This is a genomic window from Rothia sp. HMSC071C12 (genome assembly GCF_001813895.1).
Taxonomy (GTDB): domain Bacteria; phylum Actinomycetota; class Actinomycetes; order Actinomycetales; family Micrococcaceae; genus Rothia; species Rothia mucilaginosa.
Window position 1 is genome coordinate 150,640 of record NZ_KV814368.1, and the last position, 55,197, is coordinate 205,836.

Here is a 55,197-nt window from a genome sequence, read left to right on the forward strand (position 1 = left end):
GGGCGGTCAGTCGGCACGTTCTGAACAATCATGTCCAGGTTAACCTTCGCCTCATTAATCAGGCCGAACACCTTCGCTGCCGACCCGGGAACGTCCGGAACACCAACAACGGTAATCTTCGCCTGGCTACGATCGTGTGCAACACCAGAAATCAGGGGCTGTTCCAAGGGAATCTCCTTCAGATGGGTGGGGGTCAGTTCCGCGGAGTCCTCCGGGATCACAATGGTGCCTTCAAGGTTCGAGAACGAAGAACGCACGTGAAGCTTCAAATTAAAACGACGAGCATACTCGACACTGCGCAGGTGCAGAATCTTCGCACCATTCGCCGCCATCTCCAGCATCTCTTCACTGGTGACGGTGTCCAGCTTGTGCGCGGTCGGCACGATGCGCGGGTCGGCAGTGAACACGCCGTCCACATCCGAGTAAATCTCGCACACATCGGCGTTCAGCGCGGCGGCCAGTGCAACAGCGGTCGTATCGGAGCCACCGCGGCCCAGAGTCGTAATATCACCGCTCTGACGGTGAACACCCTGGAAACCAGCCACAATCGCAATATTGCCAGCGTCAATCGACTCACGGATACGCTCCGGGTTGACCTCAACCAGACGCGCAGAACCGTGCACGCCGTCAGTAATCATGCCAGCCTGAGAACCAGTGAAAGACTGGGCCTTAGCACCCAGGTCGTTAATAGCCATCGACAGGATGGCAGTCGAAATGCGTTCACCGGCAGTCAGCAGCATGTCCAGCTCACGAGAAGGAGTGACATTGCTGGTGACCTCTGCGGCAAGGTCGAGCAGCTCATCGGTGGTGTCACCCATAGCGGACACCACGACGACCACATCGTTACCTGCCTTCTGAGTGTCCACGACGCGGCGGGCAACGCGCTTTACGCCCTCCGCATCAGCTACGGAGGAACCGCCGAACTTTTGGACGATCAGGCTCATAGAATTCTCCAGGTCAGTTACTTGTGTGCCACCGGCAGACGCCGGCTCCTCATTTATAGTAGACGGCGTTCAGTGCAAGCGGCTAACTGTGCACCCGTATGTATTGCCCCGTGAAATATTACGTAGTGTTACACGGTGGCGATGCAGGGTATGGAGGCGAAGGCGCAGTGGCGGGCACAGCAAGCCTGAGAGGGCTAGTTTTTAGGTCCACGGGTTCACGTACGTGACGCCCGGCAGCGGCGGAACATCCGGCTTCGGGGTGCGCAACGGGGCGTTCTGAATCGATCGGATCTTCTCCTCATAGTCCGGGGTGCGGAACACCTCCGGCGCATCCTCTGACTGCTCGGTTACGGGTGTCTCAGTGGGTTCGGAAGCGGGTTCGGAGGCGGCGCTCGCCGGGGCCTCCTCGCCGGAGTCTTCGCCCAGGTCAGGGGCGGATTCTGCGACGGTTTCAGCATCGGCAGAATCGGCGGGTGAGCCCTCAGTACCGGATTCCTTGTCGCCTGATTCCTCAGCCTCCTGCAGAACCTGCTCAATCAGCTGCTCATCCACCGTGCCCTGCACACCCTCAGTGGCGGGCGCCTCCGGGCGGGAAACGGCAGAATCAGAATCCAGGTCATCAAACATGCTCGAATTCCAGCGGCGACGACTCTGCTTCGCCTCCTGAGCCTGAACCTGAGCCGCCTGCTCACGCTCCTGCTCCTCCTCACGGTTCACGCGCTCAAAATCCTCGGCGGCAGTATGCGCCGCCGCGGTGCCCTCGCTAATGACGCGGCGGCCCTCCAACGCGCGGCCCAGGGTAATCTCGTCCGCGTACTCCAGATCGCCACCGACCGGAAGACCCGATGCCAGGCGCGACAGGCGCACACCCAGCGGCACGAGCATGCGCGAGAGGTAGGTTGCGGTCGCCTCACCCTCAAGGTTCGGGTCCATCGCCAGAATAATCTCCTGGATACGCTCATCCGCCAGGCGGGACACCAGCTCACGAATACGCAGCTGCTCCGGGCCCACACCCGCCAGCGGGTTAATAGCGCCGCCGAGCACATGGTAGCGGCCGGTAAAGGAACGGGTACGCTCAATCGCCACCACGTCCTTCGACTCCTCGACCACACACAGCACGGACGGGTCGCGGCGCTCATCACGACAGATCGTGCACAGCTTCGTCTCGGAGACGTTACCGCACTCCTCGCAGAAGCTCACGCTGGTCTTCACCGTGGAAATCGCGTTGGCTAGGCGCGCCATATCGGCAGCATCCGCATTCAGAATGTGAAAAGCGATGCGCTGAGCCGACTTGGGGCCCACACCCGGCAGGCGGCCGAGCTCGTCAATGAGGTTTTGAACTGCTCCCTCGTACATGGCTTCTCCTTCAGATGCGGTGTGTTGTGCTGGTGCGTTGGCGCGCTGTTCTTGGGCGACGTTATGAGTATGCACCCAACCCCTGACAGTTTAGGGGCGTTTCGCGTAGCGAGTATGCGGCTGGAATGAGTGCGCCCGCCATCGGTGCGATGGCGGGCGCAGCACCTATAACCCCGGATTAGGGCTGGTGCAGGGGACGTTCGTCAATGACGGTGCCACCAATAATTTTTTCGATAGCGCGCAGACCGATGAAGGTGCTGTTTTCGACCTTCTCATCATCCTCAGAGACGTAGTCCTCATCGGATGCGGCGCGTGCCGGGCGAGCCGGTGCCGCCGGTGCGCTGGGAATCGGTGTGCTAAGAGTCGGTGCTGGGGTTGCGTTAGAAGCCTGCGTTGCGGGCTTCTCATCGCTTGCCGGAGCAGTATCAGCCGGTGCTGCCTGCGGTGCCTCTGCCAACGGACCAGCAGGCTCAACCGGATTAGCAAGCGGACCAGCCGGTGCTACGGGCGCAGTCGGCACTACGGGCGCAGTCGGCACTACGGGCGCAGCGGGTGCCTCAACCGGTTCAGCGTAGGCAGGCTCATCCTCAAAAGGGGGCTCCTCCTCATACGGAGGTTCCTCCGCGTGAGGGGGCTCCTGCGAGAACGGGGGCTCCTGCGTGTACTGGGGATCCGGGGCATGCTGGGGTTCCTGTACATGCTGGGATTCAGTAGCGCTCTCCTGCTGCGGAACTCCACTACCGGAGGCCGCAAAGGAATCACGCTCACCAAAACCACCCGCCGGAGCAACCGGAACCTGCTGACCTGCCGGAACCTGCGGAGCAACCGGGGGCTCAGTCGCAAGCGGACCAGCCGGTGCCTGCGGTGCAGCCGGGGCAATCTGCTGAGGTGCTTCCTCGGGGGCGCTCTGCGGAATCGGGGCAACCTCCCACGCGCCCAGGGGGGCATCCACGCTCGTGGACTCGGGGGTGTTTGCGCCGGTCAGCGGCTGACCGTGGCGACGCCACGCATCCTCACCGCCGCGCGGACCATCAGCCAGCGGTGCCGGCTGAGCGGGCTGCGGGGGAGTCTGCTGAGCGGGCTGCTGAGGCGCCTGCGGGGCAACAGCGGTCGGAGCCGCGGGCCGCGCTGCGGGAGCACTGGGCGCTGCGGACTTGACCTGCTCACCGGGCTTCGCCACCTGAGCGTGGATGGTCACCTGACGGCGCAGGAACTCACTCACGCGGGCGGTCAGCTCGGGCACAAAGCCCTTGACCGCGCGCAGAGTCGCAATGTCGGCGCTCACGTACAGGGTTGCGCCGTCCATGCGGGCGGGGCGAACCTTCATCAGCTGCTCCGCCGCACCGGGAACGCTCATTCGGTTAAGAATGGCGCGCCAATTACCCTGAACCGCCGCCAGCGGATCGTTCGGGTCAAGCTTCAGAGGCGCGGAGGGGGTACCCGCCGCAGCTGCTGCAGGAGAAGCCGGGACATTCGGTGCCGCCGGAGCATGAGGTGCCGCCGGGGTGTTACCCGCTAGGGGAGCACCAGCCGCAGACTCCTGCGCGGTCGGTGCCAGAGGTGCAACACTAAGGGGCGCACCCGCCAGCGGGGGAGCACCCGCGCTGGCCTGCTGAGAACTGCCCTGCTGAGAGCCGCTCTGCTGAGGGGCTGCCTGCTCCTGAGAAGTCTGGGGTGCAGACACCTGGGTCTTAGGAGCCAGGCCAGCCGCCGCCATACCCGCCGCGCGAGCCGCAGACATGCCGCCCTGCGCCGGGGCAGAACCAGCAGAACCCGCGGAACCAGCAGCACCAGAAGCCACGCGGCGCTCCAAAACCTGCAGGCGAGAAGCCAACGCCGCAACCTCAGCGCCACCGGCAGAACCCTCCACCGCAGGCAGAAGCAGACGAGCACACAGCAACTCCAGCTGAAGCTGCGGATTCGCCGCACCCGTCATACCATTCAGAGTCTCATTCGCCGTACCCGCAGCAACCGTCAGCTCACGCTCACCCAAAGCCTGAGCCTGCTGACCCAGACGCTCCAACTGATCCTGCGGAAGACCCTGCAAAATCTGACCCGCAGCCTGCGGAACAGCCTTCACCACAATCAAGTCACGCAGACGCTCCAGCAGATCCTCCACAAAACGGCGAGGATCCTGACCGGTCGCCACCACACGCGACACCGCGCCAAAGAGAGTCGGCGCATCCTTCGCACCCAACGCATCAATGACCTCATCCAGAAGCTGCGCATGGGTATAACCCAGCAGCGCCACCGCACGGTCATACTCAATACCGTTCTGCGACGACGCACCAGCCATCAGCTGGTCAAGAATCGACAGCGAATCACGCACCGAACCGCCGCCAGCACGAATCACCAGCTGCAGCACACCCGGCTCAACCGGCACCTGCTCCTGATCGCACAGACCCTGCAGGAACGGCAGAAGCACCTCCGGCGGAACTAGGCGGAACGGGTAATGGTGAGTACGCGAACGAATCGTGCCCAGCACCTTATTCGGCTCAGTCGTCGCGAAGATAAACTTCACGTGCTCCGGCGGCTCCTCCACAATCTTCAGCAGCGCATTGAAACCCTCACGGGTCACCATATGCGCCTCATCAATAATGAAGATCTTGTAACGGTCACGCACCGGCGCCAAAGTAGCGCGTTCACGCAGGTCACGGGCATGATCCACACCGCCGTGGCTCGCCGCGTCCATCTCAATCACGTCAAGAGAACCGCCACCATCACGCGACAGCTCACGGCACGAATCGCACACACCACACGGAGTCGGAGTCGGACCCTGCGCACAGTTCAAGCAACGCGCCAAAATACGCGCCGACGTGGTCTTACCGCAACCACGCGGACCCGAAAACAGGTACGCGTGATTCACACGGTTCTTCTCCAGAGCGACCATAAGAGGTTCGGTCACGTGCTCCTGCCCGATAACCTCAGCGAAGGTCTCGGGGCGATAACGACGATAAAGGGCAGTGCTCACGGCAACCTCTTCAACTCGGGGTGCGGATAGGACAATCCCTACCATTTTAGACGCTCCACCCTCGGCACGAGTGGTCACCAGTCACCGGCGAACACGCACACGTCACGGATGCTCATCGGGCAGTCCGTACGCCCACAGAAATACCGCGGATGCACCGAATTCCCAAGAACCCAAAAATCCGGTACACTGGTTCTTGCCTCTTACGTGGCGTTATCTTGGAAAACTCCCCCAGGACCGGAAGGTAGCAAGGGTATTCGAGCTATGACGGGTGCGTAAGGGGTTTTTCTATGCCTAAAATCAGCTACATAGACAATCAGGCACCCGTCATACCCGTCTCACTGTCGTTCGACGGCTTCAACCCAGGATTCCGCCTCGTTAGGGCTCGGCGGCTTCGACGCAGGATTTATTACCTCGCTCGCTCGGAATCCTGCGCCTCAGTTCGCTCGCTCGGAATTCTGGGTTTCAGCGGTTGCGTAAGGGGTTTTTCTATGCCCAAAAGTAAGAGTACAAGCACCCACAAATGTGCTTTCTGTTACTTTTCCCATCCAGGGCTTGCGCGCCCGGTAAAAGCGTAGTAAAGTTTTATTCGTTGCCTACGCAATGCGTAGAAAACATAGCTGGAGGATTCGCCTAGCGGCCTATGGCGCACGCCTGGAACGCGTGTTGGGTTAACAGCCCTCGGGGGTTCAAATCCCCCATCCTCCGCCACTGATCCCCGGTCTTAGATTCTAAGACCGGGGATTTTTTATACCCCTTGGTACTATTTCTTCAGAACCCCCACGGGTCCACGCGCCGCCCAGGCGCCCCATACCTGCAGAAAGCACCACCATGATCTTCAAAAAAGTAGGCGACAGCCGCCCCTACCCCCAGCACGGCATGACCCACGCCGACTGGGGAGGAATCCCGCCGCAGCAGGTACGCCTCGACACCCTCATCACCACCCAGAAGACCCTCAACCTCGAGACCCTACTCGCCGAAGACTCCACCTTCTACGGTGACCTCTTCCCGCACGTGGTCAAATGGGGCGGCGAACTATACCTCGAAGACGGCGTGCACCGCGCACTGCGTAACGCCCTGCACCGCCGCGCCGTCATGTACGCGCGCGTACTGGACCTGGATTCCATCTCTCCGGCACTGCTGCCCGGCGCGTAACCCCCCCCGAATACAGAAAAAGCCGCGGACCGATGCGAGAAGCATCAGGTCCGCGGCATTTTTATTGACGTATAACTGCTACGTATTTGTTGCTTAGGGCGCCACTCTTAGGATGCGACCTTCAGATTCGCCTCCTGCAGCGGGGACTGCTCCGGCAGAGACTCCTCGGAGTCCAGACGAACAGGGTTGCCCTCGGCATCAAAACGCGCGCCCAGGCCCATCTGAATGAAACGGATGGTATTCAGAATCTGGCGCTCGCGGGTCTCCTCGTCCGGCGCGTCCTCGGCGCGGCCAGCGCTCGAAGAGAGCGAACCGTGCACGAGCATCGCCAGTTCGCGAATGTCGTTCTTGGGAATGTAGTTCTCAGCAATCGCGGCTGAGAGGATGTGTGCCAGCACCATCTGCAGTTCGTGCACGTGCTTGCCGAGCTTCGCGTAGGACTCGGGGGAGAGCATGGAGCGCATTGCCGGGCCCGGGGGCAGGTGGCGGCGCGCCAGGTCGTTGATCTGCAGGCGAATGTAGACCGCGAGCTGGTCGATCGGGTTTTCGATGCCCTCCAGGCCGACGCGCAGTTCGTTGAGGAAGCGTTCGGTCTCGTCCAGGGCGTAGGCGACCAGCAGTTCGCCCATGTCGGCGAAGTAGTTGTAGACCGCGGTGCGGCCGATGCCGGCGTTCTTGGCGACGTCGGTCATGGTCAGGCCGGAGAGGCCGCGGTTGTAGAGGATCTCGCCGAAGGAGTTGAGGATGGCGCGCTTGGTGTTTTCGCGCTGGGCGGCGTTGGTTGCTGCAGAAATACGAGGCATAGTGACACTCTACCCTAAATCGTCAGCAAATGACGAATTTATCGAATGTGTCACCAAGAAATTTGCCCAATTCATGCGAATTTTCATGTTTATGACAGAACAACCGCCCCTAGAGGAACCCCAAACGCGTAGCCGCCGCTAAATCAGCACCCACCAACGACGCAATCGGATACCCCGTATGGCCACGCCCCGGAGTCACCTGCAGAAGAGTCCGCGCGCCCAAACTCTCGTAGAAGGCGCTACCCTCCTGCGCCGCAATACGCGCAGACCAGCTTCCCTCAGCACTCGTCGCCATGCGACGACGACCCGACGGCGAACGCCCATCCAGCACACCCACATGCCAGCTCATCAGCAGACGCTCATGCGAGGAAGGATTCAGCGCAGCCTGCTCACGCACCCGCGCGGGCACACCGTCAGCGCCGCCGCCGCCGATAAAGGTGGCGCCGCCTCCGCGAATCCAGTCAATATCGTGCGACAGCAGCTCGTAGCTGAGGAACTCCGCGCCGCCCGAATATCCGGCAAGCCAGACGCGGCTCATATCCACCCCGTACGCCAGGGCAATCTCCTCAATGAGGGCGCGGACCATCCTGCCGTTCGAGCGGGCGCGAACCCACCAGTTATAGGTCAGCGGAGGCGCATAAGAGCCGGCATCGGTCAGTCGAGGCTCCCGCAGGCTACCCGGCGACAGCACCGGCACGCATAGCATGTTGAACTCAGCCGCCACCTTCGCCAACTCTGCACGCAACGGGGAGTCGCGGCGTAACAGGCGGCTACCCACACGGGAGAGATGATCACCATCAAAATAGAACAGCACACCGGGCGCAGACTCAGACTCGGTCAGAAGGTGCAGATTATCGACCCGGTAGTAGATATTGCGGCCGCGATGCGTAAACGACCGGTAGCCGAGAAGCTCAGAGGACGCCAGCAGCATCGGCTCTAAAAGGGAAATGCCGGTACGAACCGCATGCGCCGCATAGGTCAGCAGCGGATGCAACCGCGGGATATGTGCGCTGAGCCTACGCTGATTGCGGTGCCGCCTCTTCTGCGCTCGACGCGCAGAACGCCGTAGCGAACGTGGTATCGAGGCGCGTAGAGCACGCCCCGCCTCCAGCAGGGATGCCACCTGCCCGGTACGGTGAGCGCCGCTGCGGTAAACCCCGCTGCGGTGAACTCTGCGGCTCAGTCTCTTCATATTTCCATTGTAGGTGCGGGGGTTCTGCCGCCGCCGGGATAAGGCGACGCCGGGCGCACCCTATACCGGGTAGCCGGGCGCATAGAGCGTCCACACTCTTGAAAGAGGCGCAGAAACCTGCCGCCGTCACGGCATATAGGTACTATTAGATAGGCTCGGGTGGCAGGCGAGCCGGTGAGTGGCGCCCTGCATAGCGCACTCACCCACCACACGTGAGGGCTCGTACCCTACGTGAAGAAACACATCGCATGAAGAAAGACTTGGGGAAAGTAATGGCTAAACCCGTTAGCGAATCTAAGGCTCAGACGAGCACCGTCAAGGTGCCCTGGGCTGGTCGCCGCGGCTACTTTGATCTGCTGCTGGGCGCATCCTGCGTCATCCTGATCATTTCGAATATTGGTGCAACTAAGGGCGTGGAGTTCGGTCCCCTGCCCTTCGAACTGCCCCTCATTGGTAACACCATCGTCACCGACGGTGGTTTCTTCCTTTTCCCTCTCGCCTACGTTATTGGCGACCTTCTTTCTGAGGTGTACGGCTTCAAGCGTGCCCGCCGCGCCATTGTGGCGTCCTTCGCCTCGGCTGCTTTTGCTGCCCTGTGTTTCCTGCTGATCGTGCACCTGCCCGCTGCGAGCTTCTACACCGGCCAGGATTCGTTCGCGCAGGTTCTCGGCCCGGTCTGGCAGATTTTTGCGGGCTCCCTGCTCGGTTACCTCTTCGGTCAGACCCTGAACGCCTGGGTCATGGTGGCAATGAAGAAGGCAAGCAAGGGCCGTTTCCTGTGGCTGCGTATGATTGTCTCCACCCTGGTCGGTGAGCTGCTTGATACCGTCATCTTCTGCTCCATTGCGGCACCGGTGCTTGGTATCGACACCATGGAAGCATTCATCAACTACGTACTGATTGGCTATATCTATAAGTGCCTGGTCGAGGTGATCCTCATGCCGATCAGCTACCCGATTATTGGTTGGTTCAAGCGTCACGAACTCGAGTACGTGGCATAAGCTAACCTCCTGACAGCTGATGTGCAGAGCCGCCCGGCCTAACGACTGGGCGGCATTGCCATTTCAGCTTTATTCAATACACAGCATGTCTAAGAAAGAGATACGTTATGTCTAAACTGCAGGGGAACACCCCCGAGCAGTCGGAGAAGAACGACTCGTTGAATCGTTCCCTCTCCCACGGCCAGTTGACCATGATTGCAATGGGCTTGGCGCTGGGTACGGGCCTGTTCCTGGGCTCCTCCTCCGCCATTAAAATTGCGGGCCCTGGCGCAATCCTCTCTTACGCTATTGGTTCGATGATTGCGGCAACCATTGCTGCGTGCGCGGGCGAAATGTCCGTGCGTCATCCCGTCCAGGGCGGTTTCGGCACCATTGCGAGCCGATACCTGAACCCCTTTAGCGGCTATCTGACTCGCTGGGCGTATTGGGCGTGCACCGTGCCGCTGGCTGGTGCTGAGCTGGTGGCGGTTGGCCACTACATGGCGTACTGGTTCCCGGACGTTCCCCTGGCTGTGTTCGTTGCTCTCTTCGGCGCGATTATTCTGGTGCTGAACCTGGTGAGCGTGAAGTCCTTCGGCGCCCTGGAGTTCCTGCTCTCTTCGATTAAGGTTTCTGCCGTCATCGTGTTCATGGTGATTGGTGTACTGCTGGTGTTCGTGGGTCTGCCCGGCCACGCCGCGGCGGGTACCGCAAACCTCGTGAACGACGGCGGCTTCCTGCCGAACGGCCCGGCATCCATCTGGATTTCGATGGCTGTTGTCATGTTCTCCTTCGGCGGTGTGGAAATGATTTCTCTCTCCGCAGCGGAGGCGAAGGACCCGGCACGCTCGGTGGCAACCAGCGTGAAGGCAATGATTTGGCGCCTGTCCACCTTCTACGTGGTGTCCATGGCGATTATTCTGTGCCTGGTGCCCTGGCAGACCGCCGCACAGAACTCGGAGCTGACCGAGTCGCCGTTCGTGCTCGTCTTCTCTGAGCTGGGCATCCCCTTCGCGGCGGACATCATGAACTTCGTGGTGCTCGTTGCTGCGCTCTCGGGTGCGAACGCCTCCCTGTATGCGGCAACCCGCCTGCTGCACGCCCTGGGCTCTGACCGTATGGCTCCCGCAGTGGCTGCCCGCACCTCCTCGCGTGGCGTGCCGGTCGTGGCTCTGCTGATTTCCTTCACCGGCGTTGTTGTGGCAACCGTGATGGCTGTTGCCAAGATTGGCGACATCTTTGCCCTGCTCATGGCGCTGGTGACCCTGTGCATCCTGATCGTGTGGGTCATGATTCTGCTGACCTACCAGGCGTACAAGAAGGACCAGGGGGACGCCTCCTCCTTCACGGTGCTGGGTGGTCGCGTCACCGCAGGTCTGGCTCTGGCGGGTGTCCTGGCGACCCTGGCGGCAATGTTCATGCTGCCCGGCTCGGGTGTTCAGGAATCCATCATGGTCGGCATCGTCTTCTTCGTGCTGATTTCTATTGGCTACGCCATCTCCTCGAAGGTTAAGGGCGGTTATGAGCGCCCCGATTTGGACGCTATGCACGCCGATGAGAACACCAACGCGGCACAGCACTAAATAGCGTGAAAGCCTCGCGAGGCTAAAACATAAGAAGGCACCGGATGGGGGAGCACCCCCGTTCGGTGCCTTTTCGCTTCTGCGCTCTAGACGGCGCCGTTCTGAGCGATGTGAGTGTGCCCGTAGAATAGTTAACTATTCGTACCCGTCAACGAGGCTAGAAGCCGCAGAAGCCGGGTGCGAGCACACATTGCACATCACGCCCCTAAGGCGTACTGACGGAAGGCACCTTCGTGTCCCACAACGACGATACCCGCAGCCACGCTGCAGCGGGGACCGCCGGATCGCGCACCCTGAAGCGTTCTCTGTCCCACGGACAGATGACCATGATCGTGATGGGTTCCGCGCTCGGTACGGGCCTCTTCTTGGGTTCGGGCACCGCCATTGCGATGGCTGGTCCCGCGGTCATTCTCACCTACGCTATTGGTTCTGCGCTCGCTTCGGTGATTGGCGCGGCAACCGGTGAAATGGCGGTTCGCTACCCTGTCCGCGGCGGTTTCGGTACTATTGCTACCCGCTACCTGGGCCCCTTCGCGGGCTTTTTGACTCGCATCGCATACTGGACGGCGACTGTTTTGATTGCTGGCGTTGAGCTGGTGTCGGTGGCGACTTACCTGAATTATTGGTGGCCGCAGCTTCCGCTGTGGGCGGGTATTGCCGTGTTTGGTGTGGCGCTGATTGTGCTGAACCTGACCAGTGTGAAGTCTTTCGGCATGCTGGAGTTCTTCCTGTCTTCGATTAAGGTCATTTCGATTATTGCCTTCCTGCTGGTAGGCCTGTGCCTGATTTTCTTCGGCCTGCCCGGCCACGCTGCGGTGGGTACCGCGAACCTCTTCAACGACGACGGTTTCATGCCGAACGGCCTCCAGTCGGTGTGGCTGTCGCTGGCTGTGGTGATGTTCTCCTTCGGTGGTATTGAGATGATCTCGATCTCTGCTGCGGAGGCGAAGGACCCCTCCCGTTCGGTGCGTTCCTCGGCTAAGGCGATGATGGTTCGTTTGGCGACCTTCTACGTGCTGGCGGTGCTGATTGTTGTGGCTGTTATTCCGTGGCGTTCGGCATCGGGTCTGGGCGACGCTGTGGAGGCATCCCCGTTCGTTCTGGTCTTTGAACAGCTGGGGGTTCACGGTGTGGCACACTTCGTGAACTTTGTGGTGCTGATCGCGGCGCTGTCGAGCGCGAACGCGAACCTGTACGCGGGTGCGCGTCTGCTGCACTCGTTGGCGGCTGACGGTATGGCGCCTCGCCAGCTGGCTCAGGTAAACCGTGCCGGCGTTCCGGCTCGTGCGGTGTGGCTGTCGACCAGCGGCATGGTCATTGCTATTCTGCTGGCGCTGTACAGCCCGAAGGAAGCGTTCCTCTCCATGATTTTTGTGATTATGGTGTGCGCGCTGACCGTGTGGGTTCTGATTCTGTTCGCCTACATCGTGTACAAGCGTGTTGAGCCTGCAACCAATGGTTTCCGCCTGTGGGGTGGCCAGTTCACCGCGGCGGTTGGCGTTCTGCTGCTCTTCGCGGTGTGGGTTGCGCTCTTCATGGTGCGTGGTTCTATGGTTCCGGCAATTGTGGGCGTGGGCTACTTTGTGGTGCTGAGCCTGCTGTACTTTGCTCGTATCCGCCACACTCACGTGATTGATGAGCAGACCTTCGTGGAGGCTCAGCAGGCAACTGCCGAGTATGACGCCATGAAGTACGACGCTGATCATGCCCTGGAGACTGCGGCTAAGCTGGGCCGTTAAGGTTCTGTAGCTGCCGGGAGAGCCGGTGCTGGGGCCTGCAGAGACTCCAACACAGTAATAAACGAAAAATACGGAAAATTTCTGGAATTCCTCGTAATAAAACCGTAAAAATGCAGTTGGCCCTCAGAGTGGGGTCTATCATAGACAGTGAACCGTATGATCTTGTATGCGTTCAAATGTCTGTGTGTTGGATGAGGCTCGAAAGCATCGTAGCTTTCGAGCCTCATCGCTTTAACTACCAAATATATTTCTAGCCCCCGAATCATCATCAGCTGATTCATTTGCTGTACCTTGCGGATTCGTACGAATAGCCCCCTCAAAGCGGCGGGGGAGTAGAGTTAAAACCATGCAAAGCCACGAAAAGAACCGCGAAAACACCCCCGCCCCTGAGGCCGGTACCACCGACGAACTGCTGGTGCACGTACCCGCACGCTGGGGCGATATGGACGCCTACGGGCACGTCAACAACGTTGCCATCCTCTCGGTCATGGAAGAAGCCCGCGTGGCGCTCTTCGGCCCACCGCCCTCCTCCGGGCAGAAGCCCACCGTGGCACCGCAGCCTCCGATTCCGCTTTTCGACCTGGTTGCCGAGGGTGTGCAGGCACTCATTGCCGAGCACGGCATCCGCTACCTGGCTCAGCTGCCCTACACTGGTGAGCCCGTGCCAGTGCGCCTGAGCGTGGAGAAGGTCAGCGCCGCATCCGTGCGTATTGGCTACTCGATTCTCTCCCCGGTGGACGGCCGCGAGTGCGTGCGTGCCTTTACCGTGCTGGCGTTCTGGGATTCGGTTGTGGGTCGTTTGACCCGTCTGAGCCCCGAGCAGCGTGAGCTGTTGAGCTCCTACCTGCCGCAGAAATAGGGGTAGATACCGGCGCTCCGCTGTAATAAACCGGTCTTGAACGGGGTCAAGCGTATGCTTTAAATACCTTCTGCAAAGGGTGCAAAAGGTTCATTCCCGGGAGAGATAACAATGTCGTTTCACCACACTCAGGCAGACTCCGCCGGCCGGGGTCGCCGCACGATGCGCGCCACCGGATGCGCCGCCGCCCTGATCCTTGCCCTGACCGGCTGCTTTGGCGGTTCTCAGAGCGAAAACTCTTCGTCGAGCCCCCGCCCCTCCAGCACGGCTAACCACTCGCAGTACCCGTTCCCTTCCTCCACCGCGTCCCCGTCGCCGACGAAGAAGACCGAGCCGACCGTCACCGAGACTCAGGCACCCGCCCCCAGCGAGAGCGCCGAGGCGAAGGCGTCCGATTCCTCCGCACCCGCTGATGCAAAGGCAACCCCCGTCGCGGCAGCAACCTCCACCGGTGACACTCCCCGCGCGCCCGAAAAGGTGGAGGCTGAACGCGCCTCCGCCGGCGAGCGCTGCGGACACATTGGCCGCAAGGGCTACCTGAAGACTGGTGCGGAAATCATGGTGCTGCGCGGTACCGTGGACTGCGCCCACGCCCTGGACGTGCTGACCGAGTACATCACCACCCCGCGTGCCGACGACAACCTGACCGAGCACCAGGTTGCGAAGGTTCAGGACGCCACCTGCTACTGGAACCCGCAGTACGCGATGGCTGAGAACCGTCGCGAGGATCGCGGCGCCCCCGAGTGCACTATCGGTGAGGATGTCGCCTTTGTGGCTCGTCTGGAAAACCCGGATGCTCCCGAGATCCCGTTCCTCATGGAGCCCTCCTACTACGATTCCGGTGCCGGCTATTACCGTTTCAAGAGCGATGACGAGCGCACCCTCTGCGAGCTGAACCCCGCGGATGGAACCCTGGTGTGCGAGCGCCGCACCGGTGAGCAGACCGGTGACGGTAACGGTGCGGTCGGTCGTACTTTTGCAGGTCCGGTGGAGGTGACTCGCATGAACTTCCTGACCGGCGCTAGCGAGGTGAATACCGCGAATGGGTCCTCGGCTCTGCACGCGGAAACCACCACCGCAAACACGAAGATGATGCACACCTGGGATGTGGTGACTGTGCCCGCTGCCGATGGTAATCAGCTGACCTGTTTCGGCGAGATTGAGAATAGCTCGATAAGCTGCCATGACGGAAACGGGCACACTATTCTGGTGCGTGGCAGGCACGAAGGCTAAACACCCGCGCTAGAGGCAATGAGTTGTCAGTGAGTTGTGAAGAGAGCTAAGGAGGGGCTTCCCGCACTGCCGGGGAGCCCCTCTTATTGCGCTGTGCCTCTACCCGCTGTGTCCTAGCGGGGGCACCCTGTGGGTTCCTAAGATGCCGTATAGCTAGCTCACAGGTAGCGTCTTTAGAATACTGGTTAGGAACCCGAACCGATGACGCAGAAAGGTCACCATGCATCCGGCACAGAAGCACTCTACCCAGACTTCTTCTACTACGCTCCGCACCGCTAAGCGCTACAGCCTCGTAGCGCTCGGTGCCACGCTGCTGCTGGCGCTGTCGGCATGCTCCGGAGGCGCTACCACCGCCTCCCCGAGCGCCACCGCGACCCCTAGCCCCAGCGCTACGAGCGCGAAGGCGACCCCTTCGCCCACCCGCACCGCAACGGTCACTGAAAGCACCCCGACTGCCGGTACCGTGCACACCCCCACCGCGGTGGCTACCGTGAGCCCCGGAACCATCACCACCGCAAGCCCGGCAACGACTGCTCAGGCGAGCGCAGCGTCGAGCCCCTCCGCATCGGCTAAGGCGAATACTTCGGCGAGCGCGGTGGCGAAGGCGTCGAGCACCGCGAGCCTGTCCAGCTCGGATGTTCAGTCTGCGGGCGGTAGCTGCGGCAGCATGGACGCTACCGGCTACCTGAAGCACAACGCTACGGTTCAGGTGGCTTCCGGTGCGGTGGATTGCCTGTTTGCGCGTGAGTTGATCCGCCAGTTTGTGGTGCAGAACCCCGCCGAGGTGACCGATAAGGCGAATGGTGAGCGTACCGTCATGTCGGCGCGCTGCTACTGGAAGCCGGGCGACGGCGCGGATCGTGCGACCCCCGAGTGCGTGTCCCTGGATGGTGGCAGCACCGTCATTACCGTGAAGCTGACCAACTAGTTTACGACTCACACCCGGCAGGGCACACCCCAGAAGGAACCCCCCCGCAAAGCACGGGTGTTAAACACAAGCGCCGCGTTGACGAATCATTCGTCAACGCGGCGCTTTCGTGTCTCGAAGCTATCTCAAGCAGCTGGCGCGGCGGGTTTTAGAGCTCCCCGTGTGCGCGGGTGGCGAGCACGTCATCCAGGCGGGCGAAGGTCGAACGCCAGGTGGTGCGCACCTCCTCGTGGACCGAGGCGGGCATGGGACCAATCTCAATGACGATGCGGGTACCGGAACCCACGCCGTCGGCGGTAATCACGGTTTCGGGGAAGAAACGGTGACGCTGGTACACCAGCACGCTACCGGGGTTGCCCAGGTGGTCGGGCAGCTGCTCGGCGTATTCGAGCTCCTTGAACGGTTCAATGCTCAAAAAGCGGCTCTGCAGAATACAGGACACCGAGGGGTCAACCTCGTTGATCATGGACAGGCGCTGCATGCCGCCGACGACAGGCTCCACGACAACGTCGGTGGGGCGCACGTGCCAGCCTGCGGGGCCGTACCAGCGGACCAGCAGTTCGGGGTCCAGGTAGGCGCCGAAGACGTCCTCGACCGGGGCTGCGATCTCGTGGTCGAAGACGAGAAGCTCCTCATCGGGAACATGAGTGATGCTCATAGGGTTCTCCTTAAACGGGTTGAAGAGCGGGTTTAGGGCTTCTTGCCGGAGTAGTAGTTGCCGAGGAACTCGTCGCGGTACTCGAAGTAGGTGCCGTCCTTGATGGCTTCGCGGGCGTCGTCCACCATGCGCACGATGAAGCGCTCATTGTGGATGGAGGCGAGGGTCGCCGCCAGACGCTCGTCCGCCTTGAAGAGGTGACGCAGGTAGGCGCGGGTGTAGTGGGTGCAGGTGTAGCAGTCGCAGCCCTCGTAGATGGGCGAGAAGTCCGCCTTGAAGCGCGCGTTGGTGATGTTGTAGCGGCCGGTGGGGGAGTAGACGGCGGCGTTGCGTGCCACGCGGGTGGGGGAGACGCAGTCGAAGGTGTCTACACCGTTTTCTATGCCGACGAAGATGTCGTCGGGTTCGGAGATTCCGAGCAGGTGGCGGGGCTTGGATTCGGGTAGCTCTTCGGCGCACCAGCGCACGATGGTGCCGAGGTTTTCCTTCTCGAGCGCACCACCGATGCCGAAGCCGTCGAAGGGCATAGAACCGAGGTCCTGGCATGCCTTGCGGCGCAGGTCCTCGTACTGTGCACCCTGAATGACGCCAAACAGTGCCTGGTAGGGCTTGCCCACGCGTTCAGTGGTCAGGCGCTGGTGCTCAGCGATGCAGCGCAGCGCCCACAGACGGGTGCGTTCGAGCGCCTCCTCCTGGTAGCCGCGGGAGTTGTAGAGGGTGGTCAGCTCGTCGAAGGCGAACATGACGTCGGCACCAATCTGGTGCTGAACCTGCATGGACACCTCGGGAGTGAAGCGGTGAATCGAGCCGTCAATATGCGACTTGAAGTTCACGCCGTCGTCGTCAATGTGGGCGAGGCGTTCCTTGCCCTTCGCCACGTCGTCGTCGCCGAGGGGGCGGCCGTCGGCGCCCTTAGCGTCCGCGACGGTACCCATATCGATAACCTTCTTGAAGCCGGAGCCCAGGCTCATGACCTGGAATCCGCCGGAGTCGGTGAAGGTGGGTCCGTCCCAGTTCATGAATGCGCCCAGGCCGCCTGCCGCGTCGAGGATTTCGGGGCCGGGCTGCAGGTACAGGTGGTAGGCGTTGGAGAGCAGAGCCTGAGCGCCGAGCTCCTTCATGGATTCGGGCAGGACCGCCTTGACGGTTGCCTTGGTGCCCACGGGGGTGAAGGCGGGGGTCTGGATCTGTCCGTGCGGGGTGGTGATGACACCGGTGCGTCCGCGGAACTGTCCGCCGTTGGCTTCTACACGTTCAGCGCTGGGGGAGGCGGTGTCCGCCAGGCGGCTGGTGATGGTGAAGCCAAAGTCCTCGGTAGGGAAAGAATTATCTAGAACGCTCATTCTTCTCTCGATTGTTTGCTTTCCGTCTGAATGTCTACACCCTAGCCTACCGGAAAACCCCGCCTCTCTTGCCGGAGGCGGGGTTCACGAGAATTTAGCTGAGGGTAGCTGGGTTTAGCTCGCCTTAGCCGGCGAAGTCGCCGAGCATATCCACAGTCGGCACGAAGAAGAGGGTGCCGGTCACCGCAGTGCTGAAATCCAGCAGACGGTCGTAGTTGGCGCCATCCACGCCGGTGAACATGTTCATGAGCATCTTCCGGACGGTCGAGAAGGTGCTGGCGTAGCAGATGAAGTAGGTGCCCAGCTCGTTGTTACCCACGGTGCCGAAGGGCATGTTGTCGCGAATAACCTTGAAGTCGTCACCGATATTGGCGATAGCGGAGTGCGAGTTGGTGGGCTTCTCGTCCTCGCTCATCTCGATGTCGTCGTGCTTGGAGCGGCCAATGACCTTCTCCTGCTCGGAGACGGGCAGGGCGTTCCACGCGGTCATGTCGTGGATGTACTTCTGCACGAACTGGTAGCTGCCGCCCCTGTACATGGGGTCGCTGTCACCGATGATGCCGAAGTATTCGCGCGCCGCGGGGGTCTGCGGGTTCTCGGTGCCGTCGACAAAACCGATGATGGAGCGGCCGTCCCAGTAGCGGAAGCCGTGCACCTCATCCAGTACCTCAGCAATATCGCGCAGTGCCGCGGTAATAGCGGACGCCATATCGTAGGCGACGGACGGCTGAGTCGCGCGGATATGGAAGTGCAGATCGCCGGGAGTGGACACCGCGGTGTGCTTATGGCCCCTAATCTCCTCGAACTCCACGAGCTCCTGAGGCAGTGGCTTGGGCAAATCCAGGGTCAGCCACGCGCTGTGGCTAATGCCCAGAACAACGTTAGCGTTCTCGGGCGAGTAGCGGTTCGCGGCGGTGTGGTTGAGGTTAATGACGAGCCCGCAGAGGTTCTGGAACCCCTCAATGAGCGCATCCTGAGAGGTGCCTTCCTTGAACTTCCAGACCATGAAAATGGTGTTAGCGTTCGGGCTGGCAGTGACCTGTTGTGATTCTGGTGCAAGCATAAAATTCACCGTACGCCCGTGTACACGCCCCCGCAATGAATCTAGCCCTAACCTTCTGCACAGGCCCTAACCTTCTGCACTGAAGGGAGAAGATGAGGGCTGGGGGCAAAGAACAGCAGGGTTTTAGAAGCCGTACTTTAGAAACTGTGCTTTTAGAAACTGTGGGAGGCGAGGTGACGCGCATGCGCCAGACGCGCCGCCGTCTCAAAAATAGTCCACGCTTGCACCTGAGCGGACATCTCCACCGGCGCACCGGGCTTCACAACCTTGCTCATCGGCTCGGTGAACCGCGGGGAGAACTGCACGAGCGCCTTACCGCGAATCTCATTCGGGTCAATGCCGTACTCGTTCATCGGCAGGTTGGGGTCGAACTCGCGGCGACCCTCCCACAAGGCCCGTGCGGTCGAGTACACCAGGGTCGAGGCGAGCGCTCGCGCCTCATCACTGAGCAGCGGCGAGGATGCCGCCATGCCCAGGTAGCGCACGAGAATGCCGGTGAACAGGCCGCCGTCGCCGTCACCGTGAGAGATGAGGATGCGGCGGCGCGCACCGGAGAGGAACTCCACCTCTTCGGTCATGTGCTTGACGATGCCGACGATGAGGCGCTCGGCGCGTTCTGCGGGGTCCACCTCGCAGGGCACACCGGATGCGGCGAGGCTCAGCAGGGCGCCCAGGGCGGTTCCCTGGTTGTAGGTGAATTCGCCGCGCTCGTACTCGTACTCGTCGCCGCGCACGTTCACGCCGTCAATATAGAGCGAACGTTCTGCATCCCAGAGGGTTTCGTTCATCCAATCCATCAGCGCGGCGGCAGTCTTCGGGTCGCCCGCGCGCACATACGCCAGGGCGGTCGGCGCGGTCGCCGCAGCATTCACGAAATCACGCTTGGACTTGCGCCAACTCATGCCACCCACCGGGGAGAAGCCCTTTGCCAGCTGCTCGAAGAGAGCCGCGCCGGCATCCTGAGCGGCAACATCGTTCGCACCGGTCAGCTCAATGCAGAAGGAATTCATGCGGCCCACAGCGAGGGTCAGCCACGCCATATCGTCAAAGTAGTCGTTCGCGAAGCGGCCGTAGTTACGAACATTAATGCCGCGCAACAGCGCGCGGGCACGGTGCAACTCCTCCTGGGCGGCGGTGATATCGCCCTCGCGCAGGTGACGCTGACCGGCGTCAATCACACAGTCCAGCAGGTGCGCCTGCCACCAGTAATGCCAAGCGTTCAGGCGCTGGCTCAGCGGGCGCGGATCGGGTACCTGCACCGAACCGATGAGGGCGCCGGGTACGCCGAGGATGCGGTGCACAAAGGTGTCGGTGACGCTGGCGGCTGCGGCAGCGGCATGCGAGGAGGTGCGCTCGGCGTACTCGCTAATCGACTCCAGAGACTGCTCGTTGTGGGAAGACGGCTGGGAATTCATGGACCCTCTGTAGTTGCGGTGAAGTATTACGTCTGAAATTATCCCACCTTTTGCCCTCTGAGCGCCCGGATGCTGTGGGCGGGCTCTCGGGTGTGATCCCTTTTCGAGAGCCCGCCGAGAAGATGCACCGCGGGGAACGAGGTGAACGCCACTCAAAAACCGGTTAGGAGGCGGCAGTTAGCGAACGCCCGCTGTACAGGTCCACCCGCTCGCCGGTGATGGGGTGCTCAAAGTGCAGGCTGTACGCCAGCAGTTGCAGCGGGTACTCCGGGCGGTCTGGCGCGTCGGGTAGCACCTGAGGGTAGAGCACATCGCCCAGAATGGGGGAGCCCAAAAGGTTTAGATGTGCCCGCAGCTGGTGGGTTTTGCCGGTGTGAGGTGCCAAATCATAGAGCGCCCATTCTCGTTGTTCGTTAGGTGTAGGCTCGGCACGCCACCCCTCAACCGCTTGCGCACTCGGGGTGAAAGTCCGCAGAATCTTCATGGTCGTGAGCGTATTCGGCTCCACACCCTGCGCCGCGCACTCTTGCTCAGAAAGCTGCTGAACCTGCAGCTGATCGCGAATCTTCTGAATATGCGAACGCACCTGCAGTCCCTCCGCACTCAACGCCTGCTCGGCGGCGGCAGCATCGGCGGGAACCGGCGCCACGGCACGGTAAGTCTTCGACACCTGACGGTGCTGAAACATCATCTGGAAGGGGCGGCGCGCCTCCACGGTCTTGGCAAAAAGCAGCACGCCCGCGGTTGGGCGATCCAGGCGGTGAATCGGAATCAGCAACGGGTTCTGCTCGCGCACCCGCAGCTTGGTCAGCGCGGTCTGCGCAATATAGGAACCGCGCGGGGTGGTCGGCAGAAAATGCGGCTTATCAATCGCCAGCACGTGCTCATCCTCGTAGAGCACCGGCATGTCGGAGGGTAGCTGCGGCTCATCCGCAAGCTCACGGAAATACCAGATGCGCTCACCCGGCATATACGGGCTATCGCCGGTCAGAATCGTGCCGTCGTCCAGGCGCACCTCACCGGTATTAAAGCGGGCGTAAATAATCTGCGGGTCGTTCGGGTAGAAGTGCGTAATCAGGTAATCCGCAATGGTCGCCGGAGCCGTATTGTTCGGGGCGAGCTCGGCGGGGAGCTCCTCCACGCGCGGCAGGATCAGCTGAATCGGGTCGATACCGTTCTTCTGAGCCAGCGGAGGGGCCAGCAGGCGGCGATGTGTGCGGCGTGCAGGCTTTGCCTGATAGGCGGGCTGTGTTCCCTGCTGTGTTTTGGGCTGAGAGCTGGACTGTGAGGTGGGTTGTGGGCGTGCGGTGTTCTGTGCGGGCATGGCTCTACTCTACCTTTTGGGAGGGACTGATTCGGCGGCGACCCGGGTGCGCCAGACTGAGTAGCATGCGGGTGGAAATATTACCGTGGGCTTGGTGTGGGGTTGCAGAAGACAGTTTTGTCTGACACTCATGAATGTTTGTGTGAATACGTGGAACAGAAAACGAAAACTTCACAAATTTTTGAAATTATTGGACATTTAATTTAAAAAAAGTGCATTAATTTTACAAAAACTATCGATTGAGTGCGGTATTTTCGAAAATGCTGTCAAATCATAAATCAATAACCCTCAATTTAGCCCCTGTGGTTTTTCTAAGTATAAAAGATGTAAAGCAATTAAAGACCTGATAACCTGGGCATCCTACGTCATAAACACCTTAATAAAGGCTGGAAACCGCCTTAAAGCGGTACGATTAAGACACAGAAGTTCGATATTTCGAACGAAGGGGTCGAAATGGGACAGAAACAGCGCAAGGATGCAGAGGTTAAAGGAACACCCCCAATTACAGCGGTGCAATCGGACAATTCCAAAGCACCGGAAAATGCGAGAGGAGAGGTTATGGAACATTCACAAAAGAATGCGGAGCCTCGCACCGGTGCCCTGCGCATGGAGCCGCACGAACGCGAAGAGCAAATTCTGAAAATCGCTGCAGAACATTTCGCTCGCCGCGGCGTGCTCGGTGCCTCCATGAGCGCTATCGCCCGCGATGCAGGCATTACCCGCGCCCTGCTCTACCACTACTTCCCCGGCAAGGACTCCCTGGCGGCAGCTGTCACCCGACGCGAAGCCAACGCAGTCCTTGAGGCTCTCGGCGAGCACCACGAAAATCCCGAGGAAGCACTCCGCAGGGAGTTGCGCACCTATTTCCTCGTCGTAGCCGGTGTCCCCACCCCCGGTGGGGAGGACTTCCCGAACAACCCCACCGACTACCTCGAATGGATGCTTGAACGCACCGGCATGCCGATTAATGACCGCACCCGCGTCATCCTCGGAGGCTGGTTGCAGCTCGTCGACTACTTCGCCATGCACGTCGTGCAACTCAACCCCCGCGATCAGCGCACCGTTCGCTCCCGCGGGCTCGGGCTCGAAGAAGCCATCGACCTGTGCCTGGGTGCCGTGGACACCCTCACTGGCGGCTACTAGCCGCCTCAAGAGGTGACAGGTCTACACAGGACTTCCCGCTCCGATGTTTGGTTATGTGCTCCACGGCAAAGATGACGTGGACATCCGGGCGGTTATTCCTCCGCTACGCCGCTTGCGACGTGGTGGACTCCGGGAACACCACCCGGTTCGTGAGTAGGGAAACATAATGCCCCGTACCCCCTTCCGTGGGGGTGCGGGGCATTATGATGCTCAAGTTGAGATTGAAGAAAATAGTTTTACTCTGAGGCTAAGCTTGAGGCTCGGGCTAAATGGAGCGGCGTAGCGACAGGCCACGAACCGTCGCGTAGAACCCCTGCGCCTGCAGTGCCGCACGCAGCGCCTCCACCGGATGCTCTACAACCTCGCCGCCGGATGCGCCCAATGTGGATGTGCTCACCGTGTGGGTGCCCAAAAGCTCCACATCGTTGACCTTCTCCACCGAAATCTTCTCCGCACCGCCGGCGGACACCAGGCGCGCCAGGGCGGGGGCCGCCGCCTCCAGAAGTACCGGGTCGGTTGTGAACGCCAGCAGGGTCTTCGCGCCGCGCTCCACGTACAGCACCGGGGCGCCATCCACCAGCACCACGCAGGCGCCCGCCTTGCGTGCCGGGCGGTGCTTTACGGTGCCCTCGCCCTCGTGCGCAAAGGAGGGAATCGCGGACCAGCTCAGCGCCGCACCGTACGGGTTCGCGGGGTCGGTCGCCGCCAACAGGGTCACTGTGAACGTGCCGTACACCCGCTCCGTATCGGTACGCTGCGGGGTGTAGGCACTCGCACCAAAACCCTGTGTCGCGCCAAAACCCTGTGGACTTGCGGGAACACTGAGGCTATCGGCGGTAGAACGCAGCAGGTCCACCGTCGCGGGGGCGGCAAACTGCGCCGCGCCCAAACCCTCAATAAAGTAGCCGCGACGCACCAGCGCACGATCCTCAGCCGCCGAATAAATCCGGTACAGCTGCGAGAACCCGCCGGCAGAATCCTCCACCTGCAGGCACCCGCGAGTCAGTACACCGTAGCGGTCCAGCAGCAGGTCGGCGCGTGCGAGCGCCGTAACCGTCGCCTCCACCGGCTCCTGCAGCAGTGTGTCCACGCGTGAGAAGCGACCGCTATCCTGCGGGGCAACGGCGGGAGCGGCGCCATGGAACCCGCCGCGGAGGGAATGACTGTGGAGGGAACGCAGACCGCGCCCGGCGGCAGGCACAGAGTAGCCGCTGGAACTGTAGCTATCAGCGCCGTAACCGCCCGTCAAGCCGTTACCCATGGAGGCGCGTGCCGCCGCAATACGGCCCGCACCACGGCGACCCACCCGCGACAGACGCGCAGGGGCTGCCGGAGTCGGATGCGCACTGCGGACGCCCGCAAGCATCGCCCGAACCGGCGCGAAACTATCGTTCGTCACCGCACCAGCCCACACCAGACGCCACAGAGCCGCCGAAATCTCCGCCGCATCCGGGAAAGTCACCACCTGACCGGCAGGTGCCGCAGCGCTCATCAGTTGCGCCACCCGCTCACGTAGCGCCGGCACGAACAGGCCGCCATGAGCCAGCGCCTCATAGATGGCGTGCTCGAGCGTGCCCGGAGCCTGCAGCGCCTCCCAAAGCTCGGGGTTCTCCGCGCGTAACAGCTGCTCCGGGTAGTCCTCGCCCATGGTCAGCTCACCCAGAGTCAGCGAGGAACTCTCGCTCAAATGCAGGCGAATCCAGCCGTCAGACTTCTGCGCGCTACCGCCGCCGAGCTGACCGGCGCCGGTGAAGAACACCCTGCCGCTTGCCATCAGCTCGTCCAGCATGTGCGGCTGGTAGCCGGGCACACGCGCCGGGAGGATCAGCGTCTCCAGCGCGGAAGCCGGTACGCGCACACCCGCCAGCTGGTCGATGGCGGTGAGCAGATCCTCCGTGGAGGAGGCGGAATCTTGTCCCGTATGTTCTGTGCCGTGCTCAGCTAACGGGTTGGGTACCGCCGGGTTGAGCGCCGCCGGGCCGAGAGGCGCCACCCTCTCGCCCATTACCGTGGCGGTGCGGCGGGAGGGCATGAACGCGCCGTAGGCGCTCGCCTCCGGCAGGGTCTGCGCAACCCGCACGGATAAAGAACGAACGTTCTGCCATGAGGGTAGGAATACACCATAGACCTGCGCCGATACCGGCTCAATTTCCTCACGCAACGCCGCCAGAGAGCGGGCACGAATCGTGCGCAAAACCTGCGCATCCACCCACTCGACACCGGCAGACCCGGGAGTGCGCAGCACCTCGGGCAGGAACTCGCCGGAGCTTAGGCGGCGCTGCTGCTGAAGACGCTGCAACACCGGAGTCAGCACGCCCACACCCACCGGGGTCAGGCGCGAAAAATGCTCCGCCGCCTGCTGCGCAGTGAAGGGAATATGGGTGCGCGCATAGCGAGAAACCAGATCCTCCAAAGGCTCCGCGACCGGCTCCAGAAGGGCTACAGGAAGCGCCGCGGCGGGCATAATGCCCAGCCCATCGCGCAGACGCGCAGCATCCTCAACCACCGCATAGTACAGCTGCGGCTCGGCGGAATCGTCGGTAGCTCCCATGTCGGCAGCTCCCATGAACGAGAACGCGCGGCGCGAGCGCACCAGCTCTTCCGCCAGGGCGCGCGCCTGATCCGTGCTGGCGTGCGCGCCGTACTCCTCGCCATGCTCCTCGCCGTAGTTTTCAGAGTCTTCGGACTCGCCGAAATCCTGAGAACCGTGTGTCGCAGATTCAGCCCGTGGGCTGTCGGCACGCAAACGCAGACTCAACTCCCGCGCGCTCAACGGACCCAACTGGCGCAACAGATCCGCCACGCCCTCTACACCGCAGGCGCGGTAACGCTCACCCGTGCGCTGCAGACGCTGCTGAGTCTGCACCAGAACCGCCGGATCCAACAGGTCACGCAGACCACTCGAACCCAGCAACTCAGCCAGCAGTGCCGGGTCCAGCGACAGCGCGGCGGCGCGGCGTTCGGCGGCGGGCGCATCGCCGTCGTAGAGGTGCTCGGCAACGTACTCAAAGAGCAGAGTGCGCGCAAAAGGCGAAGGGTCGTTCGTCTCAACCTCCAGCATGGACACCGCCCGAGACTGCAACGAACGGTGCACCTGAACCAGCGCCGGAACATCGTACACATCCTGCAGACACTCGCGCGCCGTCTCCAAAAGCACCGGAAAATCAGGGTACTTACGCGCCACATCCAACAGCTGCGCCGCACGCTGACGCTGCTGCCACAGCGGGGTGCGCTTACCCGGATCACGGCGTGGCAACAGCAGGGCACGCGCCGCATTCTCACGGAACCGAGACGCAAAAAGCGCCGAATCGCCTACGCGTTCGGTGACAATCGCCTCCAGCTCGTCCGGGTCGAAAAGGAACAGATCAGCGCCGGGCGGCACATCCTCCATAGCGGGCAGACGCAGAATCAAGCCGTCATCACTCGCCATGACGGAAGCGTCCACCCCATACCGCTCCTCAATGCGGGCGCGCACTGCCAGCGCCCAGGGCGCGTGCACCCCGTAGCCGAGCGGCGAGTGCAGGACCACGCGCCAATCGCCCAGTTCGTCGCGGTGCCGCTCCACAATCATGCGGGTGTCGGAGGGGACCGCCCCGGTGGATTCGCGCTGCTCACGCAGGTAGGCGAGCAGGTTATCGACCGCCCAGGTGTCCAATCCGAGCTGTTCGAGCTGCAGGCGGGCGGCGGCGCTATCGGTGGCGTCCAGGCTGGAGAGGGCGCGCGTGAACGCACCCGTCTGCACGCCCAGGGCGTAGGGGCGGCCCATGCGGTCGCCGTGCCAGAAAGGCAGGCGCGCGGGCTGACCGGGTGCGGGGGAGACCCGCACCGCGTCGTGCGTAATTTCTTCAATGCGCCAACTGCTCGCGCCGAGGGTGATGACCTCGCCGGCACGGGATTCGTACACCATTTCCTCGTCGAGCTCACCCACACGCTTGGGGCCGCGCTCCTCATCGCCGCTGACCAGGTAGACGGGGAAGAGCCCGCGGTCGGGAATCGTGCCGCCGCTGGTGACGGCGAGGCGTTGCGCACCCGGGCGGCCCTCAATACTGCCGGAGGGGGCTTCCTCGGTAGGGGTGCGATCCCAGATGATGCGCGGGCGCAATTCAGCGAATTCATCGGAGGGGTAGCGTCCGGCGAGCATTTCGAGTACGGAGTCGAAGAGGGCGCGCGGCAGTTCGGCGTAGGGTGCGCTGCGGCGTAGCGCCTCGTACCAGGAGTCCACGCTGATGGGGCCCAACGCGCAGGCGGCGACGGTCTGCTGCGCGAGTACGTCCAGGGGGTTGGTGGGGATGGCAAGTGGCTCGAGGGTTCCGCTGCGCATTCCGGCGAGGGTGACGGTTGCGCCGAGCAGGTCGCCGCGGTGCTTGGGGTAGAAGAATCCGCGCGAAATTTCGCCCACGCGGTGTCCGGCGCGGCCCACGCGCTGCAGTGCGGAGGCAACCGATGGAGGCGCCGCCACCTGGATTACGAGGTCCACGTGACCCATATCGATGCCCAGCTCCAGGGAGCTGGTGGCGACCACGCAGCGCAGGGTTCCGCCCTTGAGCGCCTCCTCGATGAGGGTGCGCTGTTCCTTGGACACGGAGCCGTGGTGCGCGCGGGCGAGCGGCGGCACCTCGGCGATGTCGCCGATGCCTGTCGCGTAGTCTTCGGGGTCGATTCCCTGCTGTGCGAGGACGCGGCGCAGGTGAATATCGTTGAGTGCCGCGGTGAGCTTTTCTGCTAGTCCACGCGAATTAACGAAAACAATCGTAGAACGGTTGTTCTCAATATGGTCGACGATGCGCTCCTGCACACGCGGCCAGATGGAGGTCTCGGGGCGCTCGCTATCGGGAGTTTCGCGGAGTGATTCTTCCGGGATGGTGAGCGTATTTTTGGGCGTGCCAAAGCCCTCGCTCACATCTGCGTCAACGTCACTGGCGGGCGCGTCTGCGCTCTCCTGACCAGTTTCCTGACCGGGGAACACGCCAATGGCATCTTCGAGCGTGTAGGGCGCGTTCGCCGGGATGTCTACGGCACTAGAGGTAGGCTGTGCCGCACCCTGCGGCGAGCCGGCAGAAGCTGAACCTCCGCCGCCGCGCACCTCTGAGGGCGCGTAGAGCCCCTGTCCGTAGTCGTTGGCGCCTCCGAGTGCCGCCATGTCGGGCACGGGTACGCTCAGGCGCAGGTCCCATTCTTTGGCGACCGGGCGGCTCATGACGGTCACCGGCTGAATGCCGCCGAGGAACCGGGCGACCGCCTCCGGGTTTTCGACGGTTGCGGAGAGCCCAATGCGCTGCGCGGGCTTTTCGAGGAGCGCGTCAAGGCGTTCAAGGGATACCGCCAGGTGCGCGCCGCGTTTGGTGGCGGCGAGGTTGTGAATCTCATCCACGATCACGGTGGTCACGCCCGCGAGGGTGTTGCGGGCGGCGCTGGTGAGCATGAGGTAGAGGGATTCGGGGGTGGTGATGAGAATGTCTGGCGGGTTGCTGATGAGCTGGCGGCGTTCGCGTGCGGGGGTGTCGCCGCTGCGCACGCCCACGCTGATGCTCGGCTCGCCAGTGTCGTTGCCGCTTAGGTGGGTAATTCCAGCGAGCGGTGCGCGCAGGTTGCGTTCGACGTCCGCACCGAGTGCTTTGAGCGGCGAAATATAAAGGATGCGCGTACCGCCCGCGGTTCCGGTTTCGTGTTCGCGGTGGAGGGCATCGAGTGCCCAGAGGAAGGCTGCGAGGGTTTTACCGGAGCCGGTGGGGGCGATGATGAGGGTGTTGTTGCCGTTGCGGATGCTCTCCCAGGCGCCTTCTTGGGCGGCGGTGGGTGCGCTGAAGGTGGCGCGGAACCAGTCGCGTACGGGTGCGGAGAAGTGGGAGAGTGCGTCGGTCATGTATCTATTATGGCGGGGTTTATGGTGTGCGCCTCTTGAATTGTTGGGGGCTGGGGGAGGAAGATGTGCTTGACGGGTAATGCATCACCCCGTAATGTTTTACTCGTAAAGTAATTAGGAACTTAGAAAAAGGAGCACCACCATGACCCGCCTGAACGACGAACAGCTCATCAACCTCTTCCACGAGCCGCGCACCGTCTCCTCCTTCACCGAGGAGCCCGTCACTGACGAGCAGCTGCGCCGCATCCAGGAGCTGACCTTCTATGGCCCCACCGCCTTCAACAGCCAGCCCCTGCGCATCACCTGGGTCAAGAGCCCCGAGGCACGCGAGCGCCTCGTCGCACACCTGGCAGACGGCAACAAGGCTAAGACCCAGGCAGCACCGGTGACCGCAATCCTCTCCGCAGACGCAAACTGGGTAGAGCACGCTGACACCTTCAACCCCAACGCTGCCGGCTTCATCAAGGGCTTCTACACCACCGAAGAGCTCGCCACCCCCGCCGCTGAGCTGAGCGCTCACCTGCAGGCAGGCTACTTCATCACCGCAATCCGCGCCCTCGGCCTGGACGCTGGCCCCATGACCGGCGCAGACTTCGCCGGCATCAAGAAGGAATTCTTCGCGGACAACGCAGAAATCCCCTTCCTGGTCGTCAACCTCGGCCACGGCGAGGCTCCCGCATACCCGCGCGGTGCACGCTTCAGCCACGATGAGGTTACTCGCTCCCTCTAAGAGCGCGCAGCTATGGTATGACTAAAGCTAAACCCTAGATTCAGACTTATAGACAGCTCAAGGGCGGTTCCCCACCACGGGGAACCGCCCTTGAACTATATGTGCGTTATACGCGCCGGTTTCTTAACCCTGAAACGCCGCGTTAGCGGGCACCAAACTGACCCACCGACAGCTGCGGAACAGACGAGGAACACGCGGTCGTATCCAGCGGAACAATCACGCCACCGGAACCGGAGGGAAGACCCACCAGGAAGCCCTGAACCGGTCGGCTACCGCATGCGTCACCGAAGCGTGCCGGGTACACCGAACGCAACACCGCGGTGGTGCTGTCGCCGGGGTTGAGGGTCACGCCCGCAGAGTTCATGTACTCAGCAGAGGCGGATGCCTCACGGCCGACCCAGGTTCCCGAAGGACCAGCATGCACCACACGCGGGTAACCGCGCAGGGTGCAGGGGGAGTTCGAGGAGTTCTGGAAGTACAGGGTGTAGTTTCGGGCGCCGGGGGAGCCTTCTCCAATGGCAACCGAAACGTTCAGGTCGTCCAGATCGCACTGGGTCGGTCCCTCAGCGTTGTTGTTGGAGGAGTTAGAGGACTTCTCCGAAGAGCTCGAGGAATTCGAGGAGTTGGAAGAACTCGACGAGTTCGAGGAACCGGAGGAGTTCGAAGAGTTACCCGAAGAGCGAGAGCCCGACTGCGAAGACGAGTCTGAGCCCTTCTGGGAATCCTGCTGAGAATCAGAGTCGTCCGACTTGTTCTGCTCGGAACCCTCGTGGGAGGACTCAGAAGAGTGAGAGTCAGAGTTCTGCTTCGACTCGTGAGTCTCGGTGTGGGAAGAAGACTCGGAGTGCTCAGAGGAAGACTCGTGGTGCTCCGCGTCGGGGGAGTTCACCACGGTAATGGAACCCGGGCTCACCGAAGGGGTAGCCCCGTCAGAAGCTACTCGAATCGTGCCGGGCTTGACCGAAGCCGAAGCACTCGGCTGCGCCGAGGTGCCTTCAGCTTCCTGACCGGCCTGGGACGCGCCGCATCCACTGAGCGCGAGCACGCAACAGAGGAGGGTGGTTGATGCGAGTACCTGAGCCGATTTAAACATGATTACATCGCCGCCTGCATTTGGATTTCTGCTCCGTCCATACCGGGGGCGTACTCGACCTGGCAGCACAGGCGGGAGTACTCGTTGGCGACATCGTCGACCATGTCGAGCAGGTCCTGCTCAGCTTCGGTGCGTTCACCGGAAGCTTCGAAGTGCTCGGGGTCGATGAAGCCGTGGCAGGTAGCGCAGGATGCGTTACCGCCGCAGGTTGCGAGGACCGGCACACCGTTAGCCTGGAGGGCTTCCAGGAGGGTGTGGTGGTCTTCCCACTGAATGTCGTAGTTTTCGCCTGCTTCGTCAGTGACCTTAATCGTTACGCCCATGCGTTCTCCTTCTTCTGTAGTGATGCGTTTCTATTGTAGAGGTAGGGGCTGTTATTCACCGTACTTTGTGGTGCATACCCAACCCTACCGTCACGCATATCACGGGAACGCATATTAATTTTTATGCTGAGTAGCATGTATGTATTGCCCCCAGTCTACCGCGTATTGCCCTGACAATGCGGGATATCAGCGCCAACGAATACTGCCCCCAGATGCAAAGACATGCTGGGGGCAGTATAAAGAACCGGCACGCAGGGGCGCTTTAACGGTGACGAAGACCTACTTTGATTCCTTCTCCGCAGTCTTCTCGGTGTCCTGCTTTTCTGCGCTGTGGTTATCGGCGTTCTGGACGCTTCCTCCGGGGCCGCGCACAATACCGCGTACACTATCGCGCGGATCGGCGTAGCGCAGGTCGATACCGAAGGTATTGCGGATCTGGCGTGCCGAGTTCAGGTGCCAGCGCTGCGAATCTGAGGGGGTCACGGAGGTGACCGCCTTCTGACCCGGAGCCAGCTTCTCGTGGCGAATATCGTAGTGCTTACCGCCCATGGTGATGGTGAAGCCGTGCTCCTGCAGCAACTGCACGAACGCGTCCACATCGTGCGGGATTTTGCGACCTCGCTGCCTTTTCGTACCGCTCATCCTCGGCTGCGATTCGAAGGGGTTACGGCTGGGCGCGGTGCCGCGGCTAATACGAATCACCTGCTGGTCGGAGTGCGAGAACTCCACCTGGTAGCCGTTGAGCGAGTACACGGTGCGGCTACTGCCGGGAATCGGGCGGCGGTCCTCAGCCTCATCGAGAATGCGGGCAATATACTCGCCGGTCAGGCCGAGCGCCTTCAGCTGTGCCTGGGCGTCGGGGGAGAGCTGGTAGCCTCCCGCGAGAGCCTGCAGCGGGCGTAACGCGAGCACCTCGGCGGTCAGGGGGTTGAGCACCACCTGGTAGCCTTCCTCCTCATGCGTATAGAGGGTAACTTCGCGACCGTAGCGGTTCTCCTGCGCGCTTTCCTGAACCACCGTGCTTGCGGGGGACTCGATGATGTCCAGCAGCAGCTCGTAGGTGAGGCCGTGGCGCATCATGTAGTCCATCACGCCGGGGAGCACACCGTAGATGCGGCGGCGCGGCGGCACATCGCCGTAGAATTCCTTCTCGATGCGCGCGGCAATACGCTGGTTCTCCAGCGGCACCTCGGTCAGCGGGATAAGGCGCTGGTTGGAGGGGCGAATCTTGGCGCGTGCGGCGGCGGGCTTGGGCGCCTGACGGTAAGCATCCACCAGCGTCTGCTGCTGCTCCACAAACTCCTGAGCGATGAGCGGCAGGAGGGTGAAGTAGAGCTCAGCAGCTTCGGGCTTGAGCGCGCCGTTCTCATCGAGCAGGGAAGCGCCGTCCTTAGCGAGCAAGTCCCACGGCTTATCGTTTGCCGCGCTCTCTTCAGAACCCTGGTTCTCCCGGTAGCTATAGGTTGCGAGGGAGGCAAGCTCCTGCAGGCGAACGTACACCTCAAGAGGAACGGTAATCTGCTTCGCGGACATTATTTCTCCTCCTCGGTGGTGTTTTCTGCCTGGGTTGCCTTATCTTCTGCTTGCTTCGCCAGGGTGTTGCTGAGCTCTTCGAGCTGAGCCTTACGCAGGGCTTCCGCGTGCAGGTGATGGAAATCCGGGGTCTTCGCCAGAGCCAGAACGGTCCGCTCATCCGGCGAGATTGCAATTTCCAGACCCTGCGCCGCGTAGATGCGGGTCCAGCCTTCAGCCATACGCACGCTCTCGGGGCTGTTCAGCGTCTGAAGCATCAGATCGAAAACGAACGGCGGGTTCTTCTTCAAGAAGGTGCGGGCGCGCTCGCTGAATTCGAGTTCCAGGGCGTTGAGCGAGTTGTATTCGCCCTGTGCCAGGGATGCCTGCGCCGCTTCGTTGTATTCGGCGTCGTATTCGTCAATGACCGTAATGACTTCGGCGGAGGCGGTGTTGACGTCCACCCGGTAATCGTCGTGGGTGAAGCGAATCGTCCAGTCGTTGAGTCGTTCTGCCGCGCCTTCACGCAGGATGGTGCGCACGAGCTCTTCGCTGATGTTTTCGCGTTCGAGGCGGGCGCGCAGGCTCGGGCGCAGGCGGTAGCTGCGTTCGCGGTCCTCTTCGCTGACGCCGCGAGGCGCGGTCGGTTCGGCGGCTACCGGCTGAGCCGCGGGCTCGCTGAGGGCCGCCGGAGCAGCGGGGACCGGGGCTGCGGGCTTCGGCGCGCTCGGCTTCGGGGTATTCGTCTCCGGAGCGGCGGGCGCACTCGGTAGGGACTGGCTGAGTACGGGCAACTCTTCAACAGGTGCCTGCTCGCTAGCTACTGCCGTATGGGTAGCTTCTGCGGCTTCGGCAGCCTGTTGGCGGGCACGCAGACCCTCCAGGTACTCTTCGATGCGCGGCGGGCGGTAGGTCAGCGTGGACTTGCGGAACATGCCGGGGGAGGGCGTACCGGGAGTAGGCGCTGCCGGCTTCGGTGCTGCGGGCTTGGGCGCTGCGGGAGCAACCGTGGCGGGCGTCGGTATAGGAGCCGTCTTTTCTGCTGTTGCCTCTGCGGGTGCTTCCACAGATGCTTCTTCCGGCACGCTGGGAGCAGGGCTGGGAGTCGGGGCGGGTGCCTGTGCCGCGCGGGCGGCAAAGAGCGCGGGGGAGGGCGCCGGCTTCGGCGCCGCAGGCTTCGGGGTTGCCGGCTGGGGAGTAGCGGTTGCGCTCACCGCGGCGTCCTCACTCACTACACCCTCGTTGGCCTCTGCGACGGGAGTCTCAGCCATGGAGGCTTCGGCCGCTTCGGTTGCCTGCAGGTCGGTCTGTTCCTCTTCAGCAGGCTTAGTGTCGCTGGCTTCCTCATCGCCGCGGCGTAGGGCGGCAACGAGTTCCTGGCGGGAAGTATAAGGAATGATTTCCTCGGGCGAATCGATATATCGCGGGAAATTCTCGTAGAGAATCTTCGCCGCGGCCTCAAAGAGCTTCTCCGCGGTGGTGTTGGCGGCGGGTGTGCAGGGGCAGAGGAGCTCCTGGCGCTGCGCGTCATAGAGGGACCAGTGGGCGCATCGTTCGGTGGGCGGGAAGTAGTCGAGTGTTCCAAGGTCGGCTATATCGATGAGTGCACCTATCAGGGACTGCGGAATGGATAGCTGTGCCATAGTGCTCCTTCGCGTTGTCTGCTCTCCAGCCTATGTGTGGAGGGTCCTCTTTCCATCCTATGCGTTTTTTGGCGGGTGTGCCCCGGGGCACGTCATCTGGGAGCATAAATCTGTGGATTCACAGGTTGGGGTGCTTTGGGGCGCGGTTTTTGGCACGGATGGGGCAGCGTCAGCTGGTGAAGCGTCCTTGCTACACCTAGCTAGAGCCTGCGGCGTGTCGTACTGCAACATGTTGTACTGTGCAGTGGCTTGAGCCCTGCCCGGGGCTTGTGTCAGAGCGTTTTCTGCGTGCTTGTTTCCCAAAGACATCTTCCCGGGCGTGTCTTCCGGGGCATATCTTCTGGGGCATATCTTCTAGGGCATACAAAAAATCCCCGGTTCCAAAGAACCGGGGATCGGTGGTGCGCCCGAAGGGATTCGAACCCCCAACCTTCTGATCCGTAGTCAGATGCTCTATCCGTTGAGCTACAGGCGCATGTTCCTCGCTTCGGATTTCTTCAACCCGTCGCGGCAACAGGTACTACTATACGGATGTCTCCAAGGGTGCGCAAGCCGAAAAACTCGAAATTGACCCAAAATCCCCTCCGAAAGACTCGATAATGCCCTGTTTTACCGCATGATTCCGGGGGTTTTGTGCTCTTAAAATTTTTTTAAAATATTTTTGTTCCACCCCAAAACCTAGCTCACGGACACTCGGAACACCCTCCTCGACCCTGCCGAATCACCTCGAAATCCTCCAAAAAATCTTCTCGCACTCTAAGAATGTGATGCGCAGAACTTAAGAAATGGTGTCATAGAAAGCTCTGCAGACCATTAATGCGTTATTCTGTAAGCATCACGAGGAAGTGGAGACTGTCCAAGCGTGCATATTCACATTTGTTTGCACGCTTGTAGTGTTTAACTGCTTCTTTGTTACCGCAGACCTAACCGGATCAATGTAGTATCCGGGCCACCGATTGAAGGGGAAAATGTCAATGGCTGACACCTCAACTCGTACTCTCTCTGCCGAACTCGAAAAGGAGCTGCAGAGCGCACCTACCACCCACCAGGGCCTCCTGGATTGGGTTCGCGAGGTTGCGGCACTGACCCAGCCCGCACACATCTACTGGGTCGATGGCTCCCAGGAAGAATATGACCGCCTGGCACAGGAACTGGTTGACGCCGGTACCTTCGTTCGCCTCAGCGATCACGAATTCCCGAACTCTTACGCAGCTTTCTCCGATCCCGACGACGTTGCACGTGTCGAGGAGCGCACCTTCATCTGCTCCGAGACTGAAGAAGGCGCAGGCCCGACCAACAACTGGCGCGACCCCGTCGAAATGAAGCAGACCCTGACCGGTCTGTTCGAGGGCTCCATGCGCGGTCGTACCCTGTACGTCATTCCTTTCGTCATGGGCTCCCTGAAGGCTAAGAACCCCAAGATTGCTGTTGAGCTCAGCGACTCCGCATACGTTGTCTGCTCCATGCGCATCATGGCAACCATTGGTAAGGACGTTCTTGCCAAGCTGAACGAGACCAACGGCTTCTTCGTCAAGGCTCTGCACTCTGTTGGTGCACCCCTGGAGCCCGGTCAGGAAGATGTTCCCTGGCCTTGCAACCCCGAGAAGTACATCGTCCAGTTCCCCGAGACCCGCGAAATCTGGTCCTTCGGCTCCGGTTACGGCGGTAACGCACTGCTCGGTAAGAAGTGCTACGCACTGCGTATCGCATCCGTTATCGGTCGCGACGAGGGCTGGATGGCAGAGCACATGCTCATCCTGAAGGTCACCAACCCCGAGGGCAAGGTTCGCTACATCTCCGCAGCGTTCCCCTCCGCATGTGGCAAGACCAACTTCGCAATGATGGAGCCCACCATTGACGGCTGGAAGGCTGAGATGGTCGGCGACGACATCGCATGGATCGAGTTCGACGAGAACCACCAGGCACGCGTGGTCAACCCCGAGGCTGGCCTGTTCGGCGTGGCACCGGGCACCGGTTACTCCACCAACCCGAACGCTATGAAGGCTATCGCCAAGGGCAACACCATCTTCACCAACGTTGCACTGACCGACGACGGCTCCGTCTGGTGGGAGGGCAAGACCGACGAGGCTCCCGCACACCTGATTGACTGGACCGGTAAGGACTGGACCCCCGAGTCCGGCCGCCCGGCAGCTCACCCGAACTCCCGTTTCTGCACCCCCGCATCCCAGGTCGACATGCTCGCTCCCGAGTACTACGACCCCGAGGGTGTGCCGCTGAGCGCTATCGTTCTGGGTGGTCGCCGTAAGACCACCATCCCGCTGGTTTCCGAGTCCGAGAGCTGGGAGCAGGGCGTCTTCCGCGCAGTTACCCTCTCCTCCGAGACCACCGCGGCTGCTAAGGGTGCTGTCGGCGTGATTCGCCGCGACCCGATGGCAATGCTGCCCTTCATCGGCTACAACGCTGGTGACTACTTCAAGCACTGGCTGGACCTGGGCAAGAAGCACGGCACCGAGAACATGCCGAAGGTCTACTACGTCAACTGGTTCCGCCGCACCCCCGACGGTGGCTTCGCGTGGCCCGGCTTCGGCGAGAACTCTCGCGTTGTGAAGTGGATCTTCGACCGCCTCGACGGCAAGGCTGGCGGCCAGGAGACCTTCCTGGGCACCGTTCCCACCAAGGAAGACCTGGACCTGACCGGTCTGGAAATCTCCGAGGAAGAGCTGAAGGCTGCTCTGGCTGTCTCGAAGGAAGAATGGGCGGCTGAACTGCCCGGCATCGACGAGTGGCTCGAGAAGTTCGGCGACAAGCTGCCCGCTGAGGTTCGCGAACAGCGCGACGCTCTGGCGAAGGCTCTGGAGGACTAAGACACTCCAGCTAATACCTAAGGTTTAGCGCCTTGAAGGGGTGGAATCTCTCGGTGAGATTCCGCCCCTTCTTTCCGTTTGGGGGAAATTTGAATCCCTGTCAGTTGGGGGAGTGATAAATTTTCTTGCAAAGGCGTGAGTGTAAGGCTATGCAGTCCACTTGCTCTTGAGAAATACTTTAAGATCCTCGCCGGGATGGTTTGGTGCAGAAGTGGCTATCCATAATTTCTTGCCTCTCTTGCCGCCCCTATACAATTCCAATGTAAGATTTTTGAACGCGTCGAACCCGCCCGGGCTCACGCATCCGTTGCCGTCTCTGTGGAAGTTCTCTGTGGAAGTGACGGCGACACGAGAAGGATAGAAGGAGTATCCATGCGTTTGACAGCATTCTCGGATGTCTCGCTCCGCGTTCTGATGCTCCTGTCTGCTCTGGAGCCCGGTCAGAAGCTTTCCACTCAGAAGATCTCTGAGGGAGTGGACACCCCCTACAACCATGTGGCGAAGGCTGTGGCTTTCCTCGTGAACATGGGTTACCTGGATTCGACTCGCGGTCGCGCCGGTGGCGTTATGCTTTCCGATGCTGGTCGTTCTGCGACCGTCGGCACTGTTCTTCGCGCTACTGAGGGCGATATCCCCATGATTGAGTGCGAGGATGAGAACGGCCACTGCCCCCTCGATAAGTTCTGCCGCCTGCGCAATGTGCTGGCGAAGGCTCGTGAGGCGTTCTATGCTTCGGTGGACTCGGTTGTGATTAGCGAGTTGACTGCCGGTGCACGTCCCGTTGGCCCGGTATTTGTGGAGCTAGGCTTCGCGCCTCCGGAGAATGCGCTGCCTGCACGCTAAAGGAATACGTGGTACCTGTGGAGCTTTCCGGTGGGAGGCTCCATAGAGTTTTTAACACGAAGTTTAGGGTGTTTCTGCGGTTGGCGCGGGGGCTGCTGGGCGGTTCGCGCGGGGTTCTCTCGGCTTTCTTGCAGGGGGTTCTTGCAGGGTTTTCGAGGGGAGTGGGGAGTATTTTGCCGCTGCCTGCGTGACTGCTGGAACCTGCGTGAGTCCTAAATTTGTGCAGTAAATGCAGAATATTGCAAATTTGCTTTTCAAATGCAGAAAATGTGACCATATTCATTTTTGCACCACACTGCATACTTTCCATAGTAAATATATTTTCATTCCAGAATTTTTATGCAGACTTCGGGGCTAGTCACCCGGTGAACTCAAAAACAGTGCTGAAAATATATAGTGTGACGCGGGGCTCTCTCTTTGAGTCAAGCTGAACCATAAGTCTCACCTAGACCCCTCAACACCCCTCAGGGAGTGACCTGCACTCAGCGCAAACACCCCGCAAAATGCTACGGTAAGGGTGCTTTATAAACACTTCGTCACCAACTGAGCTGTCCGAGTGAACGCCCCAGCACCACACATATCAAGGGCATCATCACAACGACCAGGTGACCACACAGGAAGAAGGCAAGACATGCTCTCCGAGAAGTCCCGCCCCATCATTGAGGCAACGCTGCCCATCATTGCTGAGCGCATCAACGACATCACCCCCGACTTCTACCGTCGAATGTTCGCCGCTCGCCCCGACCTGATGGACGGCATGTTCTCCCGCTCCTCCCAGCTCGAAGGCACCCAGCCCAAGGCACTGGCAGGCTCCATCGCTGTGTTCGCTTCCTACATCGTCCAGAACCCGGACTCCTACCCCGACGAGGTCCTCTCCCGCGTTGCACACAAGCACGCATCCCTGGGCCTGAAGGAAGAAGAGTATCCCACCGTCTACAAGTACCTCTTCGAGGCAATCGCCGCTAACCTGGGCGACCTGGCTACCCCCGAAATCGTTGAGGCATGGACCGAGGTCTACTGGCTCATGGGCAACGCCCTCATCAAGCTGGAGAAGGGCCTGTACGCTTCCCAGGCAAACGACGTCATGTTCGCGCCCTTCAAGCTCGTTGACCGCAAGGAGACCGGCGAGAACGTTGTCGTGCTGACCTTCGAGCCTGCCGACGAAACCCCCATGACCGAGTCCAAGGGCGGCCAGTACATCTCCATCGTTGTTCCCGCACGCGACGGTCTGCGCCAGGCACGCCAGTACACCCTGCTGCCCAGCGAAAAGAACCAGCGCCGCATCGCTGTGAAGCTTGACCCCAACGGCGAGATGACCTCCATCCTGCACGAGCTGGAAGTCGGCGCAGTCGTCGAGCTTTCCAACCCCTACGGTGACCTGACCCTGGAAGGCTTCGGCGACCCCGAGGCACCGCTGTACCTCTTCTCCGCAGGTATCGGCACCACCCCCATGCTCAGCTTCCTCTCCGAGCTGGTTGAGAAGGGCTCTGAGCGCCCCGTGACCGTGGTCCACGCAGACCGCCGCCTGGACACCTGGCCCCTGCGCGAAGAGCTCGCCGAGCTCGTCGGCAAGCTGCCCAACGCACGCCTCGTATCCTTCATCGAGGGCGAGGGCGGCGACTTCACCGGCCGCGTCGATGTCTCCAAGCTGGACGTTCCCGCCAACGCTAACGTCTACCTCTGCGGCCCGCTGCCCTTCATGCAGGGCGTACGCTCCGCACTGGTTGAGGCAGGCGTTCCCGGCAAGAACATCAACTACGAAATCTTCGGCCCCGACCAGTGGATGCTCCACGACCAGGCACGCGAGGCGTAAAAACCCCGTAAGCCGGCTCGTCCGCTAGGTTTCTTAAACCCGGCTAGGTTCTTCCTCTGAGATAGGAGAACCTAGCCGGGTTTTTAGAACCCAAAATAAAAGATCCCGTCCCGCAGAAATAATCTGCGGGACGGGATCTTTAGCAGCTAGCTAGTGCTTAGCCCTGGCGAACCAGAGCCAGAACCTCGTCGCGGACGCGCTCCATAGTCGCAACATCCGGTGCCTCAAGGTTCAGGCGCAGGAAAGGCTCGGTGTTCGAGGGACGCAGGTTAACCCACCAACCCTCTTCGGTGTTGGTGAAGGTGGTGCCGTCGGAGTCCTCAACAACCACGGGAGCGTTAGCGTAGTGTGCACGCACGCGGTCCACAGCGGCAACCTTGTCTTCCAGCTCGGAGTTGATCTCACCGGAAGCAACGTACGGGGAGTACTTCGCGCTGATTTCGGAGAGAGGCTGATCGCTACCACCCAGAGCAGCCAGCACGTGCATTGCAGCGAGCATGCCGGTGTCTGCGTTGAAGAAGTCCTTGAAGTAGTAGTGAGCGGAGTGCTCGCCACCGAAAACGCCGTTCTCCTCAGCCATAACAGCCTTGATGAAGGAGTGGCCCACGCGGGTCTTCACTGCGCGGCCGCCCAGCTTCTCAACCAGCTCAGGAACAGCCTTCGAGGTGATCAGGTTGTAGATGATGACGGGCTCTTCGTTACCCTCTGCCTTCGCACGAGCAATCTCGCGCTCAGCAACCAGAGCGGTCACAGCGGAAGGAGTGACGGGCTCACCCTTCTCGTCGATGACGAAGCAACGGTCAGCGTCGCCGTCGAATGCCAGACCAATGTCAGCACCGTGCTCAACAACAGCCTTCTGCAGATCAACCAGGTTAGCCGGCTCCAGCGGGTTAGCCGGGTGGTTCGGGAAGGTACCGTCCAGCTCGAAGTACAGGGGAACGATTTCCAGGGGCAGGCCCGGCAGGATGGTGTCGCCCAGAACAGCGGGAGTGGTCATACCACCCATGCCGTTACCAGCGTCAACAACAACCTTCAGGGGGCGGATGGAAGACAGATCAACCAGCTTGCGCAGGTACTCTGCGTAAGGCTTGAGAATGTCCTTCTCAGAGACGGTGCCGACCTTCTCAACCGAAGGAATCTCGCCCGAATCCAGGTACTTCTGAGCCAAGTCGCGAATATCGAACAGACCGGACTCGGAAGACAGCGGAACAGCGCCAGCCTTAGCCATCTTCATGCCGTTGTACTCTGCGGGGTTGTGGCTAGCGGTGAAGGTAACACCGGCAGCGTTCTCAACGCCACATGCGAAGTACAGAACGTCAGTGGAGATCAGACCGATCTTCTCAACATTTGCACCGCGAGCGGTTGCACCCTGGGCGAATGCATCCATGAATTCGGGGGAGGAGGGACGCATGTCGCCACCGACCAGAATGGTCTGGCCCTCCAGGCCCAGAACGTCTACGAAAGCCGCGCCGGTAGCGCGAACAGTCTCTGCGGTAATGGTCTCGCCGACGATGCCACGCACGTCGTACGCTTTGAATGAGTCATGTAGATTAATAGTAGTCACGCCTTTTATTTTAGCGGTAAAGAAGTGCAACTAGCCTCTATAATGGGCAGGTAAAACCTTATAAATTCCGCTGAATGTATGGGTTTTTTATCACGTCACTTGCTTCAAACAACTCACGTCGAGAGGTATTTTCCCCCATGGGTGAGATTTTTCCCCTAAAAAACCAGATTCAGAATTATGCGTGGGGTTCCCGCGAAATTCTCGGACGCATGCGTGGCGTGCCCGTCCCCACCGAACAGCCCGAGGCTGAGGTGTGGGTTGGCGCGCATCCGGCTGCGCCCTCCCGTGCGACCGTTGACGGCACTGAGTCCCCGCTCAACGAGCTGATCCAGGCTGAGCCGTCCCGTTTCTTGCGCCCGGACCGTACCTCTGACTGGTTCCCCTTCCTCTTTAAGATCCTTGCGATTGACGCCCCCCTGTCGATTCAGGTGCACCCCACCCCCGAGCAGGCTATTGCCGGCTTCGAGGATGAGCAGGCACGCGGCATCGCGATTGATGCGCCGCACCGCAACTACAAGGACCGCTACTCCAAGCCTGAAACCGTCATCGCCCTGACCCAGATGCGCGTGCTCACCGGTGTGCGCACCTCCGAGCAGCTGGCAGAGCTTGCCGAGGCGTTCAAGGCCGACTGGCTGGCAGAGCGTGTGGAGCTCACCCCCAAGCAGCTGCTGACCGAGATTATCCGCATGCCCGAAGAGACCGCCACCGCGGCTGTTGAGCAGCTTGTCGAGGCGGCAGCGCAGCTGACCCGCTCCGACAACGCACTCATCGCTGACGCAGCTGAGCTCGTGCAGATTGTTGCTGGCAAGTACCCCGGTGACCGCGGTCTGCTCGTCGCCTTCGTCATGAACTTGGTTCACCTGGCACCGGGCGAATCTGCCTTCACCCCCGACGGTCAGGTGCACGCCTACGTCTCCGGTACCGCTATTGAGCTGATGAACCCCTCCGATAACGTGATGCGCGCGGGCCTGACCGCAAAGCACATCGACACCGAGGAGCTCATCAAGGTTCTCGGCGAAAGCCAGGACGCACCCGTTATTCAGCGCCCCACCCCCGAGAACGCGCCCGTGGGCACCTACGCCATGTGGGACGAGCGCATGAGCGTGACCCGCATCCGCGTTGAAGAGGGCAAGCCGCAGGAATACACCTTCGAGGGCATTAGCGCCGCGCTGAGCGTATCCGGCAAAATTACTATTCACGCAGCAGACGGCAACGGTACCGAAGAGTTCGTGCTGGGCGCCACCGAGTCGGTACTGCACGTGGGTGAGCCCTCCGAGGCAACCCTGAGCGGTAGCGGTGAGCTGTACATCGCTTCTTATGTTTAGGAAATAATCCTCGATAACTAAAACTTCTAGACAGTTATAACTAGCCAGTTATAAGGAGTGTCGAAAGATACTTCAAGACTGGCACATAATAAAGAATCCACGTTCTTCCCTATATCTATTCAGGTCGGGGGAGGCGTGGATTTTTTATGCCCCGAATAGGGGAGGCAGGGGATATTTTGTGCCTACCCTGCACAGTGTGTTCTGGGTAACCTATAATTGGTCTTATAAATATGCGTATACCTGTGCCTTTATGCACCTCTTCCTCAGGTACGCAGCCCCAAACAACTAGGAGAACACCGTGAAGATCATCCTCACCGTCACAGGCATCGACCACGAAGGCATCATCGCCGCCGTGACCGCAACCCTCGCCGAGCGCAAGGTCAACGTCCTCGACGTCTCCCAGACCATCATGGGCGAATTCTTCACCATGATCATGCACTGCTCCTTCGACGAAGAGCAGCAGAACCTCATCGACCTGCAGGAAGCCATGGTTGGTGTCGAGCACGAACAGAAGGTCCAGATTCGCATCCAGGCAGAATCCATCTTCAAGGCAATGCACACCATCTAAGGCTCCACTTATGCGCAACGCCAACATTCTAGAAACCATCCGAATGATCGAGGAGCAGAAGCTCGACATTCGCACCGTCACCATGGGTATCTCCCTGCTCGACTGCGCCGACTCTGACGGTGAGGTAGCCCGCCGCAAAATCTACGACAAGATCACCAGCCGCGCCGCAAACCTCGTCAGCGTCTGCGAAGGTATCGAAGCTGAGCTCGGCATCCCGATTGTCAACAAGCGCATCGCCGTCACCCCCATCGCGCTGGTGGCAGGCGCCTCCAACGATGAGGACTACGTGGAGTTCGCCCGCACCCTCGACGCAGCTGCTAAGGCAGTCGGCGTGAACTTCGTCGGTGGCTTCAGCGCTCTCGTCGACAAGGGCATGACCCCCGCCGATGAAAAGCTGATTCGCTCCATTCCGCGAGCGCTCGCAGAAACCGACGTGGTCTGCTCCTCCGTAGACATCGGATCCTCCCGCGCCGGCATCAACATGAGCGCCGTCAAACTCATGGGCGAAACCATCCGCGCCACCGCAGACCTGACCGCGGACGCACACGGCTTCGGCTGCGCCAAGCTTGTCGTCTTCGCGAACGCCGTCAGCGACAACCCCTTCATGGCGGGCGCATTCCATGGCGTGCAGGAGGCAGACACCACTATCTCCGTAGGCGTCTCCGGCCCCGGCGTGGTACACCGCGCCCTGCAGAAGGTCCGCGGCGAATCCTTCGACACCTGCGCCGAAGAAATCAAGAAGGCAGCCTTCAAGATTACCCGCGTCGGTCAGCTGGTCGGTACCCTCGCCTCCGAGCGTCTGGGCGTACCCTTCAACATTATTGACCTCTCCCTGGCACCCACCGCAGAGATTGGCGACTCGGTCGCGCACATCCTCGAAGAGATGGGTCTGGAAACCGTCGGTACCCACGGCACCGTTGCGGCACTTGCGCTGCTCAACGATGCGGTGAAGAAGGGCGGCCTCATGGCGTGCTCGAACGTCGGTGGCCTCTCCGGTTCCTTCATTCCGATCTCTGAGGACATCGGCATGATTGAATCCGCAGCCGCCGGACACATCACCCTGGACAAGCTCGAAGCGATGACTGCCATCTGCTCCGTCGGTCTGGACATGGTCGCGGTTCCCGGCGACACCCCCGCCGCCACCCTCGCCGCAATGATTGCCGACGAGGCGGCAATCGGCGTGATGAACCACAAGACCACCGCGGTTCGCGTCATCCCGGCGGTCGGCCTGGGCGTAGGCGACACGGTCGAATTTGGTGGCCTGCTCGGTCGCGCACCCGTCATGCCCACCCACACCCCCAGCGCGGAGGCGTTCATCGCCCGCTGCGGTCGTATTCCGTCGCCGGTTCACGGTTTCCGCAACTAAGTTTGATTCCGTAACTAAGCTCGAATCTGCAACTAAACTCTAGGGGCACTGAGAACCAATAGAAAAAGGGGAGGCACCGAAGATTATCTCTTCGGTGCCTCCCCCTTCGTTGTATGAGCTACTAAGAAACTACTGATACACGAAGCGGCTCATCAACGCCTCAAGTGCCAGACGCGCATTCGCGTTCGTCCGCAGACGACGCAGAGTCAGCTCGACCGCCTGCACATCCTCCAGCAGCTGCTGGACGGAACGGCGGGAGCAGAACGCCTCCAGCGGTTCACGCAAATGCTCATTGACCAGCGGAGCCTGCGCCGACAGAGCCACCGTCAACGCATCACGTAGAACCGTCTGAACCTGCGCCACGGAACGCAACAGTGTATCGGAGGAAACGCGCTTAGCGCGGCGCTTCTGTTGCTCCTCCAGACGGCGAACCTGCGCTCGCAAGGACGGAGAAACACGCTCACCCTCGCGAATACCTAGCAGAGCCAGAAGCTCCTGGCGTTCCTGCTCATCCTTGAGAGCGGAGACAGCCTGTGCGTCCTGGTCGGCAAGGTCGGTGAGCTTCTCTGCTGCGTTGAAAGCCGAAGAAATAGAACGAACATTCAGAATCAGGGAGGTAATCAACTCCCGACGAGCCATCGCCCGCTCATCGGTCGCCAAACGGTACCCCTCCTGCGCATCACCCAGAGCCAGACGCGCCGCACGCTGCGCCAAAGGATCCGCCACACCGTGCGCCAGCAAATACTCGTGCACTTGCGCATCGGTAGGAACCGGCAACTGCACCGGACGGCACCGTGAACGAATCGTCACCAGCACATCGGTGGGAGAGGGCGCCGTCAACAACCAAATCGTATGCGGCGGCGGCTCCTCAATCGTCTTCAACAACACATTGGAGGTACGCTCCGGCATGCGCTCGGTGTCCTCAACCAGAATCACGCGCCAGCGACCTACGGTCGGGCGGTCCTGAGCCTTCATGACCAGCTCGCGCGCCTCATCAATGCTGATATGCGTCGCCTCGGTACTAAAGTGCGTAAAATCTGCGTGTGAACCGTTCATGACGGTCACGCAGCCCTTGCACTGACCGCATCCGCGGTTCTGCGGGTCGGGCTGCTCGCACAGCAGCGCGGCCGCAAAGACCTTCGCAGCCTCACGGTGCGGCGCACCGGTTGCACCCGTAAAAAGCCAAGCGTGCGTGGGGCGGGCGGCGGCGGCATCCGTGCGCAGCTGCTGGAGCTTATCGGCGGGAATCAGCAGGGTATCCCAGAGGCTCATGAGTCCTCCTTACCGGTGCGGACCAGCTCGCGGGCGGCAAGCAGAGGCTCAATCACCTCAAGCACACGCGCGTGCACCTGCTCAATCGTGCCCACACCATCAATAATGCGGTGCGAACCGTTAGCGTCCTCGCGAGCGATTTGCTCGAACGCACCGTGAATGCGGGCCTTGAACGCGGCGCCTTCAGCCTCAATACGGTCGACGGTGCCGCGCTGGTCCATGCGTTCCTGCTCGGCGCTCAGCGGCACACTCAGCAATAGGGTTGCATCGGGTACCAGGTCGGCGGTAGCCCAGCGGCTCAAATCGACGATGGTTTCAATACCCAGATCACGGCCAACACCCTGGTACGCGGCGGAAGAATCAATATAGCGGTCGCTCAGCACGATGGCGCCCTCTGCAAGCGCGGGACGAATCAACTGGGAGGCGTGCGCTGCGCGGGATGCCGCGAAAATCAGCGCCTCGGTGCGGTCATCAATGGTACCCTGACCCGCTTCAAGGACGAGGGCACGCAGCTTCTCACCAATCTCGGTGCCGCCGGGTTCGCGGGTGGTGATGACACGGTATCCGCGGGCGCTGAGCGCTTCATTCAGCAGGGCGAGCTGGGTGGTTTTGCCGGCGCCGTCGCCTCCTTCGACCACGATAAAAAGCCCGCGGCGACCGGTCGGGTCAGCGGGAAGATTCTGTGCATCGGGGGTGTAGCTGAGAGTATCCATCACCCTTAAGGGTACCGGGTCTCTTAGCAGCACCGGTGCGGTTTTGGTGATACCTCCGCGTGGGGTTGAGCGCGCATAAAGGTAAAAAACATGTAAATCCTGTGTGCTATCACTCGTACGGACGTGCGTTCTATGCCAGGGTGTGCCAGGCTTAAAGACATGAGTGCAGATAACCACGACATGAATTACTCCGCAGAGACCTTCGTCGTCTCTGGCGGCCGCCCGGCACACGAGCATGATGCGCCGGTGAACCCTCCGATCGTTCTTTCTTCCACCTACCGCGGTGTGGACGCCGTCAATATTGAGCAGGACCGCGTGTACGCCCGCTTCTCGAACCCCACCTGGGAGGGCATGGAAGAGGTTGTGGCAAAGCTGGAGAACGCTACCCAGCCCGGTCTGCTGTTCCCCTCCGGTATGGCTGCTGTCGCTGCTGTCATCGACCTGTTGCCGGTTGGTTCCATCGTTCTGATTCCTAAGCACGCATACATGGCGTCGGTGACCCTGTGCAAGGATTTGGAACGCCGCGGCATCATTGAGCTTGTTCGCGTGGACATTGAAGACACCGAGAGCGTTATCGCCGCTATGGAGGATGCCGCATCCCGCGTCGGCGTGACCCCGGAGAACGTGAACTACTCGGAGCCGAAGGTTCTGGCGTGGCTGGAGAGCCCCACGAACCCGATGCTTGAGGTTGCTGACCTGCCTGCCCTGCTTTCTGCTGCTCGCCGCCTGGGCATTGTGACCGCGGTGGATAACACCTTCGCAACCCCGATTCTGCAGCGTCCCCTGGATTTGGGTGCTGACGTGGTGGTTCACTCCGCTACGAAGTTCCTCGCGGGCCACTCTGATGTTCTGCTGGGCATGACCCTCACCTCGAATGAGGAACTGTACAAGGCGATGCTGCACCACCGCATCACCAACGGCGCAATCCCCGGCCCCGTGGAGGCATGGCTTGGTCTGCGCGGCCTGCGCACCCTGGCGCTGCGCGTGGAACGTGCTGTGCAGAACGCACAGGTGCTGGCGGAGCGTCTGAGCGAGCACCCCTTCGTGACTGAGGTGCGTTACCCGGGTCTGGAGAGCGACCGCGGTCATGAGGTTGCGAAGAAGCAGATGGACGGTTTCGGTGCGATTTTGTGCGTCACCCTGGATACCGATGCGGCTGGTGCCCGTAACGTCGTGGAGGCGTTGAAGCTGTGGACCCCGGCAACCTCTCTGGGCGGCGTGGAGTCTCTGGTGGAGCGTCGTCGTCGCCACGGTAACGAGCCGGATTCGATTCCCGAATCCCTGCTGCGCCTGTCGGTAGGTATTGAGAACGTCGATGACCTTTACAATGACTTGGTTGAGGCCTTTAATGCTGTCCGCTAGGCACTTTGCTAGGGTTGTCTAGAGAAGCTGCTGATTCTAAGGAATACTATGTCTCCTATTCTGTTGGTCATCTATGTGACCACTCTTATCGATGTGCTACTGGCTGTTGCCGGCGCTGTGGTTGGTGTGCTGGCTTTTGTTCGTGCGTGGTCGTCTCCGGCTAATGCTTACGATTTTGCTGGTAAGCGCCCGAAGAACACGTGGCTGGCTCTGACCGGTGGTTCTGCTGCTGTGTCGCTGTTTAGCGTTTTTGCTGCGGTGACTGGTGGCGGTAATAGCGTGCTGATTCTTCAGCTGATTGCTGCTGTGATTAGCTGCGTGTTCCTGGCTGGTGTGTGGCCTTCGGTGGGTCGCCGCCGTTTCTAGCGTTAGCTTTTGCGCTCGCTTTGGGCGATAGATGGTGAAGCCTCGTGCGCTGTCTGATGGGTTTGTCCCGGTCGGATGGTGTGCGGGGCTTTGCCCTTTTCTGGCGGGGTTTTTGAGCCTTTCGTTCTGGTAGAAAAGACCCTTATAAATTTTTGGGAGAATGCATATTTTCTAGGCTCTAAGGCATGACAAACCGGCGGGTAAATGAAAAAATAGAGGTATGACTTACAAACTAGTACTCCTGCGCCACGGCCAGTCCGAGTGGAACGAGAAGAACCTGTTCACCGGCTGGGTGGACGTTAACCTGACCGATAAGGGCCGCGCTGAGGCTAAGCGCGGCGGCGAGCTGCTGGCAGAGCGCAACATCCTCCCCGATGTTGTTCACACCTCCCTGCAGCGTCGCGCAATCAACACCGCAAACCTTGCACTGGATGCAGCAGACCGTCTGTGGATTCCCGTCAAGCGCACCTGGCGCCTGAACGAGCGTCACTACGGTGCTCTGCAGGGTAAGAACAAGTCCGAGATTCGCGAGGAATACGGCGACGAGAAGTTCATGACTTGGCGTCGTTCCTACGACGTTCCGCCGCCCCCGCTGGATGACAACGACCCCTACTCGCAGGCAAACGACCCCCGCTACGCGGATGTTGAGAACGCTCCTCGCACCGAGTGCCTGAAGGACGTTCTGGGCCGTATGCTTCCCTACTGGGAGTCGGACATCAAGCCCGACCTCGCAGCAGGCAAGACCGTTCTGGTTGCTGCACACGGTAACTCCCTGCGTTCGCTGGTCAAGCACCTCGAGGGTATTTCCGATGAGGACATTGCTGGCCTGAACATCCCCACCGGTATTCCGCTGTACTACGAGCTGGATGAGAACTTCCAGCCCGTCAAGCCCGGCGAGTACCTGGACCCCGAGGCTGCTAAGGACGCTATTGCTGCCGTAGCAAACCAGGGTAAGTAATACCTCCGGCAGGGTTTCACCCCTGTCATTGTGATGAGCCGTCCACCGTTGAGGTGGGCGGCTCATTGCGTTCTCTGTAAGGTTTCTGTACGGGGAGCGTGCCTGAGAAGAAGAGCGTTCGCCTGAGTGCTGGGTATCCGCCACATTTATACTTATGGGGTACCCGAACAGAAGGGAAGTACATGGATGCCGGTCTGATCGCCTTTATTGCGGGCATGATAGGTCTGCTGGTGGGCGTCCTGAGCATGAATGCGGTGGCGCGTAGTGAGCGGGAGCAGGAGCGTAGTTTGGTGTCGGCGCCGGCGCTGCGTGATGGTGCCGCTCAGGTACTTGCTGTGATTGGTCGCGCCTACCTGGTGATTGATGAGGTGGGCGGCGTGGTTCAGGCTTCTCCGGGTGCGTACGCGATGGGTCTGGTGCGTGGTCATACGGTGGCGTCTGATGAGTTGGCGGATATGATTCGCATGGTGCGTCATCGCGGTATTTTTGCGGAGCGTACTTTTGAGATTGACCGCGGTGAGGGTGAGGCGCTGGTCTTGGATGTGCGTGTTGCTTCGCTGGGGGACGAGTACATTTTGGTGCTTGCGGATGACCGCACTGAAATTTCTCGTGTGCAGCGTATGCGTAATGATTTTGTGGCGAATGTGTCGCATGAGTTGAAGACTCCGGTGGGTGCGGTGAGTCTGCTTGCGGAGGCTATTGAGCAGGCGAGTGATGACCCGGAGGCGATTGAGTATTTTGTGGGGCGTCTTCATAAGGAGACGCGCCGCCTGTCTGCGCTGGTGCGTGACATTATTGAGCTTTCGCGTCTGCAGTCGACCGATGTGATTGCGCGTGGTGGTCCGGTGTCGGTGCCTTCTTTGGTGGCTGATGCGGTGGACCGTTCGCATATTGTGGCGGAGGAGAAGGACATTCAGATTTCTACCCGCATCGAGGAGGTCCCCGAGGTGTACGGTGACGCCGAGCTGCTCGGTATTGCTGTGCAGAACCTGGTGGAGAACGCGGTGCGTTATTCGCCGGAGCATACGAAGGTGGATATTTGGGTGCACCGTGTGGCGGATCAGCTGCTGGTTGAGGTTGCTGATCAGGGCGTGGGTATCCCGGAGGACGAGCAGAAACGTATTTTTGAGCGTTTTTACCGGGTTGATCCGGCTCGTTCGCGTCAGACGGGCGGTACCGGTTTGGGCTTGAGCATTGTGAAGCACGTGATGACTCAGCACGGTGGCAGCGTGACGGTTCGGTCGATGCCGCAGGAGGGCTCGACGTTTACGTTGGCGTTGCCGCTGAATGAGGCTCCGGCCGCAGTGTAGTGTTAGCGGTATAGGTTTTATGGAATCGAAGGAAGTTATTGATGTCTAAAATTCTGATTGTTGAGGACGAAGAGGCCCTCTCGGATCCCCTTGCGTTTTTGCTGGGTCGTGAGGGTTTCCAGACGATTGTTGTGGACAACGGTCTGGATGCTCTGCCGGTGTTTGACCGCGAGGGCGCGGATTTGGTGCTGCTGGATGTGATGCTTCCGGGCATGTCCGGTATGGAGGTGTGCCGTAAGCTACGTGAGGTGTCTTCGGTCCCGATTATCATGCTGACGGCTAAGGATTCTGAGCTGGATAAGGTGCTGGGTCTGGAGCTGGGCGCTGATGACTATGTGACGAAGCCGTATTCTGCGCGTGAGCTGATTGCTCGTATCCGCGCGGTGTTGCGTCGTCGTTCGGCGGAGACTGATTCTGCTACTGAGTCGGTGCTGCAGGGCGGCCCGGTGCGTATGGATATTGACCGCCATGTGGTGACGGTTAATGGTGAAGAGATTTCTATGCCGCTGAAGGAGTTTGAGCTCCTGGAGATTCTGCTGCGCAATGTGGGTCGTGTGATGACTCGTGGCCAGTTGATTGAGCGCGTGTGGGGCGCCGACTATGTGGGTGATACGAAGACCCTGGACGTGCACATTAAGCGTCTGCGTTCGAAGATTGAGCCGGATTCTTCTGCCCCGCAGTATGTGGTGACGGTTCGCGGCTTGGGCTATAAGTTCGAGGCGTAGGCGGGCTTGAGACTGATGAGTTCTGCTTCTGCGGCGAATACTGCTGTGATTGTTTTGGCGGCTGGTTCGGGTACTCGCCTGGGTGAGCCGATCCCGAAGGCTGCTGTGCGTGTGCATGGTCGTACTTTGCTGGATTATGCGTTGGAGGGTGCGCTCGCTTCGGGTGTTGCGGAGCATGTGGTGGTGACTGTTCCTGCTGATTGTTCGGCGAGTTGCCCGGAGCTTTTGGAGGACGCCCGCCGTGCCGGTGCGTTGATTACTGCCGGTGGTGATACGCGTACTGCTTCGGTGGTTGCGGCGTTGGATGCTTTGAAGGATGCGCAGGTTCCGGTGGATTATGTGCTGATTCATGATTGCGCTCGTGCTTTTACTCCGCCGCAGGTGTATCACCGTGTGCTTGAGGGTTTGGGTGCTGAGAGCCCGCAGGGTGTTGTGCGTGCGGTGATTCCTGTGTTGCCGGTGGTGGATACGGTGAAGACTGTGGATTCTGCTGGTTTGGTGACGGGTACTCCTTCGCGTGCGCAGATGCGTGCGGTGCAGACTCCTCAGGGTTTTGAGGTGGCTGCCCTGTTGGCGGCACATGAGCGTAGCCGTTCCCTGCCTGCTGAGGAGGCTGAGCTGCTCACTGATGATGCGATGGCGATGGAGGCTGCGGGCGAGCCGGTATTGACGGTTGCCGGTGCTGCGGATGCGTTTAAGGTGACGACTCCGATGGATTTGCGGGTTGCTCGCGCGCTGTTTGGTGATTCTGCTACCTAACCTTGCCGCCTAATGCCTCTTTTGCCGAGGCATTGCTGCTGAGAAGATGTTTGATCGATTGAAGGGTCCTGTGATGACTGTTATTCCTCGTGTTGGTACCGGTGTTGATGTCCACGCTTTTGGCGAAGAGGGCACTCCCCTGTATATTGCTGGTCTGCATTGGCCGGGTGAGCGTGGTTTGAGCGGCCATTCTGATGGTGATGTGGTGGCTCATGCTGCCGCGGATGCTCTTTTTGCCGCCTCCGGCACGGGGGATTTGGGCTCTAATTTTGGTGTGGACCGCCCGGATATGAAGGGCGCTTCGGGTGTTCGTATTCTTTCTGAGGCTGCGGCGATTGTGCGTGCTGCTGGTTTTGAGATTGGTAATGTGAGCGTTCAGCTGGTGGGTAACCGCCCGAAGTTCTCCCCGCGCCGTGATGAGGCGAACCGTGTGCTGAGCGAGGCGGCGGGTGCTCCGGTGACGGTGATTGCGACGACTACTGACGGTCTGGGTTTGACGGGCCGCGGCGAGGGTGTGGCTGCTATTGCGACGGCGCTGGTGTATCCGCGTTCGTAGGTGTTTGGCTGCTTCGAGCCATTCTGTAACCTATCGCTGATTTACCGCCCCGGCGTCTGAACCGACCCCGTAGAATGAGAGTGTGACTATGCGTTTTTATGATTCAGCTTCCGCGACTATTCGCGAGTTTGAGCCCGTCGTGCCCGGTGAGGCGCGTATCTATTATTGTGGTGCTACGGTGCAGGGTGAACCGCATCTGGGCCACATCCGTTCGGCGTTGGTTTTTGACCAGTTGAGCCGTTGGATGCGTTACCGTGGTTTGAAGGTGACGACGGTCCGCAATGTCACTGATATTGATGACAAGATTTTGGCGAAGTCTGCTGATTCTATGGAGCCCGGTTTTGAGGGTGAGTTCCCGAATGAGCAGTGGTGGGCGCTCGCGTATCGTTTTGAGAAGGTTTTTGCTCAGGCGTATGCGGCGTTGGGTATTGATCCGCCGACGTATGAGCCGCGCGCGACCGGTCATATTCCGGAGATGTTTGCTCTGATTCAGCGTCTGATTGATCGTGGCCACGCGTATCCTGCACTGGATGATTCTGGTGACGTGTATTTTGATGTGCGTTCGTGGGATAAGTATGGTGCGCTGACGAATCAGAGCGTTGAGGATATGCAGGATTCTGCGGATGCTGATCCGCGCGGTAAGCGTGACCCTCGCGATTTTGCCCTGTGGAAGGGCTATAAGGAGGGTGAGCCGCTGACTGCTTCGTGGGAGTCTCCGTGGGGTCGCGGCCGTCCGGGCTGGCACCTGGAGTGCTCGGCGATGGCTGGTAAGTATTTGGGTTCGCGTTTCGATATTCACGGTGGCGGTTTGGATTTGCGTTTCCCGCACCATGAGAATGAGCTGGCGCAGTCGACTGCAGCTGGCGATGATTTCGCGAATTTCTGGATGCATAACGGCATGGTCACCTATGAGGGTGAGAAGATGTCGAAGTCTATCGGTAATACGATTTCGCCGGCGCAGATGCTGCAGATGGCTCGTCCGCTGGTGGTTCGTTATTACCTGGGTAGTGCGCATTATCGTTCGATTCTTGATTACCGTCCGTCGTCTTTGCAGGAGGCGGCAACCGCTATTGAGCGTGTTGAGGCGTTCCTTGCTGCAACTCAGGATGTGCTGAAGCCGGGTCGTGAGGTTCCGGAGGCTTTTGCAGAGGCTATGGATGATGACGTGAATATTCCGCGTGCTCTGGCGGTTCTGCATGAGCAGACTCGTGCCGGTAATGCGGCGCTTGCTGCCGGTGAGGATGCTTCGGAGGCGGCGAATGCTGTGATGGCTATGGCTGAGGTTCTGGGCCTGGCGCAGCTGATGAGCTTTAATGCTGAGGGCACTTCGGGTGCTGAGCATGAGGCTCTGGATGCGCTGATTCAGGCTGTATTGGCGGAGCGTGCTGCTGCTCGTGCTCAGAAGGATTGGGCGAAGGCTGATGCGATGCGTGATCTATTGGCGTCTGCTGGTGTGCAGGTGAAGGATGGCGCGAATGGTTCGAGCTGGAGCGTTGGCTAGAGGGTGATGTGCCCCGCGTTTGTGCGTAAGGCTTAGGTCGCGCGGGTTTCTCTCGCGTAGACTCGTATTCATTACTTTGACGAAGGAAGAGAAGAATGGCTAAGGCAGGTTCGCGCCCGGGCGCTACCACCAAGAAGAAGGGTGCTACTAAGGGCACTGGCGGTCACGGTCGTAAGGCGCTTGAGGGTAAGGGTCCTACTCCGAAGGCTGAGGACCGCGTTTATCACAAGGCGCATAAGATGAAGCGCGCGGCTGAGCGTCGTGCTGCTACCGGTACGAACCGTAAGTTCCAGACTCGTCTGGGCGGTAAGCGTGCTAGCGATGAGCTGGTGACTGGTCGTAATGCGGTGCTTGAGGCTCTGCGTACTGAGATTCCCTCGAAGCACTTGTACATCATGAGCCGTGTTGAGGTTGATGACCGCGTTCGCGAGATTATGACTATTGCGAATAAGCGCAATATTCCGATGCTGGAGATTCCGCGTAGCGAGCTGGATCGTTTGACTGATGGTTCTGTGCATCAGGGTGTTGCGATGCAGATTCCGCCGTACAAGTACCCGGACGCGACTGATTTGGTGCTGGATACTATGGAGCGTTGGCACTCGGGTAAGCTGTCGACTCCGCCGCTGTTTGTTGCTTTGGACGGTATTACTGATCCGCGTAACTTGGGTGCGATTATTCGTAGCGTGTCCGCATTTAGCGGTGATGGTGTGATTATTCCTGAGCGTCGTTCGGCTGCTGTGACCGCTGGTGCGTGGAAGACTAGTGCTGGTGCGGCTGCTCGTATTCCTGTTGCGATGGCGACTAATCTGACTCGCGTGATTCAGCAGGCTAAGGAGCAGGGTATTTTCGTGATTGGTCTGGATGGCGGTGGCGATATTGAGCTGCCGGCTCTGGAGCTTGCGAATGAGCCGCTGTGCGTGGTGGTTGGTTCTGAGGGTAAGGGTCTGTCCCGCCTGGTGACTGAGAACTGCGATCAGATTGTGTCGATTCCGATTGATTCTGCGATGGAGTCTTTGAACGCGGCGATGGCTGTGGGTATTACTCTGTACGATGTTTCTCGTCGTCGCGCTTCCGCGAACTAAAGTTTTGAAGCTTGCGAGCTACGGGCTGTAGCTCTGTAGCTTGAACCCTATAGCTTGAACAAGGAGGGCGCCCCGTGAGGGGGTGCCCTCCTTTTCTGTGCTCTCCCCATATATAGGTGCTCATATATAGGGAGACTACAGAACTGGGAGGTACAGAACGGGGAAGTGCAGCGGTACAGATATGCGGGATACAGAGATGGGGGAGGGGGCGGAGCCCCTCTTCCCATCTTTTCTTCCCGTCTTCTCTTCTTATCTTCTTGATGCTGAGAGGCTTTTCTGCCCTTCTATATGGGCTCTTCAGGGAGCTTCTGCAGGTTTTTCGGGGTCTTTTGAAGGTTTTTAAACTTTTTTCAAAGAGCTTTTGAGGAGCTTATCCTGTGCTGACTAGGCGGTTTGGTGTCTGTGAGGGTGTTTGAGACCCTTTCAAGGCCCCACTTGT

At 60.5% G+C, this 55,197-nt stretch carries 42 protein-coding genes, 2 tRNA genes and 1 other RNA gene (1 of these 45 only partly in view); 26 read left to right on the forward strand and 19 right to left on the reverse strand.

Features of this window, described 5'->3' with window-relative positions:
- The 3 genes from HMPREF2942_RS01725 to HMPREF2942_RS01735 form a co-directional block, all read right to left on the reverse strand.
- Positions 1 to 944: the 5' portion of an aspartate kinase gene (locus HMPREF2942_RS01725; protein WP_070688114.1), read on the reverse strand. The gene continues 352 nt to the left of window position 1, outside the view; the window shows 944 of its 1,296 coding nt (coding positions 1-944); it begins with the start codon at positions 942 to 944; its stop codon lies off the left edge, out of view.
- Positions 945 to 1,145: 201 nt separating this feature from the next.
- Positions 1,146 to 2,300 (reverse strand): recombination mediator RecR, encoded by a 1,155-nt coding sequence (recR, locus tag HMPREF2942_RS01730; RefSeq protein ID WP_070688116.1) that lies wholly within the window; start codon positions 2,298 to 2,300, stop codon positions 1,146 to 1,148.
- Positions 2,301 to 2,478: 178 nt separating this feature from the next.
- On the reverse strand, positions 2,479 to 5,271 hold the full coding sequence (locus tag HMPREF2942_RS01735; RefSeq protein WP_070688119.1) for a DNA polymerase III subunit gamma and tau: 2,793 nt from the start codon (positions 5,269 to 5,271) through the stop codon (positions 2,479 to 2,481).
- Between the two features lie 191 nt (positions 5,272 to 5,462).
- Here HMPREF2942_RS01735 and ffs point away from each other — a divergent pair.
- The 3 genes from ffs (at position 5,463) to HMPREF2942_RS01750 (ending at position 6,423) form a co-directional block, all read left to right on the forward strand.
- An RNA gene (gene ffs, locus HMPREF2942_RS01740) (signal recognition particle sRNA small type) lies at positions 5,463 to 5,559 on the forward strand.
- A gap of 331 nt (positions 5,560 to 5,890) precedes the next feature.
- Positions 5,891 to 5,979, forward strand: a tRNA-Ser gene (locus HMPREF2942_RS01745).
- Between the two features lie 120 nt (positions 5,980 to 6,099).
- Positions 6,100 to 6,423, forward strand: coding sequence for a type II toxin-antitoxin system VapB family antitoxin (locus tag HMPREF2942_RS01750; RefSeq protein WP_005507186.1), 324 nt, complete (start codon positions 6,100 to 6,102; stop codon positions 6,421 to 6,423).
- Positions 6,424 to 6,530: 107 nt separating this feature from the next.
- Here HMPREF2942_RS01750 and HMPREF2942_RS01755 read toward each other — a convergent pair whose 3' ends face one another.
- Positions 6,531 to 7,226, reverse strand: a complete 696-nt coding sequence (locus tag HMPREF2942_RS01755; protein ID WP_012904189.1) for a TetR/AcrR family transcriptional regulator — start codon at positions 7,224 to 7,226, stop codon at positions 6,531 to 6,533.
- Between the two features lie 109 nt (positions 7,227 to 7,335).
- Complete coding sequence (locus tag HMPREF2942_RS01760) at positions 7,336 to 8,418, reverse strand: alpha/beta hydrolase family protein (RefSeq protein WP_012904188.1); 1,083 nt, start codon at positions 8,416 to 8,418, stop codon at positions 7,336 to 7,338.
- Between the two features lie 272 nt (positions 8,419 to 8,690).
- Between HMPREF2942_RS01760 and HMPREF2942_RS01765 the strand changes: the two genes are divergently transcribed.
- The 6 genes from HMPREF2942_RS01765 (at position 8,691) to HMPREF2942_RS01795 (ending at position 15,740) form a co-directional block, all read left to right on the forward strand.
- A complete protein-coding gene (locus HMPREF2942_RS01765) occupies positions 8,691 to 9,419 on the forward strand; it encodes a queuosine precursor transporter (protein ID WP_070688121.1) in 729 nt (242 codons plus the stop codon).
- Between the two features lie 107 nt (positions 9,420 to 9,526).
- A complete protein-coding gene (locus tag HMPREF2942_RS01770) occupies positions 9,527 to 10,981 on the forward strand; it encodes an amino acid permease (RefSeq protein WP_070688122.1) in 1,455 nt (484 codons plus the stop codon).
- A 233-nt stretch (positions 10,982 to 11,214) separates the two neighbouring features.
- Positions 11,215 to 12,720 (forward strand): amino acid permease, encoded by a 1,506-nt coding sequence (locus HMPREF2942_RS01775; RefSeq protein ID WP_005507181.1) that lies wholly within the window; start codon positions 11,215 to 11,217, stop codon positions 12,718 to 12,720.
- A gap of 346 nt (positions 12,721 to 13,066) precedes the next feature.
- On the forward strand, positions 13,067 to 13,579 hold the full coding sequence (locus tag HMPREF2942_RS01785; protein WP_049340311.1) for an acyl-CoA thioesterase: 513 nt from the start codon (positions 13,067 to 13,069) through the stop codon (positions 13,577 to 13,579).
- 111 nt (positions 13,580 to 13,690) lie between these two features.
- Positions 13,691 to 14,812, forward strand: a complete 1,122-nt coding sequence (locus HMPREF2942_RS01790) for an RAD23 family protein (RefSeq protein WP_070688124.1) — start codon at positions 13,691 to 13,693, stop codon at positions 14,810 to 14,812.
- Between the two features lie 220 nt (positions 14,813 to 15,032).
- The gene (locus HMPREF2942_RS01795; RefSeq protein WP_070665626.1) at positions 15,033 to 15,740 is read left to right on the forward strand and encodes a hypothetical protein; all 708 of its coding nucleotides are present in this window, start codon (positions 15,033 to 15,035) and stop codon (positions 15,738 to 15,740) included.
- 148 nt (positions 15,741 to 15,888) lie between these two features.
- Here HMPREF2942_RS01795 and HMPREF2942_RS01800 read toward each other — a convergent pair whose 3' ends face one another.
- From HMPREF2942_RS01800 to HMPREF2942_RS01820, 5 genes are all read right to left on the reverse strand, one after another.
- The gene (locus HMPREF2942_RS01800; protein WP_005509277.1) at positions 15,889 to 16,398 is read right to left on the reverse strand and encodes an SRPBCC family protein; all 510 of its coding nucleotides are present in this window, start codon (positions 16,396 to 16,398) and stop codon (positions 15,889 to 15,891) included.
- A gap of 32 nt (positions 16,399 to 16,430) precedes the next feature.
- Positions 16,431 to 17,741, reverse strand: a complete 1,311-nt coding sequence (tgt, locus tag HMPREF2942_RS01805; protein ID WP_070541876.1) for a tRNA guanosine(34) transglycosylase Tgt — start codon at positions 17,739 to 17,741, stop codon at positions 16,431 to 16,433.
- Between the two features lie 124 nt (positions 17,742 to 17,865).
- Positions 17,866 to 18,804, reverse strand: a complete 939-nt coding sequence (locus tag HMPREF2942_RS01810) for a Dyp-type peroxidase (RefSeq protein WP_070688126.1) — start codon at positions 18,802 to 18,804, stop codon at positions 17,866 to 17,868.
- A 152-nt stretch (positions 18,805 to 18,956) separates the two neighbouring features.
- A complete protein-coding gene (locus HMPREF2942_RS01815) occupies positions 18,957 to 20,219 on the reverse strand; it encodes a glycoside hydrolase family 76 protein (protein WP_070688128.1) in 1,263 nt (420 codons plus the stop codon).
- 163 nt (positions 20,220 to 20,382) lie between these two features.
- On the reverse strand, positions 20,383 to 21,543 hold the full coding sequence (locus HMPREF2942_RS01820) for a pseudouridine synthase (RefSeq protein ID WP_083313452.1): 1,161 nt from the start codon (positions 21,541 to 21,543) through the stop codon (positions 20,383 to 20,385).
- Positions 21,544 to 22,101: 558 nt separating this feature from the next.
- Here HMPREF2942_RS01820 and HMPREF2942_RS01825 point away from each other — a divergent pair.
- Positions 22,102 to 22,686, forward strand: a complete 585-nt coding sequence (locus HMPREF2942_RS01825) for a TetR/AcrR family transcriptional regulator (protein ID WP_049354486.1) — start codon at positions 22,102 to 22,104, stop codon at positions 22,684 to 22,686.
- Positions 22,687 to 22,951: 265 nt separating this feature from the next.
- Here the strand turns inward: HMPREF2942_RS01825 and HMPREF2942_RS01830 are convergent, their stop codons facing one another.
- The gene (locus tag HMPREF2942_RS01830; RefSeq protein ID WP_070688130.1) at positions 22,952 to 28,549 is read right to left on the reverse strand and encodes a DEAD/DEAH box helicase; all 5,598 of its coding nucleotides are present in this window, start codon (positions 28,547 to 28,549) and stop codon (positions 22,952 to 22,954) included.
- A 142-nt stretch (positions 28,550 to 28,691) separates the two neighbouring features.
- Between HMPREF2942_RS01830 and HMPREF2942_RS01835 the strand changes: the two genes are divergently transcribed.
- Complete coding sequence (locus HMPREF2942_RS01835; protein ID WP_070688132.1) at positions 28,692 to 29,279, forward strand: malonic semialdehyde reductase; 588 nt, start codon at positions 28,692 to 28,694, stop codon at positions 29,277 to 29,279.
- Positions 29,280 to 29,421: 142 nt separating this feature from the next.
- Here the strand turns inward: HMPREF2942_RS01835 and HMPREF2942_RS01840 are convergent, their stop codons facing one another.
- The 5 genes from HMPREF2942_RS01840 to HMPREF2942_RS01860 form a co-directional block, all read right to left on the reverse strand.
- Positions 29,422 to 30,372, reverse strand: coding sequence for a DUF4232 domain-containing protein (locus HMPREF2942_RS01840; RefSeq protein ID WP_070688133.1), 951 nt, complete (start codon positions 30,370 to 30,372; stop codon positions 29,422 to 29,424).
- Positions 30,373 to 30,374: 2 nt separating this feature from the next.
- The gene (locus HMPREF2942_RS01845) at positions 30,375 to 30,695 is read right to left on the reverse strand and encodes a 2Fe-2S iron-sulfur cluster-binding protein (protein WP_070688135.1); all 321 of its coding nucleotides are present in this window, start codon (positions 30,693 to 30,695) and stop codon (positions 30,375 to 30,377) included.
- A 279-nt stretch (positions 30,696 to 30,974) separates the two neighbouring features.
- Positions 30,975 to 32,228 (reverse strand): cell wall biosynthesis glycosyltransferase, encoded by a 1,254-nt coding sequence (locus tag HMPREF2942_RS01850; protein WP_070688137.1) that lies wholly within the window; start codon positions 32,226 to 32,228, stop codon positions 30,975 to 30,977.
- Positions 32,228 to 33,850, reverse strand: coding sequence for a DNA repair protein (locus HMPREF2942_RS01855; protein WP_070688139.1), 1,623 nt, complete (start codon positions 33,848 to 33,850; stop codon positions 32,228 to 32,230). Before HMPREF2942_RS01855 ends, HMPREF2942_RS01850 begins: the two co-directional genes overlap by 1 nt.
- Before the next feature lie 399 nt (positions 33,851 to 34,249).
- Positions 34,250 to 34,325 (reverse strand) — tRNA-Arg (locus HMPREF2942_RS01860).
- Between the two features lie 499 nt (positions 34,326 to 34,824).
- On the opposite strand from HMPREF2942_RS01860, the gene HMPREF2942_RS01865 reads away from it, so the two are divergent.
- From HMPREF2942_RS01865 to HMPREF2942_RS01875, 3 genes are all read left to right on the forward strand, one after another.
- The gene (locus HMPREF2942_RS01865; protein WP_070688141.1) at positions 34,825 to 36,675 is read left to right on the forward strand and encodes a phosphoenolpyruvate carboxykinase (GTP); all 1,851 of its coding nucleotides are present in this window, start codon (positions 34,825 to 34,827) and stop codon (positions 36,673 to 36,675) included.
- Positions 36,676 to 37,047: 372 nt separating this feature from the next.
- Positions 37,048 to 37,518, forward strand: coding sequence for an RrF2 family transcriptional regulator (locus HMPREF2942_RS01870; protein ID WP_005507162.1), 471 nt, complete (start codon positions 37,048 to 37,050; stop codon positions 37,516 to 37,518).
- Between the two features lie 631 nt (positions 37,519 to 38,149).
- Entirely contained in the window at positions 38,150 to 39,331 is a 1,182-nt protein-coding gene (locus tag HMPREF2942_RS01875; protein ID WP_070634331.1) for an FAD-binding oxidoreductase, read from the forward strand.
- A gap of 157 nt (positions 39,332 to 39,488) precedes the next feature.
- Here the strand turns inward: HMPREF2942_RS01875 and HMPREF2942_RS01880 are convergent, their stop codons facing one another.
- A complete protein-coding gene (locus HMPREF2942_RS01880) occupies positions 39,489 to 40,895 on the reverse strand; it encodes a phosphomannomutase/phosphoglucomutase (RefSeq protein WP_070634333.1) in 1,407 nt (468 codons plus the stop codon).
- A gap of 137 nt (positions 40,896 to 41,032) precedes the next feature.
- On the opposite strand from HMPREF2942_RS01880, the gene manA reads away from it, so the two are divergent.
- From manA to HMPREF2942_RS01895, 3 genes are all read left to right on the forward strand, one after another.
- Positions 41,033 to 42,220 (forward strand): mannose-6-phosphate isomerase, class I, encoded by a 1,188-nt coding sequence (gene manA, locus HMPREF2942_RS01885; RefSeq protein WP_070688143.1) that lies wholly within the window; start codon positions 41,033 to 41,035, stop codon positions 42,218 to 42,220.
- Positions 42,221 to 42,518: 298 nt separating this feature from the next.
- Positions 42,519 to 42,788, forward strand: coding sequence for an ACT domain-containing protein (locus HMPREF2942_RS01890; RefSeq protein ID WP_005507158.1), 270 nt, complete (start codon positions 42,519 to 42,521; stop codon positions 42,786 to 42,788).
- A 10-nt stretch (positions 42,789 to 42,798) separates the two neighbouring features.
- Positions 42,799 to 44,154 (forward strand): PFL family protein, encoded by a 1,356-nt coding sequence (locus HMPREF2942_RS01895; RefSeq protein ID WP_070688145.1) that lies wholly within the window; start codon positions 42,799 to 42,801, stop codon positions 44,152 to 44,154.
- Between the two features lie 129 nt (positions 44,155 to 44,283).
- Here the strand turns inward: HMPREF2942_RS01895 and HMPREF2942_RS01900 are convergent, their stop codons facing one another.
- Positions 44,284 to 45,426, reverse strand: a complete 1,143-nt coding sequence (locus HMPREF2942_RS01900) for a DNA polymerase III subunit delta' (RefSeq protein WP_070688148.1) — start codon at positions 45,424 to 45,426, stop codon at positions 44,284 to 44,286.
- Positions 45,423 to 46,139, reverse strand: a complete 717-nt coding sequence (tmk, locus tag HMPREF2942_RS01905) for a dTMP kinase (protein WP_083313453.1) — start codon at positions 46,137 to 46,139, stop codon at positions 45,423 to 45,425. Before tmk ends, HMPREF2942_RS01900 begins: the two co-directional genes overlap by 4 nt.
- Before the next feature lie 159 nt (positions 46,140 to 46,298).
- Between tmk and HMPREF2942_RS01910 the strand changes: the two genes are divergently transcribed.
- From HMPREF2942_RS01910 to rlmB, 9 genes are all read left to right on the forward strand, one after another.
- Complete coding sequence (locus tag HMPREF2942_RS01910) at positions 46,299 to 47,501, forward strand: trans-sulfuration enzyme family protein (protein WP_049350514.1); 1,203 nt, start codon at positions 46,299 to 46,301, stop codon at positions 47,499 to 47,501.
- Between the two features lie 48 nt (positions 47,502 to 47,549).
- Positions 47,550 to 47,867: a DUF2516 family protein gene (locus HMPREF2942_RS01915; RefSeq protein ID WP_049340347.1), complete on the forward strand. Its 318-nt coding sequence runs from the start codon at positions 47,550 to 47,552 to the stop codon at positions 47,865 to 47,867.
- A gap of 220 nt (positions 47,868 to 48,087) precedes the next feature.
- On the forward strand, positions 48,088 to 48,825 hold the full coding sequence (locus tag HMPREF2942_RS01920) for a phosphoglyceromutase (protein ID WP_049357741.1): 738 nt from the start codon (positions 48,088 to 48,090) through the stop codon (positions 48,823 to 48,825).
- A gap of 182 nt (positions 48,826 to 49,007) precedes the next feature.
- Entirely contained in the window at positions 49,008 to 50,135 is a 1,128-nt protein-coding gene (locus HMPREF2942_RS01925) for a sensor histidine kinase (protein ID WP_049350516.1), read from the forward strand.
- 41 nt (positions 50,136 to 50,176) lie between these two features.
- Positions 50,177 to 50,860: a response regulator transcription factor gene (locus tag HMPREF2942_RS01930; protein ID WP_005507150.1), complete on the forward strand. Its 684-nt coding sequence runs from the start codon at positions 50,177 to 50,179 to the stop codon at positions 50,858 to 50,860.
- Between the two features lie 15 nt (positions 50,861 to 50,875).
- Complete coding sequence (gene ispD, locus HMPREF2942_RS01935; RefSeq protein WP_070688150.1) at positions 50,876 to 51,619, forward strand: 2-C-methyl-D-erythritol 4-phosphate cytidylyltransferase; 744 nt, start codon at positions 50,876 to 50,878, stop codon at positions 51,617 to 51,619.
- A gap of 73 nt (positions 51,620 to 51,692) precedes the next feature.
- On the forward strand, positions 51,693 to 52,175 hold the full coding sequence (gene ispF, locus HMPREF2942_RS01940; protein ID WP_005509302.1) for a 2-C-methyl-D-erythritol 2,4-cyclodiphosphate synthase: 483 nt from the start codon (positions 51,693 to 51,695) through the stop codon (positions 52,173 to 52,175).
- A gap of 82 nt (positions 52,176 to 52,257) precedes the next feature.
- Complete coding sequence (gene cysS, locus HMPREF2942_RS01945; protein ID WP_070688153.1) at positions 52,258 to 53,676, forward strand: cysteine--tRNA ligase; 1,419 nt, start codon at positions 52,258 to 52,260, stop codon at positions 53,674 to 53,676.
- A 95-nt stretch (positions 53,677 to 53,771) separates the two neighbouring features.
- Positions 53,772 to 54,758 (forward strand): 23S rRNA (guanosine(2251)-2'-O)-methyltransferase RlmB, encoded by a 987-nt coding sequence (rlmB, locus tag HMPREF2942_RS01950; protein WP_005509305.1) that lies wholly within the window; start codon positions 53,772 to 53,774, stop codon positions 54,756 to 54,758.
- The last annotated feature ends 439 nt before the right edge of the window (positions 54,759 to 55,197 follow it).

Coding starts and splice junctions, on each gene's coding strand:
- recR (WP_070688116.1), bottom strand. CDS start 2,300: ATGTACGAGGGAGCAGTTCAAAACCTCATTGACGAGCTCGGCCGCCTG.
- HMPREF2942_RS01750 (WP_005507186.1), top strand. CDS start 6,100: ATGATCTTCAAAAAAGTAGGCGACAGCCGCCCCTACCCCCAGCACGGC.
- HMPREF2942_RS01755 (WP_012904189.1), bottom strand. CDS start 7,226: ATGCCTCGTATTTCTGCAGCAACCAACGCCGCCCAGCGCGAAAACACC.
- HMPREF2942_RS01760 (WP_012904188.1), bottom strand. CDS start 8,418: ATGAAGAGACTGAGCCGCAGAGTTCACCGCAGCGGGGTTTACCGCAGC.
- HMPREF2942_RS01765 (WP_070688121.1), top strand. CDS start 8,691: ATGGCTAAACCCGTTAGCGAATCTAAGGCTCAGACGAGCACCGTCAAG.
- HMPREF2942_RS01770 (WP_070688122.1), top strand. CDS start 9,527: ATGTCTAAACTGCAGGGGAACACCCCCGAGCAGTCGGAGAAGAACGAC.
- HMPREF2942_RS01785 (WP_049340311.1), top strand. CDS start 13,067: ATGCAAAGCCACGAAAAGAACCGCGAAAACACCCCCGCCCCTGAGGCC.
- HMPREF2942_RS01790 (WP_070688124.1), top strand. CDS start 13,691: ATGTCGTTTCACCACACTCAGGCAGACTCCGCCGGCCGGGGTCGCCGC.
- HMPREF2942_RS01795 (WP_070665626.1), top strand. CDS start 15,033: ATGCATCCGGCACAGAAGCACTCTACCCAGACTTCTTCTACTACGCTC.
- HMPREF2942_RS01800 (WP_005509277.1), bottom strand. CDS start 16,398: ATGAGCATCACTCATGTTCCCGATGAGGAGCTTCTCGTCTTCGACCAC.
- tgt (WP_070541876.1), bottom strand. CDS start 17,741: ATGAGCGTTCTAGATAATTCTTTCCCTACCGAGGACTTTGGCTTCACC.
- HMPREF2942_RS01810 (WP_070688126.1), bottom strand. CDS start 18,804: ATGCTTGCACCAGAATCACAACAGGTCACTGCCAGCCCGAACGCTAAC.
- HMPREF2942_RS01815 (WP_070688128.1), bottom strand. CDS start 20,219: ATGAATTCCCAGCCGTCTTCCCACAACGAGCAGTCTCTGGAGTCGATT.
- HMPREF2942_RS01820 (WP_083313452.1), bottom strand. CDS start 21,543: ATGCCCGCACAGAACACCGCACGCCCACAACCCACCTCACAGTCCAGC.
- HMPREF2942_RS01825 (WP_049354486.1), top strand. CDS start 22,102: ATGGAACATTCACAAAAGAATGCGGAGCCTCGCACCGGTGCCCTGCGC.
- HMPREF2942_RS01830 (WP_070688130.1), bottom strand. CDS start 28,549: ATGACCGACGCACTCTCCCACTTCTCCGCACCCGTACGCGACTGGTTC.
- HMPREF2942_RS01835 (WP_070688132.1), top strand. CDS start 28,692: ATGACCCGCCTGAACGACGAACAGCTCATCAACCTCTTCCACGAGCCG.
- HMPREF2942_RS01840 (WP_070688133.1), bottom strand. CDS start 30,372: ATGTTTAAATCGGCTCAGGTACTCGCATCAACCACCCTCCTCTGTTGC.
- HMPREF2942_RS01845 (WP_070688135.1), bottom strand. CDS start 30,695: ATGGGCGTAACGATTAAGGTCACTGACGAAGCAGGCGAAAACTACGAC.
- HMPREF2942_RS01850 (WP_070688137.1), bottom strand. CDS start 32,228: ATGTCCGCGAAGCAGATTACCGTTCCTCTTGAGGTGTACGTTCGCCTG.
- HMPREF2942_RS01855 (WP_070688139.1), bottom strand. CDS start 33,850: ATGGCACAGCTATCCATTCCGCAGTCCCTGATAGGTGCACTCATCGAT.
- HMPREF2942_RS01865 (WP_070688141.1), top strand. CDS start 34,825: ATGGCTGACACCTCAACTCGTACTCTCTCTGCCGAACTCGAAAAGGAG.
- HMPREF2942_RS01870 (WP_005507162.1), top strand. CDS start 37,048: ATGCGTTTGACAGCATTCTCGGATGTCTCGCTCCGCGTTCTGATGCTC.
- HMPREF2942_RS01875 (WP_070634331.1), top strand. CDS start 38,150: ATGCTCTCCGAGAAGTCCCGCCCCATCATTGAGGCAACGCTGCCCATC.
- manA (WP_070688143.1), top strand. CDS start 41,033: ATGGGTGAGATTTTTCCCCTAAAAAACCAGATTCAGAATTATGCGTGG.
- HMPREF2942_RS01895 (WP_070688145.1), top strand. CDS start 42,799: ATGCGCAACGCCAACATTCTAGAAACCATCCGAATGATCGAGGAGCAG.
- HMPREF2942_RS01900 (WP_070688148.1), bottom strand. CDS start 45,426: ATGAGCCTCTGGGATACCCTGCTGATTCCCGCCGATAAGCTCCAGCAG.
- tmk (WP_083313453.1), bottom strand. CDS start 46,139: ATGGATACTCTCAGCTACACCCCCGATGCACAGAATCTTCCCGCTGAC.
- HMPREF2942_RS01910 (WP_049350514.1), top strand. CDS start 46,299: ATGAGTGCAGATAACCACGACATGAATTACTCCGCAGAGACCTTCGTC.
- HMPREF2942_RS01915 (WP_049340347.1), top strand. CDS start 47,550: ATGTCTCCTATTCTGTTGGTCATCTATGTGACCACTCTTATCGATGTG.
- HMPREF2942_RS01920 (WP_049357741.1), top strand. CDS start 48,088: ATGACTTACAAACTAGTACTCCTGCGCCACGGCCAGTCCGAGTGGAAC.
- HMPREF2942_RS01925 (WP_049350516.1), top strand. CDS start 49,008: ATGGATGCCGGTCTGATCGCCTTTATTGCGGGCATGATAGGTCTGCTG.
- HMPREF2942_RS01930 (WP_005507150.1), top strand. CDS start 50,177: ATGTCTAAAATTCTGATTGTTGAGGACGAAGAGGCCCTCTCGGATCCC.
- ispD (WP_070688150.1), top strand. CDS start 50,876: ATGAGTTCTGCTTCTGCGGCGAATACTGCTGTGATTGTTTTGGCGGCT.
- ispF (WP_005509302.1), top strand. CDS start 51,693: ATGACTGTTATTCCTCGTGTTGGTACCGGTGTTGATGTCCACGCTTTT.
- rlmB (WP_005509305.1), top strand. CDS start 53,772: ATGGCTAAGGCAGGTTCGCGCCCGGGCGCTACCACCAAGAAGAAGGGT.